Genomic DNA, 57,671 nt, shown 5'->3' with positions numbered 1-57,671 from the left:
ATAACGAAGTCTTACCGTTATTTTATGCTGATCCTAAAAAATATGCATTTTTATTACAAATTTATTTCCTAAATAAGCGATTTGATAGTATTAAACAAGCGCTCTCTCATGAAAATAATGTATTGGATCGTTCGATATATGAAGATTCTTTATTATTTCATTTAAACGCTGACTTAGGAAGAGCGAATGAGACTGAAGTAAAAGTGTATGATTCTTTATTAGAAAATATGCTGCAAGAATTACCTTATGCGGCTCATAAAAAACGTCCAGATTTATTGGTTCATATTAAAATATCTTTTCCGAAAATGTTGGAACGTATTCAACGCCGAGGACGTGCTTATGAGCAAGTAGAACAAGATCCTTCATTATATGACTATTATAAAGAATTGAATAGTCGTTACGAAAAATGGTTTGAAGAATACAACGAGAGCCCTAAAATCCAAATTGATGGAGATAAGTATGATTTTATCGAAAGTGAAGAAGCAAAAAAACAAGTGATTCAGCTTATTGAGAATAAACTAGCTGAAATCGATTAGATTCTAAGATTAAATTTTGCTACTTTTAGCTGTCGAAACAAACTCTCTATTGCTTTTCTAGCATTTTTTCATTAGAATGAGTGAAGCGCATAAAAGAAGGAGCGACTTATGAATAATTTTCCAGTGAACAAAAATGAAACAATCGAAGTTGATATTATTGATCTGACACATGAAGGAATGGGTGTTGCTAAAGTTGATGGCTACCCACTTTTTATAGAAAATGCCTTACCAGGTGAAAAAATCGAAATCAAAGTCTTGAAAGTCGGTAAAAGTTTTGGTTACGGTAAAGTCTTGACTATCTTAAAATCAAGCGAAGACCGTGTACCAGTCAAAGATGCTAACTTTACCAAAGTCGGTATCAGCCCATTACAACATTTAGCGTATGGTGCACAGTTGACATTCAAAACAGACCAAGTGAAAAACGTGATGCAACGTGTAGCAAAATTACCAGACGTTCCAGTTTTAGACGCTTTAGGCATGAACAATCCTTGGGGATATCGCAATAAAGCTCAAATTCCAGTGAGAAAAATCGAGGGTAAACTGCAAACAGGATTTTTCAGAAAAAATAGCCATGATCTTATTCCCTTAGAACATTTCTATATTCAAGATCCTAAAATTGACGAAGCTGTCATTAAAATCCGTGATATCATGAGACGTTACAGCATCAAACCTTACAACGAATCAGATAATACGGGTAACCTACGCCATATCGTTGTTCGTCGTGGCTATCACACTGGGGAAATGATGATTGTTTTAATTACTAGAACACCAAAATTATTCCCAACTAGTAAAATTATTCCGGATATTCTAGAAGCGTTGCCTGAAGTTGTTAGCATTGTGCAAAATGTCAATGCTAAAAAGACAAACGTGATTTTTGGGGATGAGACGATTCTATTACACGGTGAAGATAAAATGATCGATACGATTTTTGATTTGAAATTTGAAATTTCTTCTCGTTCATTCTATCAAGTAAATCCACAACAAACAGAAGTAATGTATAACAAAGTTAAAGAATACGCGGCGTTGACAGGTGAAGAAATTGTTGTAGATGCATATTGTGGGATCGGTACAATCGGTTTAACATTAGCAAAAGATGCAAAACACGTTTATGGTGTGGAAGTAATCGAAGAAGCGGCTAAAAATGCTGAAAGTAATGCAAAACTAAACAACATCACAAATGCAACATTTACAGCAGGGTTAGCTGAAGAAGCTTTACCGCGAATGATCGAAAATGATATCAAACCAGATGTTGTCATCGTTGATCCACCACGTAAAGGCTTAGAAGCAAGTTTGGTAGAAACCTTGATCGAAACAAAACCTAAACGTATCGTGTATGTAAGCTGTAATCCTGCAACATTAGCACGTGATCTTGCCCTACTTGTTGAAGGCGGCTTTGAAGTCAAAGAAGTGCAACCAGTGGATAACTTCCCGCAAACGACTCATATCGAGTCTGTTACTCTCTTGACAAGGGCGGTGCAATAATGGATACAAAGAAAAAAATGCTAGAATTGATTAAGAAGAAACAAAGTGGCGGTCGCTCGAAACAAATGGAGACGCCTAAAAATGATCGTAAAAACATGCGTAAAGGTCCGAAGATTTATAATAAATAAACAACACCCCATTGCTTTAAATTTAGGTTAAAGAGCATAGTCGAACGGATTGAAGTGAGCCCCCCTAAGTTAGAGTTTCTGATCTAACTATTGGGGCTTACTTCAGATTATTTCGTTTGGCTATGGTCTTTTTTGCTAGTGCAATTTTCTCAATTGTTTTATACTATCCAACGAACGACATAGAGGACACTAAGAAATTCTACAAAAGCTCAATTATATCTACCTATCAGAAAACGGGTCGCTATTATTTTCTAATCTGTTTTAGTGAACGCCTTAATTTGGTTTGGACTAAAGAAAGAGTATTCGGGAGAAGAGTTTGCCTCAGAAGCGAGTCTAGCAGTGATTCATTTTTAGTGCGCAAGGATGGACACATATACAGCGACACATGATATGTACAATAGTAGTGGTGGAAAAGTTATGTAAAAAATTAAATGGACTATCAATATTCTTACAAAGAACATTGGTAGTCCAAAGAGGTTAACGTAACCTTTAAAATGTAGCAACTAAATCTTGAGGAGAATAAAGATAAAATTTATAGAGAATATTGAAATAAATACTCTGAAATTACTATATAAGAAGTGATATAAATCAATCGTATAAAAAACAAACAACTGCTTATCCTATTGTTGATAAAATGGTTGGGATGGTAATCTACAGAAAAGGAATAGCATTTTGGATAAACAGTTATTTGAAATAGCAGACTCTGCAAACCTGCTATTTTTTAGAGAATTAGAATGTATCTTCCGCCAGATAGATTCTAATAAGTACTAGTGCACTAGAAATCATTCGTTGCTTTTCATTATTCAATCTTGTAGATCTAGGAAATTATTTGTTTGCATGTTTATTTTTAATTATTTTATACACATTTATACGGCAACCTTTAGAGTGAATAGAAAAGCATGGTGAACGATTGATTCTAGTAACACGAATTTGTAAACACTAAGGTAGTTCTTTGGAAAGAGTTAAGAAAAAAGGAGAACTTAGTGTTTACAATTTATAAAAAGAGCGAAAAAAACGGTATTGGCCACCAACCAATACCGCGCAAGAGTGCAATGAATAACCATCAACTATTCAAATTACTAAATTTTTGTAAAAAAACACTAGTATTTCTTACAAAAGTTAGGTAAAATGAATAAGTCAATGCGCATTGACTCAGGCAACTTGTATTGTCAGTTCTGGCTGACGATACAGGGCTCTTGTAAGAGGATTGCTGTCTTCTTACTAGAGTGCCTGTTTATTTTGTTTTTCGCTCTAATTATCTACTCAAAAAATACAAAACAAAAAAATGGTATTAGTCAGGAACCAATACCATGAAGCGTTCGCTAAATAACCATCGACTAAATACATTGAATGTGTAAAAAAGACTGGTAATCTTTTCTTACTTTTAGTACAATGATAATAGTCAATAAACTATTGACGGAGGCAACTTGTATTATTAGTTCTGGCTGATAATACAGGGCTCTGCGGGATGATTTGCTGTCCTCCTGCAGAGCGCCTTTTTTTATTTAATTTTGTAATATTATCTTAACTTAAAGGTAGGAGTTTAGTCAATGGGATTTTTAGAAATAGTAAAAAATAAATTGAGAGAGTAAAAAAAAGCCTTGAATCATAAGAATGAGTATTTTGTTACTAAAGAAATTCTTAATCTTTTGTTCGGTTAAAAAAATCCCATCTCTATTGAGGTGGGATCAATTCTTATTTTATCTTTGGGGAAGATAATTAAGTAACTCTCTATGTCTAAATCATAATAGATTTTACCTTATTTTACTACTTCAATAATTTCTTATCGATGAAACTTTTTTGAATAAGGTTCCATTAATTAAAAATTATTCTCTCCAAAATTTGGTATAATGTAGTTTTTCTTGCACATTGAAATCGATTAACTTTTGTAATAATGCATAGTCGATCGTTTGATCCCAAGTGATTTTGATAATATTGTCCGTGTGTTGATAGCCAGAATTTGCAATGTCCTCTTTGAATGCTGTAATAGTAGCTGTTTCAGGTGCAATTGAAAGGTGCTTTTTAGAAGCGCTATAGGAAATAATAAAAGTATCGTGGTCGGTAAACATAGGTTGGTTCCACTTTATTACGACTTTAAGTTGCGGAAATGTTTTTTCCGTCCAGCCAAATAACTCTTTTACTCGATCACGATGTGCTGGTTCACTAATGTTTGATAAAAATTCATTTATATCTTTCATTTTTATTTCCCTCTTTTCTTTTTAGTTATTCTTTTCTTTATTATAATATAGGTATGCCGTTGAAGAAAATGATTTATTAGATTGGAAGCTTTTATAAAGGTAAGGTACATTGCTTTATTACCAGGAGTCAATCTCGGCGGGAAAAATCGAGTAGTCATGGCAACCTTGAAAGAACACTTTGAGAACATGGATTTAAAGAATGAACGGTTACATGTATAGTGTTAGAGCAATTATGGTTAAACTAAAGTAAAAAATAGCTCGTTCGTTGTAGAGCAAAAAAACTAGAGTACTATTTGTAGATGGAAGAAAGTACACAATAGAAAGTTGAGAAAATAATGAAGTTAAAAAAAAGTATTAAAATCTTTTTAGGGATTTTAGGCATAATTATCGCAATCATTTTAGCTTATATTGGCTATGTTTATTTCAGTTATTCTAGAATCGCTGATGATGTACCTGTCGAAATTAATCAAAGGACAAAAGGAAAAAAAGTAGCAATTGATAAAGAATATAAAATCACAACCTTTAATATTGGCTATGGATCTTATACGCCTGATTACACGTTTTTTATGGATGGTGGCAAACAATCAAAAGCAGTGAGTAAAGAGAGTGTTATTGAAAATATCTCGGGCGTGATCGACACGACCAAAAAGAGACAGCCAGATTTTGCTTTGTTCCAAGAAGTTGATAAAAATGCCACTCGTAGTCGTGGTGTGGATGAAGTAGCGCAAATCAAGCAGCAATTTAACGATTATTCTAGTGTATTTGCCACGAATTATGATTCAGCATTTTTAATGTACCCGATTCTAGATCCAATTGGAAAATCGACATCTGGTATCCTAACCTTGAGTAATAATGATATTGAAACAAGCACCCGCTATAGTTTACCGATCGAAACGAATCTCAATAAATTTTTTGATTTAGATCGAGCCTTCACCGTATCAAAAATCCCAGCAAAGAACGGCAAATATCTAATGCTGTATAATGTTCATTTGTCAGCGTATATCAAAGACCAAAAAATCCAAAAAGAACAAGTGCACAAATTATTCGATCATATGGAAAATGAATACAAAAAAGGGAATTACGTTGTTGGTGGTGGAGACTTTAATCATGATCTACTCGATTCTTCAACTGAAACATTTAAAAATGACACAACAGAAGAATACACATGGTTACAACCTTTTCCAAAGCAAGAGCTACCGAAAGATTTACAAGTTGCAACGTTGAGTGAAATGAAAATTCCAATACCTTCAGTCCGCAATTTAGATAAACCTTATAAGAAAGGCGAGTCATTTGTAGCGTTAATCGATGGATTCATCGTTTCAGATAATGTTGAGAATGTTAGTGGAACAGTGATTGATGCTGAGTTTAACAATTCAGATCATAATCCAGTTGAAATGACGTTTAAGCTGAAACCATAGAAGTGGATGAGAAGGAATAATAAAAAAGATTCAGGTCGCAATCGAAAATGATTGGTATCTGAATCTTTTTTGTAGAACTAGGACATATTTATTAGAGTAAAAAGACTAGATAAAATAGAAAGAGGATGAAATTATGTGTTTAAAAGTAGTATTGATTACAATAAATGGTTACCTATTATAGTTTATTGCCAGAAAAAGCTTTGCATTAAAAGGAATATTTAGTATTGTAAAGTCGTCTAATTCGTAATGAGAAAATAAACTAAAAGTTGGTATATAATCCTGAAACTAAAAAAATGTTAATTAGTTTGTCAGTCGTCATTTACTTAGTTCTTTTTTGTTCCAAGTTTAGCTTTGGCTGATTCAATTATTGTGATAGATGCTCTCATTGAGTTATTACCTGCTACTCAAGAATCCGATTACTTTTGAAAACCTCAAAGTCATAATATTGCAACAAAAATTGTTACTGGGACAATAATAGTATTGTTAAGATTCAGAATTTAGCAACGAATGTAGTGAGATCAAGTGCCATCAATTTTTTCAAAACATTATGCAAAGATATGTGCAAGTCTAAATCCTTTATTAAAATGAGCTAATATTGTATTCGATGCTGTAGATAGAGCTCTAGTATAGCCAGAGGGACAGCTTCTCAAATAGCACTAGCAATGAGAGTATTTATTGCATTCATCAAAGCATTCTCTATAAACTGGATTCCTGAGTTATACCTCATTTTCAAAAACACTATAAGGAAATGAACTTTGGACTTTCAAAATATAAAGAAGCAGGGCTGTGGGACAAACGTAAAAATCACTTCTGTTTCACACCCTAGATGCGATTAAACGCTTCTGTCCCAGACTTCTGCTTTTTATAGATTTAAACTTACGTTATAAGCTCTTGCTTAATTTATTATCCTTCCGTTTTTATAACGATCTCTTTCCCATCATTCATGATCAAAGCAGTCTGTTTGGCAATTTTTAGCCCATCCGCTTCATATTCTTGGTCTGAGAAATTAGCAATGACAGACAAGTTTTCGCCAAACTCCGTTTTTTGAATCAAGCGATCCTCTGTCAGTACCTTGAAATCGGTCATTTCATGTTGTAGAGCAGCTTTTTGGAAAGGACTCCAAATTTTAGCGTTTTCTGAAATATCTTGTTTCTGCTCATCCCAAGTAGCTTTATCGATATGCATCATTGGTGGTGTATTATATAGATATTCTTTCATACGACGCTCGCCAACTTGATCTTTGATTTTATAGCTGTCCCATTCCCATTGATGAGAAGTGATTACAGAACGGTTGTAAACAAGCTTATAAAGTGGCAGAGAGAAAGCTGGATCTGTATAGATTGCTTTGTATTCTTCTTTGATGGGGACAACTTTTTTGTATTTTGTTGGAATACCGCCATCTAATGAAGCATAGCTTCCTACGTAATATTCACTTTCTTTGTTTTCACGCATATCAGGATCAGACCACATAATGACAGGTGTTTCGATTCCGTGAGCGAAAACCATATCTTTTGAAGCAAAGTCATTTCCACCCTCAGAACCGATAACAAGACCCTTTTGATTAAAGTAATTCAGTCGTTTCAAACGTCCAGCGACATCTTCACTTTGTGTTGTTAAGTGATCAGGGGTATAGTCGTTATAAATTTCTCCAGCGGCATCCGTATCTAAGAACCAAGAATTAAATGGAATGTTCTCTTTCATAATGCCAGTAAATCGTTCTTCAACATCAGGTAAAATCAGCGTTGGATTTAATTTACGGCCTTTGCCTAAGAAACCAGCAACTTTTTCACCATTTTTCTTCGTAACTGTTGCGTTTTCATATAGTGTGTTGTTAGGGAAAGAAGCCGTGTTCCAATCGATGCTAGCATTCTCTTGAATCGATTGATAAGAATCATAAGGCCCAATCAGGTAATCTTGTTTAACAGCTGTTTTGACCATCTCAGGATTCATTAAGCCGTTTGCCCAATTTGGCAGACCAACCCAAGCATTTTCGATGCCAGATGCTTTCATTTCTTTAAACACATCAGATGACGTTGCTTGTCCCCAGTGTTCAAGTGGTGGAGTTACATTATCAAGTACACCAGCTAATAGATGTTTATTTAAGTCGTAACGTTCTTGTTCGCTTAGTTTATCAATCCCTTTGTTAAGTAGTTTTTGCGCTTGTGCATCGGGGTTTTTGAAAATGTCTTTATTGTAAAATTGTGGATAAAGTAGGACATAATTGATCGATGTTAAGAAGGTGTTTTTTTCATATTTATAGCCTTCATCATTTTTAAATGCTGCTAGTACTTTTAGATACTCCTCAGAACCATCTTCGCCATATTGGGCTAATAATTCACCGATCCATTGGAAAATAGGTTCATCAACTACTTGAGGTAATTTGCTCCAGGTAATATCTTCTGTGTTTAAAATTCGACTGTTCCAGTAATAAACTTGGATAGCACCACGCATTTTTTTTATTTCAGGAATATCTTTTTCTTTTTCATCTAAGGTTCTAAATTCACCTAAATCAATTCTATCCATTTGGTAGGTTTTGGCGATAGCGACAGGATCGTTATCGGTAACATAAAGTCGGTAATTCATAGTTTTATTTTTGTCGAAGCCAATAAAATTATGACTGGCTTCCAACGTAAGATGAGGCTCGGTTTTCGTTAAAAGATCACTATTAAAAGTATTGTTCATGACAAATGTTGTAGCGAATGTTTCTTGGTTGGTTGTGAAAAAACTCATTGAAAAAGCTTCACTCATCGATAATTCTTCATTTTGTTTAAAGTAAGCAAGCCACTCGTTTTGATTGTTAGGAATCGTTTTTCCTTCAGCAATTGGCAATACATAATTTTTTGCATCTAGTTTAGGCCATGTAAAAGAGATATCTTCATCAGACAAGCTAGTAAGAGCAACAGCAAGATGGTTTTTCTCTTTTTTTATTTTGACCTTTATTTGTTCATTCGGATATGTCCAGCTGATTTCTTCTTTGCTCTTTTTTAAATCCATGACTTTTTTTGCTTTTTGGGGTTTGGAGACTTCTGCTTTTTCACCGTTCTCGGTAATTGAGACAGTAAATGTTTTTGGATCGACCTCAAAACAGAAATCAGTTTTGGCATAGGTTTTGTTTTGTTCGATTTCTGCGTTGGTGAACAATTCCTCTGATTTGCTAGTCGCATTAGTCTTGTTAAAATGACAAGCTGATAGAGATAGAGTGATTGCCGCTAGGCTTAGATAGATAGTAATTTTTTTCATAGTTTCCTCCTCCAATAGAGTAAAATGGTTTGCTTCACTGCATTTGGTACTTTTTGATATCATTTTTAGTTATTTGCTGTGTTTTGAAAGTGGTTCAAATAGTCTCAAAAAAAAAGAAGAAAAATAATTTTTATTCCAAATTTTTTAAAGAAATACCCTTACGAAACGTAATAACATACAGTAAGTTTAACAACGCAATGTTACAGAAAAATGCCAATTTCAAACATAAAAAAACAAGCGCAAAATGTTACGCCTGTTCTCCAACTTTATAAAAATGTAAAACAAAGATCAGTGTCTTATGAACCAATCTTGCTTCGACTGTAAAGCCATGCTCATTCATGATTGACTGAACAATAGACAAACCAAGTCCTGTTCCAGAAAGGTTTTTATTTCGTGATTTTTCATGGACATAAAAAGCTTCCCATAGCTTAGATACATCGAAATCAGAAGGTAAGGAGGTTTGATTACTGATTGTAAATTCGATAGAGTCTTCTGTTTCGCGCCAACTGACTTGAATTTCTTTGTCGGTGGTGTACTTAATACTGTTGGTCAATACATTATCAAAAACTCTTTTGAGCAAAATGGGGTCTGCGTCAATCAAAGAAAGTGGAAGGTCTGTGTCTGCTTCCAGTAACAACAGATCTTCATTTTCCATTGTCGGTCGAAGCTCGGTTACAGTTTGGTGCCAAGTGTCTGATAATTGTAGCGGCACCTTATGGATAGGCTGTTGTTGTTCTAACTTTGCATAGTCTAACATCTGATCTACGATATCATTCAATCGTTGCGTTTGCTGTAAAATAACAGTTAAGTAAGTTCCGTCATCTAAATCATCTTCAATGCCTGAACCATAAGCTTTGACCAGGGCAATCGGTGTTTTTAATTCGTGGGTCAAATCTGCTGTAAATTGTTTTAACTGCTCATTTTTAGCCAGTAAGTTCTTTTGATACGTTGCCAAAGCATAGCTCATTTTATTGATACTAAGGGCAAGCTCGCCAATCTCATTTGCGGGAATATCATCGGTCGTCACAAATGTCAGAGTCGTGATTTCTTCTGCTACTTTTTTTAAATTTACCAAAGGATCAGTTATCTTTCGAATAGAGAGGTAAATCAATACAATGATCAACAACAATGTGATGCTCAAAGAAACAAAATTAAACGAATTAATCAAGCTGGCTGTTTCAGAAAAATTTACTGTAGAGACACCAACCAAGTAAAAAGTATCGTTAATCACTCGCATTTCAACTAAGAAACTAGATTTTTGTTTGCCTTGGTCAAAATTTCGCTGCACAGAATGAGACGTTTTTTGCAATTGGTCTAACGTTTCTTGTGTGATCCAAAAACGGTTTAATGCGACTTTCTTTCGATTTAACGCCAAATTCAAGGCTTCATTAAAGTCATCAAGGGACGTACCTTCTAAGGGCTGTGTGATGATCGTGACTTGATTATTTTCTTCTAATTCAGCTAGTTGTTGTTCTGATTTAACGTTTTGCTGGATATCAGTCATAACAGAAGCAATTTTATGTTCCATTTTTGAAAAATAGTAATGAGGAACGATCAAACTATTTAAAACAAACATCACAATAAAACTACCAATGATGATCAATGAAAATGTCAGAGTAAGTGTGGTACTGATTTTTCTAGTTTTCTTTTTCAATGAGATAGCCCACTCCTCTTTTAGTGGTGATGATCTCATCGCCGATTTTTTCTCGTAGTCTTCTAATATGAGTATCAACGGTACGAGCGACGCCATCGTAATCCATTCCCCAAACACCAACTAGAAGTTGTTCCCTAGTCAAAATACGTCCACGATTTTTAGCGAGCATCATTAACAAATCAAACTCTTTTTTGGTTAAATCTAATATGTGCTCATTTTTCCAGACGGTTAAATCAGATGGATCGATCAGTAACTCTTTTATATAAAAAGAATGTGTCAGACCAAGCAATTTTTTTACGCGTAATAATAGTACTTTAGGATGAAACGGTTTAGTGATGTAGTCATCGGCGCCATTGTATAATGAAAGAAATTCATCTTCGCCAGTTGATTTAGCGGTTAGCATCAAAACTTTTAGTGTACTTTCTGTTTTGATGGTTTTAATGACCTCAAGTCCGTCAAGTTTAGGCATCATCCAATCAATAATAGCCAAATCTAATTTTTCTTGATAAAAAATCTTTAAAGCGGCTTCACCATCCAATGCCGTATGAACTGTGAATCCGTCTTTTTTTAAATAGGCACTGACGATTTGTACCATTTCTGGACTATCATCCGCAACTAAAATTTGCATACATAAAGACTCCTTTTAACAATCTATTCGTTTGATTTAGGACGATAAGTACAAGTGGAACAGCTGACCAATGTAAAACATATCCAGGTTTAAATAAAATCGCTTTTAACCTGTATTGCTTACTTATCATATTTATAGAGTTTAAATTCATCGATTAATTGAATCAATTTTTCAGCATAATCTGGGTCGGTTGCGTATCCACCATTTTGCAAAGCAACGGCTGCTTCTCGATAATTGTTACTTGTTTTAATACCGTCATAGGTACCACCTTTTAAAAATTCCATATGATCGACCATGGATTCTTGGACTGTTGTATATTTTTTAAAGGAATCATCGATTGTGATTCTTTCTCCATCAATAAACTCATCTGTAGGCATAATACTAGATTGATCGTTAAAAGAGCCTTTGATTCCAAACAGATTATTGGCTTCAACTGCTAATGCACTGCGGCCCCAATCAGATTCTAAAATTGCTTGGGCGATAGTGATACTGGCAAATAAATGTGTTTTCTTTTGTAAAATTTTCGCTTCAGATGCTATTTCATCAATAAAAATCTGCTGATAAGCTGTCGCTTCATCTTGTATTGGTTGTTCTTCTTTATTAAAAATAAGGAAAAGACTAGCAAATGAAAGAAGTAGAATCAATGTTAAGGGTAAAATAGTTTGTTTTTTTCGAATTCCTTGATTCATGTAATAACCTCTTTTCTTGTTTCTTTAAGTAACTGTATACAGTATAGAGGTTCAATGTTACAAAAATATGCCAAATAAGTTAATATTTGTTTGGCTTTCTTAAGAAATAATTCAGATTGATTAAGAAATAAGGCATAAAATCGTTCTTTAATTATAAAAAATAATAAAAAAAGGTCTTTACAACTCTCAAAGATTCATTTATGATAATCATTAAAAATACCCTTATGGGTATTTAAGGGGGAGTGTACGTTTTCATTTTTTAATAAGAATTCAATTAACACAAGAGAATTTCAACAAAAATTAACAAAAGGAACTGAATTGATTGATGTCCGAGAAAAGGCAAAATTTACATTAGGACATATACCTGGCGCAAAAAATATACCCCTAAGTAAACTGAGCACTTATACAAAAAGAGCTCATGGCCCAGTCTATGTGATTTGCCAGTCGGGTATGAGAAGTCGGCAAGCAGTAAAGCGATTAAAAAATAACGGAATCGGTGCACTCAATGTTAGAGGCGGAATGAATTCTTGGCGTGGAGAAACTCGAGGAGGGAAATTATAATAAGGATCGTAATTATTGGTGGTATAGTTGGTGGAATGTCTGCTGCAACACGATTAAGAAGAGTGTCTGAAGCGTATGAAATCATAGTATAATTTACCCTCAGGAGGTTATTCAATAATGTATAAAACAATGATGATCGATGAATTTGAACAACTAGAAAAAAGAAATGAATTAGCAATCATAGATGTACGTGAAGACGATGAATATGTTTCTGGACATATCAAAGGAGCAAAAAGTCTGCCTTTAAGTAGGCTACAGGAAACAGCCGAATCACTGGATAAAAATCAATCATATTATATTATCTGTCATGCAGGAGGTCGTTCACAAATGGCGAGTGAATATTTCGCTTCATTAGGATATGATGTTACGAATGTGATGGGTGGTATGTCTGTATGGAGAGGAGAAATTGTTGATGGCTTGTGACCCTAAACTAGCGAATCGCTTAAAACGTTCGGAAGGGCAAATTCGTGGAATTTTAAAAATGATGGATGAAGGAAAAGACTGCCGAGAAGTTGTAACACAGCTGATGGCTGTTCGCTCCAGTATTGATAAAGTGATTGGCTTGGTTGTAACTGAAAATCTCAAACACTGTTTGGAAGATGAACGTATCGATCTAACTAGTGAAGATATGGCAAAAGCATTGGAAATGATCGTCAAAACAAGATGAAAGAAAAAGCCGGAAATCAGAATCACACTGATTTTCGCCTTTTTTAGTTTAGAGTGATAGGCACTTTCTTTTTTAATAGCCAACCCGTTTTTTCCAGCTCACTTAAAGAAACAGAAACTCTGGATTGCGATGTACGACAGAACTTTGATAATACTTCTTGCGTGATAAATTTTGGTAATTCTAAATGTTCAGCTTCAGTGATAAGACCAATGTGGTCACTTAAATACCTCAACGCGTTTTTTATTCGCTCTGTAGTTGGCAAATAGAGAAAATGAAAGTAGCCGTAATGGCGTTGAAAAATATCAGCAAAGTTAGTTAAAAGTAACGCATAATACTCTGGTTGTTCATTTAATACATTTAAAAGCTTTTCTTTAGATAAACAGAAAATCGTAGCTTGCTCACTCATAACACGAATACTATGGTCCTTTTGTTTAAAGGTAGAAAAGCTATCTAAGCCAAAAAAATCATTTTGAAAAACAAACGAAGAAATGTAGCATTTACCATCGTTAAGAATTTCGACACTGAGAACGCCATCTAGAACATAATAGATCGTTTCAGTTTTTTCATATTCGTCAATGACTAGGCTATCTTTTTCATATGTTTTCTCAGTCCAGATATTATGAGACGTTGTTTTTAAATAAGCAATCAAAGCTAAATTATTTTTATATAATTCGATTGTTCCGTCCTCCTTTCAGATAAAATGGGGTTAAAAATTCCAAGTATAAAAAGTATAGCATAGCCAGGTAGAGTTTTTGAGCTCAAATCTAGAATAATCAAGAGTAGGCGATTTATATCAGTGATATAAATTGTTTTTTTTGTTTCCTTTAAAATAAGATTTATCAGCCAAGTGTGTGACTGGAATAGTACAGTATGCAACCGAGTAAAAGTCAAGGTTGCGTGTGAATATGCTAAACAGATGAACCTTTTGCCTATTTAAATTATTTCTCTCGTATACAAGTCAAAAAAATGATACGGAAAACCAGTGGTGAAAACATATTAATGGTAGTTTCGACTAATTTTATTGAAAACATGGATACGTTATTTAAAGATGTGCTATTTATGAATCCAAATAGATACTGTGAAGTGATCAATTCAGAAGCGTTACGGGAGAAAAAACAGTTGTCTCTGAAAGAAATATATGAGGAGGAAGCCAATGATACGTTTAGTTAATTTTTATCATGAAAAAAACAAGAAGTTCTTTTTGAATAGTTTAACATTGATTTTAATCAGTTATTTGGCTAAATATGTATTTCAATTAACGATACCCGAATTTCGCTGGGAACGATTGCCGATTCTACTATCTGTGTTGATAGCAGTTATTTTGAGATTTCTATCGGTTTAAAAGAAATCTTTTTACTATCGCTCGAGTTAGCTATTTATCTGGTTGGGATGATTAGTTACCTGATTTTGTTTCGAGGGGTAATTGCTAAATTATGGTTGCCGAATGTTTCAAAAACAGTTGTCGTTGCAATTGGATGGATTATGATCGTCGTATTAAATGACATAGCACGTTACTGCTTTCCGCAACGTGTAAATAGTAACATTGGAACTATTTATCCAAGTACCTTTATTTTAAATGCTGTACTGTCAATAGTCATTATAGTGGTATATCTGTGGCTAGAAAAAAATCAATCTAAGAATAAGAGTTAGATTGAGAAAAATAAAAAAGAAACCATTTTACCCTAAAAATAATGAAAGTAGGAAAGAGAAATGAAAAAAATATGGAAAAACAAACTATTGAAATATGGATTACTAGGGATTTTATTGATCGCTTTAGGAGCAGCTAGCTTTTTAGGTTATTATCGATTAGCTAGAATTCAAGGCGTTATTTCAAGTTATGAAATCAATGAAGAGCTAAAGGAAAAATCTAATTCCTATAAAGCGGTTATTTACACGCAAAACCGTGCTTTTAAAAATGAAGTGATCAATGAACTTAAAAATAATCTAGTAGATGAAAACATTTATATACAAGTAGAACCAATTGAGGAAATAGCTGAAAATAAGATTGAAGACTGGGACAAAGTGGTTGTTTTATCGACAGTTCAATCGAGTGATCCTCCGAAAGCTGTTTTAGAGTATCTAAACAACCATAAAGAAGATGAGAAAGTAAGTATTTATCTAACTGCAGATTCAGGTACCTGGTCAAAAAAACCTGGTAATCTAGAGGTTACAACGGCAGCATCTAAATCAGAAAATGTCAAAGTATTTAGTAAAAAAATCAAAGAATTTTTATTGAATTAAGAAATCAAGTCAGTTGATTAAAGTTAAATTTTATTGCGCTGTTCTCCCTAGAATTGTCAAAATAAGTGCAACATCTAATTCAAGGAGGTACTAGCATTAATTCAATGTACTTTGTTATCTTATTATTGTACAATAATTAATTAGGAGGATTTATTATGGCAACCTTTTTTGAAATTATTCGTATAATGTTTTTCTTTGGGATTATTTATATGTTCAGCGTAATGAAGAAAGAATTACCTAATTTGAAATCTAATCAAAAACTAGCTGTTTATTTTGTTATTGCAACTGGATTAGTATTATTAATACCTGATTTTATTAATGCTGGAAATGGATTTATTAAAGGACTCACTGAATCTATTACTAGCAATTAATTCAAGAGACAGAAAATATTTTTGGTAAATATTCTTTGCAATAACATCATATTGGTTAAAACATATTAGGATTGTTAACTAATCTTGGTGTGTTTTTTCTATGCACAATTAAATGTGAATTTTTATTATTAAATATTTCAAAAGGTGTTTTCCAATTTAAGCATTTTCTTGGAAGATTGTTTAACTTATTAGCAATAGTCTCAATATATTCTTCTGAGATAGGTGTTATATCTGTACACTTTGGTGAGTATTCACATATCAATCCATTTGTATTTTCATTTGTTCCACGTTGTCATGGAGACCAAGGAGCTGCAAAATAACAATCAATACCGCACAATCTACTGAAATACTGGTACTTTGCAAATTCAGGTCCTCTATCTGGCGTAATAGTTTTGCGTTGCTTTTTATTTAGAGGAGACAATAATTTTACAATCATATCCCTTACACAAATTGAATCATTTATAGGAATTCTTCCAGTTAGTAAAAACCGAAATTTCCGATCAAAGAATGTTACAAGACAGCACTTTCCTCGGTGGCCCAATGTAGTATCAGCTTCCCAGTGTCCCAGTTCTTCTCGATTTTCGGCTTTTATTGGGCGTTCATATATCGTTTTCACCTTCAACTTTTAGTGTTACACTCAAATTATTCATTCAAGCTTGTAAAAAGAACATATGTTTGCTATCCTGTAATTTATAAGGAGGGAGAAGTATGACTGTGCTATTCAGCGTAACAAAGTGGAACGAAGAACCAATAGACGAACAAAAAACAGCCTTTCCAATAAATCGTGTTCGTGCGGAATACGAGCTTGAAGGTGATTTACTCGGCAAAGCATGGGTGGAATATTTACTTTACTATTTAGAAAGCAATAAAGAAGATGAACATCTTGCAACCGCTAGGATCACAGGATTCCTCCATTTCGAAGGCCAATATAAAGGAAAAACAGGAACCTTTACAGCGGCTGAAAAAGGAATTTTTGACAAAGGATCACTCGACTCTCCTGGAATGATCATTAAAAGTACTGGAGGATTACAAGCTTTGACTGGTTCTTATCAATATGATTTTATTGGTGAAACGAACAAGCTGATTTTGAATTTTAAAGACGATGAATAATTTATTCAGATTGTGCTTATCTTGCACAATTTTGCGGAAAATACGTTTAAATTGCTTTTCCTATAGTCAGTAAGCTATCTCACTTATTCAAAAAAAGAAGTCGAATAATGAACCGATTTTTTTCAGGATACCTCTTGAAACAGTCACTATTGATTGAGATAATAGGAAAGAAAAGAGGGATCATATGGGACAAATTTGGCTAGAACGATTACTTCGTTGGAATGCAAAGATTCAAAAACTATTAGTAGGAAGATATGCTCGAATGGATCAATTGAACAATACCTTAATGAAGGCGAGTTTGGTCCTATTATTGCTTAATCTATTTTTACCGACCTCAATTGCGTTTTGGATAGCAGTGGCTCTTTTACTATGGATTAACTACCGGTTTTTCTCTAAAAGAATATATCCACGCTCAAATGAAAATACGCGATACGTTTTAAGAATACAGCAATTAAAAAAGAAATTCGAGACAACAAAAATTAAGCTCAAAGAACGGAAGATTTATACTTATTTTAAGTGTCCAACATGTAAACAACAATTGCGAGCACCGAAAGGGAAAGGGAAGATCAAAGTCACTTGTTCGACCTGTAAAGAACAATTCAACAAAATAGTTTAAGTGCAAATCTTCTGAGATGATCAAGTACGATCTCAGAAGGTTTTTTGTACCAATAATTACCGAACAATCACTAAATTTCCTATGTTTTTTGTTCTGATTTTTTATTAATAACTGAACAAATTATGATATAATAGGAAAAACTTATGTGGATGGGTGAACTTCTCAGGAAAAAGAAAAAATGAGACACTGAACAGATTTACTTTTTTTTTATTTTCTTGTCAAGTCTATTAGAACTCTTTCAGCTTTTAAATTTAGGAGGAAACGATATGCGCGCAGTATTAACTGTAATTGGGAAAGACAAAGTAGGAATCATCGCAGGGGTCAGTCAAACGTTAGCAGAGTTGAATATGAATATTATTGACGTTTCACAAACCATCATGGATAGCTATTTTACAATGATGATGGTATTGGAGATTTCGAAAGAAAAGAATGATTTCGAAGCGATTCGGTCTGAACTGAATACTTTAGGTGAAAAACTAGGTGTGACAATCAGCATTCAAAACGAAGAAATATTCAATGTGATGCATAAACTATAAGGATAAAAGCTGTATTATTTGTTATAAATACTTAGTACCTTATAAAGATATAAAATAGGCTTATGGCAAAAAAACGTAAAGGCTAAATTTTTCGTTCAGAGAAGTTTAGCTCTTTCAGCTTTTAAATTTAGGAGGAAATTTTTTGGAAACCAATCAGATTCTAGAAACAATTCGCATGATCGAAGAAGAAAATTTAGATATTCGAACCATCACAATGGGGATTTCGTTGTTAGATTGCATTGATAGTGACAGTGATAAAGCTTGTCAAAAAATCTACGATAAAATCACTCGGTTGGCTAAAAATTTAGTTAAAGTTGGAGAAGAGATCGAATCGGAGTATGGTATTCCGATTATCAATAAGCGGATTTCTGTCACACCAATTGGAATCATTGCAGCCGCAAGTTCAGACAAGAACTATGTAAAATATGCGAAAGCTTTGGATAAAGCAGCTCAAGCAGTTGGAGTCAATTTCATCGGTGGCTTCAGTGCACTAGTCGAAAAAGGCTACCAACATGGTGATGAGATCTTGATTAATTCGATTCCTCAAGCGTTAGCAGAAACACAATTTGTTTGTTCTTCAGTAAATATTGGATCAACTAAAGCTGGAATTAATATGGATGCAGTTCGCCATATGGGCTATATAATCAAAGAAACAGCAGCAAAATCTGATATGGGTTGTGCTAAATTGGTCGTATTTGCTAATGCGGTGGAAGATAATCCATTTATGGCAGGTGCTTTTCATGGAGTCGGAGAAGCAGATTGTGTGATCAATGTAGGTGTCAGCGGACCTGGTGTGGTCAAGCGAGCACTTGAAAAAGTCAAAGGAGAACCCTTTGATATTGTGGCAGAAGTCGTAAAACAAACAGCATTTAAAATTACGAGAATGGGACAATTGGTTGGGAAAATAGCGTCAGATCGGTTAAATGTTCCGTTTGGTATCGTCGATTTATCGTTAGCTCCAACTCCTGCTGTCGGTGATAGTGTAGCCTATATTTTAGAGGAAATGGGCTTGGAAAGCGTTGGGACTCATGGGACAACAGCAGCTTTGGCTTTGTTGAATGATGCAGTGAAAAAAGGCGGCGTAATGGCTTGTAACCACGTTGGTGGATTATCTGGCGCCTTTATCCCAGTTTCAGAAGATGCTGGAATGATCGATGCGGTCAATAATGGTGCACTAAATCTGGAAAAATTAGAAGCGATGACAGCCATCTGCTCCGTTGGTTTAGATATGGTTGCGATACCTGGTGAAACATCAGCTGAAACAATAGCTGCAATGATCGCAGATGAAGCGGCAATCGGTGTCATTAATCACAAAACAACAGCTGTTAGACTTATACCGGCTGAAGGAACAAAAGTAGGTGATATGGTTGAATTCGGCGGATTATTAGGCAGAGCGCCAGTCATGAAAGTTAATGATTATGCCTCAACCGACTTTATCCTACGCGGTGGTCGAATTCCTGCACCGATCCATTCATTTAAAAATTAGATTAAAAAAAGTATCCGAGCATTTGTGACAAAAAGATGTGTGGTATAATAAAAATATAGATATACTATGCTTTATTCTATTGTAATTGGATAGAGAAAATAGTTATTGAGCTAAAAAAAGGAGATTTTAATTCATGGAAATAAAACGTCAACAAGAAGTCGTAGAGGCTTTTCATTACGATATGCGTACTGAAGATATGGGAGAAGTAGAGACCGATCTTAGAGTTGGGTTCTCGCCAATCGAATCAACAGATGAAAACTACCCAAAGGAAAATTCAATCATCGCCGCTCGTTTAGAATTTCGTCTAGTATTTGAAGAGTATGTTTTGTCAGGTTCAGTTAGCCAAATCAATCATATCATCAATCATAAAATCAAAAGCCAAGAGGATATTTCCCAAGAAGAAGTGGATGAGTTAGTTAGTCCGCTATTCAGTATCGTACAGCGTATGGCGTATGAAATTACTGAAATCGCCTTAGACAAACCAGGTATCCAATTAAACTTCCAGTCTGCGGTTGAAGAATAATCAGGATAAGATGATCCATTTAAATAATTAAATTATACATTTAAGAGTTTGCGATAGTTTTTGACTATCACAAACTCTTTTTTCTATCATTATAGAAACAAAATAGTATCCATTCCCTTTTTAAATCAGTTACAATAGGTTTATCACTGAAAATGAAGGTATTTATTTTCAGGGCGGATTGTTGAAGAATGATCCCCGGGAACCTTTACTTCCTTTGATGTACTTGTCATTTGTAATATTTAGCTTCAAGAGTTAGCACTACTCCTTGCTTCGATCGTATCAAGTTCTAAGCGCACAAGCTCTAAGAAAGAAGGTTTCGGGGAAAAGATAAAAACAAGCGAGAGAAAGAATGTCTCATGTGTTTTTTGATTTTCTTGTCAAGGCTTGACGAGCTCTTTCGGCTATCAAATTTAGGAGGGAAAAAAATGACAACACTCATCACTGTTTTAGTGGTCCTTGCATTTCTTGCTGTGTTATACGTCTTTTATCGTATGCAAACTAAACACTATAAATTTTCTACTCGTGTTTTTGCCGCATTAGGTGTTGGTATTGTATTAGGTGCAATTATTCAATTCGCATTCGGTACTCAAGACAAAGTCACAACGCAAGCAATGGAATGGATCGGTATTGTAGGTAATGGATATGTAGCATTTTTACAAATGCTCGTAATCCCCTTGGTATTTGTTTCTATTGTCGGAGCATTTACTAAGATGAAAGAATCCAAACAACTAGGTAAAATCAGTTTCAATGTACTAGCTACATTGCTAGGCACAACAGCTGTTGCTGCCTTGATAGGAATTGGTACAACATTATTATTTGGGCTACAAGGTGCAAAATTTACGCAAGGAACGGCAGAAACGGCACGAATTGCAGAACTTGCAACGAGACAGGAAACCGTTGAAAACCTATCGATTCCCCAACAAATTTTATCCTTTATTCCTAGAAATGTCTTTGCAGACTTTGCAGGAACTCGTGCAACAAGTACGATTGGTGTAGTAATCTTTGCAGCATTTGTCGGCATTGCATACTTAGGTATTAAAAGAAAAGCACCGAAAGAAGCAGAATTTTTTGCTAATTTGATCGATAGCCTATATAAAATCACAATGCGCATCGTGACATTGGTTTTACGTTTGACACCTTATGGAGTTTTAGCATTGATGACCAACGTTGTTGCGACAAGTGATTTTGATGCGATCCTTAACTTAGGTAAATTTGTTTTAGCGTCATATACTGCGTTGATTTTTGTGATGCTCGTCCACTTATTGATCTTAGTTTCTGTTAAAGTAAACCCAGTGACATATTTGAAAAAATCTTTTCCTGTATTGAGTTTTGCTTTTACGTCAAGATCAAGTGCTGGCGCATTGCCTTTAAATATTGAAACACAAACAAAAGCATTAGGTGTTGATGATGCAACAGCAAACTTCGCAGCAAGCTTTGGCTTATCAATCGGTCAAAATGGCTGTGCTGGGGTTTATCCTGCAATGTTGGCGACAATCGTTGCACCGACTGTGGGCATCGATGTCTTCAGTTTAGAATTTATTTTAATGTTAGTTGCGATCGTCACAATCAGCTCATTTGGTGTTGCTGGTGTCGGTGGTGGGGCAACGTTTGCTTCATTGATTGTTTTAGGTTCAATGAACTTACCAGTTGCAATCGTGGGCTTAGTAATTTCTGTGGAACCATTGATCGATATGGCTAGAACAGCCATTAATGTAAGTGATAGTATGGTGGCTGGTGTCGTAACTAGTTCACGAATCAACGAGTTAGATCGTGATGTGTTAAACGATAGTAAATTAGTTATTGAAGAAAATGCATAAAATAGGATCTCTTCTCTTCCCCAAGAAAATTAATGAATAAAAGTAAGAGGCTGAGACAGAAACGCTTATTCCCGAGAAATAAGAAGGGCTTGCTTCTATTGCCATCGTTTATTCGCATTTAGGGTGTGATACAAAAGTGATGTTTACTTTTGTGTCACACCCTTACTTTCTTTCTTAATATGGTTTTATTCAAGCGCATTTATTTTCATAAATCCCTACCATAAGCTATGATAAAAAGTATATAATGATAAGGCGATTGTGTTAATATAAAAAAGATAAGGAGTTAAAGACATGTTTACGAACCAAATAAAAATAATGTTATATGTAACAAATGTAGAGGAATCAAGTCAATTTTGGCAAAAAATCGGCTTTGTGGAAAAGGAAAGAGAGGCTGTTGACGGCACTCTTGTCGTTGAGATTGCCCCAAGCGAAACGGCAGAAACAATGATTGTTTTATATGACTTAGCATTTATTCAACAACATTCACCAGAAGTTGCTGGAAATACGCCATCATTGATGTTTTTTGCTGATGATGTCATCAATTTATATAAAAAAATGAAAGATGCTGGTGTGCGTGTTGGTGAATTAGTTCAGCTGCCAACTGGACTAGTCTTTAATTTTGCGGATAATGATGAGAATTATTTTGCAGTGTCTGGACAAGAATAAGTCAATTTAGACCGAAAGCTTACGCTTTTCAAAAGAAAAACGTAGGCTTTTTTTATGTATTTTTTGCAGCACCACCTGTGCATTTTTACACAAGCAAATAGTTCGCTTTTACTGATTCTTTTTTTATATACTGAATACGTATGATTAGAAAATAAGAACTGTACGGTTATTTTGGAGATAGCTAGGCAGTTTCGAGGAAAAAGGAGCAAGATAAAATGGATTACCGCGTATTACTTTATTATAAATATACGACGATTGAAAACCCTGAAGAATTTGCAAAGGAGCACCTTGCTTTTTGTAAGTCTTTAGACTTAAAAGGTAGAATTTTAGTCGCAACAGAAGGAATCAACGGTACACTTTCAGGTACGATTTCTGATACAGATGCTTATATGGAAGCGATGTTAGCAGATGAACGTTTTAAAGATACTTACTTTAAAATTGATGAAGTACCAGAAAACGCCTTTCATAAAATGTTTGTCCGTCCTAGAAAAGAACTGGTTTCTTTGAACTTGGAAGAGGATGTGAATCCGTTAGAGCTAACTGGGAAATATTTAGAACCAGCTGAATTTAAAGAAGCATTGCTTGATGAAGATACAGTTGTTATTGATGCTAGAAATGATTATGAATATGACTTAGGGCACTTTAGAGGCGCTGTTCGTCCTGATATTCGTAACTTTAGGGAATTACCACAATGGATTAGAGACAATAAAGAACAATTTATGGATAAAAAAGTGGTTACTTACTGTACTGGTGGTATCCGTTGTGAGAAATTTTCTGGCTGGTTGATCAAGGAAGGATTTCAAGATGTAGCCCAACTTCATGGTGGTATCGCGGTTTACGGAAAAGATCCAGAGACACGAGGCGAGCTATGGGACGGGAAAATGTATGTCTTTGATGAACGAATCAGTGTTGAAATCAATCATGTTGATAAAAAAATTATTGGGAAAGATTGGTTTGATGGAACACCTTGCGAACGTTACATCAATTGTGCAAATCCTTTCTGTAATAAACAAATTTTGGCATCGGAAGAAAACGAAGCGAAGTACCTTGGCAGCTGTTCAGATGAATGTCGTCATCACCCAGCGAATCGTTATGTGCTAAGAAATGAACTTTCAGAACAAGATGTGAAAGCTAGACTTGAAGCCATTGCAAATTAATGAATGCAAACAAAAACACGAAACAACGCGATTTATCGTTTTGTCTCGTGTTTTTTATAGTATAAAGGCAAAAAATAGGATAAAACCAAGTAAAAACACAACGTTTACAGCAGTGAATTGCAAAAGAAATGATGTTGATTGATCCGGATAATATTCTTTATATAATTTAAATCCAATCAAATTAGCTAAAGAAGCAATAATAGTTCCCAAGCCTCCGACATTGACACCCCAAAAAAGTGCCTGAGATTGCTCTGTAAAAGGAGCAATTAAAATAGCGGCAGGAACATTACTGATAACTTGGCTGACAAGAATACTGCTGAAAAAAGACCGTGAACTTGTCGTAAATTGATCCTTTATGAAAGAGGAAAGTACCTCGACTTGAGCAAAATTGCCAACAGCAATAAAGAAAAAAATAAATGTCCACAATAATTTATAATCAATTTCTGAAACCGTTTTTCTATCATAAATAGTGAGAAGGATGATGGCAATCGGAATGACGAAATAATAAGGGAAAATAGCAAAGACACCTAAAAGAATGCCCCCCCCAATCATACTTAAGAATAGTGCTTTAGGCCTGTTGATCCTTGGAACTAAATTATGCTGTGTGGGAATCGGACTCTTTTTTATGAATAAAAAGGAAATTAGTAAAAATAGTACTGAAGAAAAGAGTAATACAATAGACCATTTGAAAAAAGATAAGGTGGAAAGAGAATAATAAGAAAATAAAAACAGATTTTGTGGATTACCAAAAGGGAAAAAACTACTGCCTAAATTTGCAGCAACAATCAGTAAGACAGCTCCTAAAATCTTATTCTCCATTTTGGGGAATTTCTTGATGATCGTTAAGTAAATCGGCATCAACGTAAGGATCGCAACATCATTGGTCAAAACCATAGAACTAAGGAATGACAAGATGACAATATTTCGAATAAGACTACGAGTGGTGGAAGAAAAATCGATCATTTTCTCAGCAAAATAGGTTAGGATACCTAATTTCTCAAGGTTCTTCACAAAAAGCATCAAACCCAACAAACAAAAAATGACTTTAAAATCAATTGAGTTGAAGGAAAATTTGCCGAATGCACAGCTGATAATAGCAATTAGAAAAGAAAGTGAAAATAATAAATCTTCAGTAAAAAATGTATAAAGTCTCTTCATTTAACAACACTCCTTATATAGTCTGTTCAAATTTACTTTAAAAAAACGAATTTATCAAGTGTAATGCTAAATAAATAAAAAAGATAGATTGCTCTGCAATAGAAGCAATCTATCCCTTTTTGGATCAAATATTAAGTACTTTATCCAAGAAATCTTTTGTTCGTTCATTTTGTGGATTTTCAAAGATTTGTTGTGGTGAACCATCTTCTAAGAAATTACCACCATCGATAAACATTACACGATTTGCTACTTCTTTCGCAAAGCCCATTTCATGTGTAACGATAACCATCGTCATCCCTTGTTTTGCTAATTTTTTCATAACATTCAATACATCACCAACCATCTCAGGATCGAGTGCAGAAGTTGGTTCGTCGAACAGCATGATGTCTGGATTCATTGCTAAGGCGCGAGCGATTGCCACACGTTGTTTTTGTCCACCAGATAAAGATTCTGGGTAGCTGTCTTTTTTATCAGCTAAACCGACTGTGTCTAAAAGCTTAATTGCTTTTTCTTCAGCTTCTTTCTTAGAAAGACGACCTAAATCAGTTGGGGCTAAAGTAATATTTTCCAGGATCGACAAGTGAGGGAACAAATTAAAATGTTGGAAAACCATTCCAATATGCTGGCGCACTTTGTTGATATTGGTATTCTTATCGGTTAAATTAGCACCATCGATAATAATATCGCCGCTAGTCGCTTCTTCAAGCTGATTTAAACAACGAAGGAACGTACTTTTACCAGAACCAGAAGGACCAATAACACATACAACATCACCTTCTTGGATCGATACATTGATATCATTAAGAACAGTATTATCGCCATATTTTTTTACTAAGTGTTCTACTAAAATTTTTTCTGCCATATTATTTCACCTTCTTTTCCCAAACTTTAGCCAATTTCGTCAAGGCTGTGATCAAGATTAAATACATCATTGCAATTACGAAGTAAACCATCGTACTTTGTAAGTTTCGAGCAACAATGATTTTACCAGTTTGCAATAATTCAATCAAGCCGATTGCAGATAGAATAGTTGTATCTTTTAAAGAAATAACAAACTGATTGACGAAAGAGGGGATCATGATTTTGATTGCTTGTGGCAAAATGATTTTTTGCATCGTTCGGTTGTATGAAAGACCTAAACTACGAGAAGCTTCCATTTGGCCGACGGGTACAGCATTAATACCGCCACGTACGATTTCAGAAATATAAGCACTTGCATTTAGGGTTAAAGTAATGATTCCAGCAAGGAAAACGGGAATATTAAAGCCTAAAATTCCAGGTAAACCAAAATAGATAAAGAAAGCCAGTACCATTAACGGAATACCTCGGATGATATCAACATAAATAGTAGAAATAACACGTAACGTTTTAGACGGAGAAGCACTAAATAATCCGAATAGAACGCCGACAATCAACGCTAAAATAAATGAAATCAGAGTTAATTGAATAGTCATCCATAAACCACTTAAAAGACGTTTCCAGTTATTTTGGATCATACCAACAAATGTTGATTCATCTACTTTGTTTTCAGTAGAGCCATCTTTTACATATTTTCCGATAATCTCATCATATTCGCCAGTTCGTTTTAATTCAGCTAATCCTTCATTGAACATTTGGATCAACTCTGGATTTTTTCCTTTCTTAACTGCAAAACCATATTTTCCTCCTTCTTCACGAGGAATAGGTGTTGCTAACGGTTGTTTTTGTGCAACGCCATACCCGATAACGGGGTAATCATCCATCATTGCATCGATTTCGCCGATTTCAAGAGCGCTATATAAAGCATCAGTTGTATCTAAGTATTTGACTGTATAGCCGTATTTATCTTTGTTGGCTTCTAGAAAATCAGCACTTTCAGTTCCGATTTTAGCACCAACTTTTTCTCCTTTTAAATCTTCGTAAGAGTGAATCTTGTCATTGCCCTTTTTGACCGCAATTTGAATCCCGCTGTTAAAGTAAGGTGTAGAGAAGTCAAAAGATTTTTCACGCTCATCTGTAATCGTCATTCCTGCGATCATTGCATCAGCTTGACCAGACTCAACTGCTTGAACGGCAGAACTAAATCCGATGAATTTAAATTCAATATCAAAATCTTGAAGTTCAGCAATACGTTGAACGAGATCAACATCGATTCCTTCATATTTACCATCAGAGTTTTGAAATTCAAATGGGGCAAACGTAGAATCACTAGCAATTACATAGGAATCTTTTTTAGGTTGAATCTTTTTCATTTTAGAATCAGTATCAGTTGTTTCAGTTCCAGTGGAAATATACTTACCGACAATCTCATCATATTTACCTGAATTTTTTAATTCTTTCAATCCAGCATTGAATTTTTCGATCAATTCTTTGTTTTGCCCTTTTTTCACAGCAAACCCATAAGAACTTCCCGTTTCTTTTTTACCAACTAAATGAAGTTTTTGTCCATTTGTTATGGCATAGCCCAATACAGGATAATCATCGAAGATCGCATCAGCTTCGCCATTTTCTAGCGCTTGATAAAGACCTGTTGCATCATCAAAGTTTTTGATGGTATAGCCATATTTTTCTTGATTTTTCTCTAAGAAAGTAGCACTTTCAGTTCCAACTTTCGCTGCGACAGTTTTGCCTTTTAAATCTTCGTAACCTTTGATTTTATCATTGCCTTTTTTGACCGCCATTTGTAAGCCACTATCGAAATAAGGATCTGAAAAGTCAAAAGATTTTTTTCGCTCATCCGTAATGCCCATTCCGGCGATCATACCGTCTACTTGTTTTGATTGAACTGCTTGAATAGCACTGTCAAACCCAAGTGGCTTTAAGTTTACTTTGAAATCTTGATCATCAGCGATTGCGTGAAGCAAATCAACATCGATTCCAACATACTCACCATTTGAATCTTGGAATTCAAATGGTGCAAACGTTAAATCTGTTCCTATATTATATGTTTTTTCCTCAGCTTGAGCATTCTGTCCAAGAGTAAATGTTAGTAGACTTGCCATCATTACAATAAATGACAGTAAAAAGTGTTTCCTTTTCATAAAATACCTCCTATATTTGCATATTGGATAATTATATAGTAAGAAAAGGCAAAAGCACAAGTCATTCACAATGAGAAAATCAAAAAAAACTCATTTTCTAACATTCTATGTAATAAGATGTTACATATCGGGGTAGGGAAATACAAAATAAGATTAGCTCAAACAGTATTCCGTTAAATTTATAAATACAAACAAAAAATTAAATAAAATGTAAATTATCAAAAATTGCGTATATACAACCTGTTCTAAAACTAGCGAAAATATGTTCGGTATGTTAAAATAATGACAGGAGTTTCTATTTAAATTTTACGCTGAAAATTCCTATATGAAGAATAGATGTACAAGTTGAAAACAGAATGACTGTAGAGTTATCCTGCTGTATGCCTGAGAGTACTTGGTAGATAGCGCTGTGTATTTTTAATCAAAGTGACGCAACAATTAAATAAAGTAAGAGGAGGATGTTGGATGATAGAAAGAGAGACCTCCAATACATTTGACTTAGTATCAAAATATAAGCCGGATGGGGATCAACCAGAAGCAATCAAACGATTAGTTGAAGGAATCGAAGGTGGAGAAAAAGCACAAATATTGTTAGGTGCTACTGGAACTGGGAAGACCTTCACGATTTCAAACGTAATAAAAGAAGTAAATAAGCCAACGTTAGTTATTGCCCATAATAAAACATTAGCTGGACAGCTTTATGGAGAGTTTAAAGAATTCTTCCCTAATAACGCAGTCGAGTATTTTGTTAGTTATTATGATTATTATCAACCAGAGGCTTATGTTCCTTCTAGCGATACATATATAGAAAAAGATGCGAGTATCAATGACGAGATCGATAAATTACGACATTCAGCAACTAGTTCTTTATTAGAAAGGAACGATGTTATTGTAATCGCCTCGGTTTCTTGTATTTTTGGCTTGGGAGATCCTAAGGAGTACAGTGAACAAGTCGTTTCTATTCGCGTAGGCATGGAGATGGAGCGTAGTAAGTTATTGACTGATTTGGTCAACATTCAATTCGAACGAAACGACATTGATTTTCAGCGTGGACGTTTTCGTGTACGAGGAGATGTAGTAGAGATTTTTCCAGCATCCCGAGACGATCATGCACTAAGAGTCGAGTTTTTTGGCGATGAAATTGAGCGCATCAGAGAAGTTGATGCGTTAACCGGCGAAGTGATAGGTGAGACAGAACATGTCGCAATTTTCCCAGCAACTCACTTTGTGACCAATGAAGATCATATGGAACATGCAATTTCACAAATACAAGAAGAATTAGAAGCACGATTAACGGTTTTGCGTAATGAAAACAAATTATTAGAAGCGCAAAGACTGGAACAAAGAACGAATTATGATATCGAAATGATGAGAGAAATGGGCTATACATCTGGTATTGAAAATTATTCACGCCATATGGATGGTCGTTCAGAAGGGGAACCGCCTTATACGCTGATTGATTTCTTCCCAGATGATTTTTTACTTGTGATCGACGAGTCTCATGTCTCGATGCCACAAATTCGTGGTATGTATAATGGCGACCGTGCTAGAAAACAAATGCTGGTAGATTATGGTTTCCGATTGCCAAGTGCTTTAGATAATCGCCCCTTACGCCTTGAAGAATTTGAAGAACATGTGCATCAAGTCGTCTATGTTTCTGCAACACCCGGACCTTACGAGCATGAGCAAACAGATACTGTGATTCCACAGATTATTCGGCCAACAGGATTGCTAGATCCATTGATTGAAGTTCGTCCAATTATGGGACAAATTGATGATTTAGTTGGTGAGATCCATGATCGTGTAGAGAAGGATCAACGTGTATTTATCACCACGTTAACGAAGAAAATGTCTGAAGATTTAACGGATTACCTTAAAGAACTAGGAATCAAAGTGAAATATCTTCATAGTGATATCAAAACATTAGAACGAACGGAAATCATTCGAGATCTACGTTTAGGTGAATTTGATGTGTTGATTGGGATCAACTTGCTTCGTGAAGGATTGGATGTTCCAGAAGTATCCTTGATTGCAATTTTAGACGCAGATAAAGAAGGATTCTTGAGAAGTGAACGTTCATTGATCCAAACCATCGGACGTGCGGCTCGGAATTCGGACGGACGAGTGATCATGTACGCAGATAAAATCACTGATTCCATGCAAAAAGCTATGGACGAAACGGCTCGACGTCGTTCAATCCAAGAAAAATACAATGAAGAACATGGCATTACACCAAAAACCATCATTAAAGAAATTCGTGAGTTGATTTCAATTTCTAAAACCAATGAAAAAGGTGAAACAATAAAAATCGATAAATCTTACCATGAACTAAGTCGCCAAGAAAAAGCAGATTTATTGATGAAATTAGAAAAAGAAATGCGGGATGCAGCGAAAGCATTAGACTTTGAAACAGCAGCGACTTTAAGAGATACGATTTTGGAGTTGAAAGCAGCAGAATAAAAAAGTGGCTGTGTTTCACAGCAAAGGAGATAAATAATGGCAAATGATAAAATCGTTATTCATGGCGCGCGTGCACATAATTTAAAAGATATAGATGTTACGATTCCTCGTGACAAGATGGTTGTCGTTACTGGATTATCTGGTTCTGGGAAAAGTTCACTCGCCTTTGATACACTATATGCTGAAGGCCAGCGCCGTTATGTTGAAAGTCTTTCAGCTTATGCTAGACAATTTTTAGGTCAAATGGATAAACCAGATGTTGATAGTATCGATGGATTGAGTCCAGCGATTTCTATCGACCAAAAAACAACGAGTAAAAATCCACGTTCAACAGTAGGGACAGTTACAGAAATTAATGACTATTTGAGACTGTTATTTGCTCGTGTTGGGCATCCGATTTGTCCTAATGATGGTACTGAAATCACGAGTCAATCTGTTGAACAAATGGTAGATAAAGTGTTGGAATTACCAGAAAAGACTAAACTTCAGGTCTTAGCGCCTGTCATTGTTAAGAAAAAAGGTCAGCATAAAAAAGTCTTTGAAATGATTCAACGCGAAGGATATGTTCGAATGCGTGTTGATGGAGAAACCTATGATGTAACGGAAGCGCCTGAACTTGAAAAAAATAAAAAACATGATATTGCGATTGTTATTGACCGAATCGTGGTAAAAGAGGGGATCCGTTCTCGTTTGTTTGATTCATTTGAAGCGGCCTTACGTTTAGCGGATGGCTATGCATTAGTTGATGTGATCGATGGGGAAGAAATGCTTTTTAGTGAACATTACGCTTGTCCATATTGCGGCTTTACAGTGGGGGAATTAGAACCAAGATTATTCTCTTTCAATGCACCTTTTGGAGCATGTCCTGATTGTGATGGATTAGGAATAAAATTAGAAGTCGATCGTGATCTTGTTATTCCGGACTCAACAAAGACACTGCGTGAGGGCGCAATCGCACCTTGGAATCCAATAAGCTCACAATATTATCCGCAAATGTTGGAGCAAGCAGCTGACAGTTTCAATATTGACATGGATACACCATTTGAAGAACTACCAGAAGAACATCAAGATATTATTTTAAACGGATCCAATGGGGAAGTCTTCCATTTCCATTATGAAAATGATTTTGGCGGAGTTCGTGATGTAGAAGTTCCTTTTGAAGGTGTTTTAACTAATATCAAACGTCGTTATCATGAAACTAATAGCGATTTTACTCGTGATCAAATGCGTTTATACATGACCGAATTAACTTGTCAAACGTGTAAAGGATATCGTTTGAATCCTCAAGCTTTATCAGTCAAAATCGATAATACAAATATCGGTCAAGTTACCGAATTAGCGATTAAAAATGCAATTGAATTTTTTGAAACAGTGACGTTATCTGAGCAAGAACAAATGATTGCGAAACCCATCTTAAAAGAAGTGGAAGATCGTTTGAACTTTTTAAAAAATGTTGGTTTGGATTATTTAACTCTTAGTAGAGCAGCTGGAACGCTGTCAGGTGGAGAAGCACAACGTATTCGCTTAGCGACACAGATTGGTTCAAACTTATCTGGTGTATTGTACATTTTAGATGAACCGTCTATTGGACTGCATCAACGAGACAATGACCGTTTGATCGAATCACTCAAGAAAATGCGTGATTTAGGCAATACATTGATTGTTGTTGAGCACGATGAGGATACGATGCGAGCATCTGACTATTTGATCGATGTGGGGCCAGGCGCTGGACATTTAGGTGGGGAAATCGTTGCTTCAGGAACACCTGATGAAGTAGCTAAAAATCCTAATTCTTTAACCGGACAATACCTATCAGGCAAAAAAGTGATCCCAGTCCCTAAAGAGCGTCGTAAAGGCAATGGTAAGAAAATCAAAGTAACAGGTGCGGCAGAGAACAATCTGAAAAATGTTACTGTTGAATTTCCATTAGGAGAGTTTGTTGCAGTAACTGGAGTTTCTGGATCAGGAAAAAGTACATTAGTAAATCAAATATTGAAAAAAGCTTTAGCACAAAAGCTTAATCGAAATTCAAATAAACCAGGTAAACACAAAAATATTACTGGTTATAAAAATATAGAAAAAATTATTGATATTGATCAAAGTCCGATTGGCCGCACACCGAGAAGTAATCCTGCAACTTACACAAGCGTTTTTGATGATATTCGTGATCTGTTTGCGAAAACCAATGAAGCAAAAGTCCGTGGCTACAAAAAAGGACGCTTCAGCTTCAATGTTAAAGGTGGCCGCTGTGAAGCGTGTCGTGGGGATGGGATCATTAAGATCGAGATGCATTTTTTACCAGATGTCTATGTTCCTTGTGAAGTTTGTCATGGCAAACGCTACAATTCTGAAACACTGGAAGTTCACTATAAAGGAAAGAATATTTCTGATATTTTAGATTTAACTGTAGAAGATGCAGTGGAGTTCTTTAAACACATTCCTAAAATTCATCGTAAATTAAAAACCATTGTTGATGTGGGATTAGGCTATGTCACTTTAGGACAGCCTGCTACTACATTATCTGGTGGGGAAGCACAGCGCATGAAATTAGCGAGTGAACTGCATAAAAATTCGAATGGTAAAAATTTCTATATTCTAGATGAGCCTACAACTGGGTTGCACACGGACGATATTGCTCGTTTACTTGTCGTGTTAGAAAGACTCGTTGAATCCGGTAATACTGTGCTTGTTATTGAACATAATTTAGATGTAATCAAGTCAGCAGATCATGTTATTGACTTGGGGCCAGAAGGTGGAGACGGTGGCGGAACAATTGTTGCAACAGGAACACCTGAAGATATTGCTAAAGTCAAAGCAAGCTATACAGGTAAGTATTTAAAGCGAGTTTTATAAATTGGTATACTCCATTATTTGGAAATAGTATTAATATTTTTAAAGAAAACATGAAAGGTGAATAAAAAATACCTATTGCTATTGATTTCTATAGATTTTTAAAGTAAAATCGCACTTAGATAGGTATATTGTTCAACCTAATTGGTATATATCTGTCCTTCTATAAATAATCCGTTCAAAAAAGAAAAGTACAGCCTTCGTTGTTGAAAGGCTGTACTTTTTTTGCTTTAAGACTCTATAGTTTCATTTGAAAAAATAAAAGTGAACTATTTAATAAATTATAATTAGAGGAAAATAATAAATAAAATGAAAATTAGTGTTTTTTAATCACTTAAATTTAAAAATAGTCAAAAAAAGAAAGTATCTTTACGTAAGTTGAATGATATTTTTTTTGAAAACATGATATTCTATATTTATCAAAAGAGTATGAAAGGATGATTTTTTCTTGGAAAAGAAAGAAATAAAAATCGGCGCTCATTATGTTTGTCATGGATCGAATTTTTCTTGGTTTTTTGTAGGAGAAGCTATTTCTAAAAAAGAAGAAGATGTGCAGGTCAGAGTTGTTAAGTGCCATCCTACAGATCGTCCCGTCATCAATTGTGATGATCCTATTTTGAATTTAGATTATTTTAATGTGATTGAAGATGCTTAATTTTACTAAGGCAAAAATTTGGGATAGTAAACGGAAGTTGATCAGTCCTGTCCAGATAAAGATATACATAATGAATAAAAATGGTAGACAATAACAAGAAGCTAGAATGAACGATAAAAGTTTATTCTGCTTTTTTTATTTTTTTGAAGAACTATTTTAAAGATAGTAATAAAATATATTTGAAAAATAGTTTGTATTTCAATTGATTCGATGTAAAGAAAGAAAACATTTAGCTAGGATAGAGAAAATTTGAGAGTAAAAAAATATTCTTATTCACAATTCTAAATTGATAAGAAGAGTTGAATAGGTATGAAAATTGGTTGAAAAGCTTTCTTTGATACGCCCGGGATGCTATAATTAATAAAATGTTTCAAAAGGGGCGCTAAGAAATGGTTGATAATTTACAATTAGTTATAATCACTGGAATGAGCGGAGCTGGAAAGACTGTAGCCATTCAAAGCTTTGAAGATATGGGGTATTTTTGTATTGATAATATGCCGCCAAGCTTGATTCCTAAGTTTTGGGAATTAATCAAAGAATCTGGAAAAGTAACAAAAATCGCATTAGTGATCGATTTACGTTCTCGTAATTTTTTTAGAGAAATTCAAGATATGTTAGTTGAACTTGAAAATACGAATCTGATTGATACAACAATCATGTTCTTAGATGCAACAGATGAAGAACTTGTTTCTCGATATAAAGAAACTCGTCGTGCGCATCCACTAGCGATGGATGGTCTGATTACAGAAGGAATTAGAAAAGAACGAGCGATCCTTGAAGAAATTAGAGGAGATGCCCAAGTTGTGATCGATACAACTGAATTATCTCCAAGACAATTACGAGAAAGAATCAATGAGGAGTTTAAATCTAGAGATACACATGAGTTTCGCGTAGAACTTGTTTCATTTGGGTTTAAATATGGCTTGCCTATTGATGCGGATATTGTGATGGATGTTCGTTTTTTACCAAATCCACACTATATACCAGAATTAAGACCCTTGACAGGTCAAGATTCATCTGTATATGAGTATGTTATGAGTTTTCCAGAGACTGAGAGTTTCTATACTCGATTTATTGATTTGTTGAAAAATGTAATGCCAGGGTATGAAAAAGAGGGGAAATCAAGCGTTACAATTGCGATTGGTTGTACAGGCGGACAGCATCGTTCGGTGGCATTAACAGAACGTGTTGGCAAAGAACTTGAAAAGGACTATCATGTTAACATTACCCATCGTGATAAAGGAAAGCGTAAAGAGACGGTGAATCGCTCATGAAAATGAAAACGTACCGGATTAGAAAACCTAAAATCGTTGTGGTTGGGGGAGGAACTGGGTTACCAGTTATCCTAAAAAGTTTACGGAATCAAAGTGCGGATATTACAGCTGTTGTGACCGTTGCCGATGACGGAGGCAGTAGCGGTGAAATTCGAGAGTCAATGAATATGACGCCGCCTGGGGATTTACGTAATGTACTAGTAGCTTTATCCGACATGCCTCAATTATATGAAGATATTTTTCAGTATCGTTTTAATAAATCGGATAAATATTTTGCCAACCACGCAATTGGAAATTTGATTATTGCGGCTGTTTCAGAGATGCGCGGCAGTACATATGAAGCAATTCAGCTGCTTTCAAAAATGATGCATGTGGATGGACATATTTATCCTTCATCAGAAAGACCGCTGACGTTACATGCTGTTTTTAAAGATGGTTCTATTGCAGTCGGTGAATCCAATATTGCAGTTGATCGAAAAACAATCGACCATGTTTTTGTCACAAATACACATGATGATGAACAGCCAAAAGCTGCGAGAAAAGTAGTCAAAGCAATTGAAGAGGCGGATATGATTGTTTTAGGACCAGGAAGTATGTTTACCAGTATCCTACCGAATTTAGTAATCAAAGAGATTGGGGAAGCAATCATCAATGCGGAGGCTGAAGTGGTTTATATTTGTAATATCATGACTCAAAAAGGTGAAACGGAACATTTTACTGATGCTGATCATGTTTGTGTATTGCATGAACATCTTAAAAGTAAATTTGTGGATACTGTTTTAGTTAATACTGAAAATGTACCTGATGGATATATGGATCCAGAGGTTTATGATGAATATTTAGTTCAAGTGGAACATGATTTCAAAAAATTGAGAGATGAAGGGTGTCGTGTGATTTCTACGGACTTTTTAAAATTGCGTGACGGTGGTGTTTTTCATGATGGAGACAAAGTAGTGGATGAACTATTTCGTATTGTATTCGGCGCAAGATATTAAAGAGTAAGAACAAGAGAGGAGGCGTGGAGATTGTCTTTTGCAGCAGATGTTAAAAAAGAGCTAACAACTTTAGAGGTACATCGTGAACATGCGCGAGCAGAATTAGCAGCATTGATCCGGATGAACGGTTCATTAAGCATTGTGAATCAGCAATTTGTATTGAATGTTCAAACTGAAAATGCAGCAATCGCCAGACGAATCTATTCTCTTTTAAAAGATCATTATGATGTTCGTTCAGAATTGTTAGTTCGGAAAAAAATGAAATTAAAAAAGAATAATGTGTACATCGTAAGACTAAAACAAGATACGAAAAGTGTGCTTGCTGATTTAGATATTTTAGATGGAATGATGTTCAATACTCATGTATCAGAAGATATTATGGGGAACTCACAAAAAATGAAATCCTATTTAAGAGGTGCATTTATGGCTTCAGGCTCAGTCAATAATCCCGAGACAAGCCGTTATCATTTGGAAATATTCTCGATTTACGAGGAACACAATGATGATATTTGCAAAATGTTAAATTATTATGATTTAAATGCACGGACATTGGAACGTCGAAATGGGTATATTTCCTATCTAAAAGGAGCTGAACAAATCGCTGATTTTCTGACACTGATCGGTGCGACAAATTCTATGCTGAAATTTGAAGATGTCCGGATCGTTCGTGACATGCGTAATTCGGTGAATCGATTGGTCAACTGTGAAACGGCGAATCTCAATAAAACAATCGATGCAGCATCAAAGCAAATCGAAAATATTCAGTATATCGAAAGTGTAGTTGGATTAACTGCCTTACCAGGAAAATTACAAGAAATTGCTGAATTACGTTTGGAGTATCCAGAAGTGAGTTTAAAAGAATTAGGTGAGATGATCCCATCAGGTGCGATTTCAAAATCAGGAATCAATCATAGAATTCGTAAAATCAATGAATTTGCAGACAAACTAAGAGAAAAAAGTGCGTAACTTCTTATGGATTGCTATAAGACAATAGCAGAAAGTTGGGTGATAATGATGGGCGTAGAAGATAAAGATTTTATCATGAGGCAAATCAAACAACTCGGGGAAGGTCTAGGGAATTTTCTCGGAAAAGAAGATATTGACAAGATTCTAAGTTTTGGCGAAGATGCTGAAAAAGAAATTAAAGACTCTGCAATGGAAAAAAAAGCGGGTATTGATAGTAGTTCTAAAAAAAAAGAGACCAAGCCTAGCTAACTTGGTCTCTTTTTTTTATTTGCCTTCTATATAACGTATCAATTCTTCTTTCGTAATTGATTCATCAAAAATATGTTCACCAATAACTATTGTTGGCACAAATTTGATAGTTGCAGCTGCCGCTTCTTCAATCACAGCTTGGACGATTGAAGTCTCTTCTTTTTTAGGTAATTGTAAATTATCTTCAGCAAAAATAGCCACATCTTCTAAAGAAAGGTTTCCCCATGTATCTTGTGTATCATACATTTGTTTCAAATCAGTCAAAGCTTTTTCAGGCAAATCATAATTAATATGGTGATGCATTACGTTACCACGTTGCAGACTTTCTTTTTCTTTATCTAATAGTTTGATGATTCGTTGAACTTTGCCTTCTTTAACATATTCATTCAATAAATCAAAAGATTCCTCAAACCATTTTTTACAATACGGGCAGCGAACATTCATAAATTCGACCATCTTTACTGGAGCCGAGTCTTTTCCAACTGCCAAACCATTTTTTGTTGTAACTTTTGTTGCATCGATAATTGAAATATCCATTTTAGTAACATCCTTTCATTTCTGCTATCTTTAGTGTAGCGCTTTTTGCAATTAGTTTAAATAAAAATGCCCAAAATTTTCAAAAGAAATTTTGGGCATTTTTATTATTTGCCTAAAGAACTGCTATTTTCCATTACTTCATCAATCAAACCATATTCTTTTGCTTGTTGCGCAGTCATAAAATTATCACGATCTGTATCGCGTTCAATGACTTCAAGTGGTTGACCTGTACGTTCTGCTAAGATTTTATTCAAACGATCACGCGTGTCAAGAATATGTTTAGCAGCAATTTCGATTTCAGTTGCTTGACCTTGTGCACCACCTAATGGTTGATGAATCATGATTTCAGCATTTGGCAATGCAAAACGTTTGCCTTTTGTACCAGCAGTTAATAAGAAACTTCCCATAGAAGCTGCCATACCAAGAACAATTGTTTGTACATCAGCTTTAACAAAATTCATCGTATCGAAGATTGCTAATCCAGCAGAAACACTTCCTCCAGGTGAGTTGATATAAATATAGATGTCTTTTTCGGAGTCTTGTGCGTCTAAAAATAGTAATTGAGCAATAACTGAGTTTGCTACATTATCATCGATTGGACCACTTAACATGATGATTCTATCTTTTAATAATCGTGAATAAATATCATATGCTCTTTCTCCACGAGATGATTGTTCAATGACTGTTGGTATTAAATTCATAGTATATTCCTCCTATATAAAAACTCTTCAAATCATTTTATCACAAAGCTTATCGTAATGCTTAAAAAAAGTATACTTTATTGGTCAATAAAGGTCAACTTTAACGCTTTGAATTTTAAGAAAGAAGAAGCTTTGACTTATTTCAAAAATAGTGTGAAAAATCACTTTTATCGAGTAGATTAGAATAAAAGAGCCTGGTACATAACTAAAAAGGTTATGTTTCAGGCTCTTAGTAACCGAATAAACGGTGGGCGCAGAAGCAACTCCTTCGGAAATAAGCCGAAATTCACAAAAATTTGAAGAGCAATTTTCGTAAATTCCATCTTATTTCTCGGAGTAAAACACTTCTGTCCCAACCTCCTTAAATAATCTCAAAGAGTCTTACATTTTCATATGAGATTGATGGAGCTTACATATCTATTAAGAAGTTACTACAATATTTCCATTTTGGTCTGCAGTTTTAAGTAATGTCGCGATTGAAGTGAAAAATGCAATAATTCCAGGAATCATTGTCCAAGAGAATAATAAATACATAATTCCTTTTCCAGAAAAACCAGAATAGAACTTATGAGCACCTATTCCTCCCAATAAAAAGGCTAATAAGAAATAAACCCATTTGTTAACAACTTTACCATATTGTACATAGCCACCCACTGACTGTGTATTGTTATTTTCATTAACGATATTGATATTGATTTTATCTTGTAGATTATCTGTTGCTGCTATAGCTTTGTGGATGATCAATTCGTCTCCATCTGGAAACACATCTACGAGATCACCAATTTCTGGCTTGAAATTAAACCATTCGTATAATGCTCTGGTTGTGCTCCCATCTTCATTAGCAATAACAACATCTTCAAAATCTAATTTAATAACTTTCTTCCCCATAACGACTTCCCCACTTTTATCATAATATTATTACTGTTATATTATAGCATCAAAAGAATGAGTTATCTAGACTAATAAAGCATATTCTAGTCTTTTGGAAAAATAATAATATAGTAAGGACAGATTTGTTTTAGGAATTGAAAAAGAGACATAGTCTTTTAACATATTTTTTTGCGCTTGTGGAAGAGTATGTTATACTAAAAAAGTAAGAATTAGAAGAGTGAGGGAATCCAAATGGTTGTTTTTATTGCAGGTATAACGGGTGTCTTGATTGGTGCAGTTATCGTATCGATTGGTGTTGCGCTACGTGTAACCTATGAAGAACGCAAAGCGGTACGTTATCGTGAATTAGAAAATTTTGTCAAAGAAATAGAAACCCTGAATCTTTTGAACAAGAAAATCAATGAGATTTTACAAAAAAGAGATATTTATGTAGACAAGTCTGTGAATTTCATGTCAATGGATGATTGTTATATCAGTATCGATGATTTTATCTATTTAGAATCATTTTCGGCACAAAACAATTTCTATTTGCCTACATATTTGATTGAAGAATTTTTCAAAAAAATTTCCCATAGAAAAGTAATCTTAACACCGGATGAAGTGATTTCAATGGGCGGCAGTACATATAAAGGTGGCCGTGTGATAATAGAAAATTTTTCAGAAGAATTACTTTCAATTATTGAAGATAAAAAAAGACAAATGAAACGTTTAACACACAAACCATTGTATTATTTCCAAAGAGGATAAGATTACATAAGTAGCTGATACCCAAATGAGTCGGGTATCAGCTTTTTTGTTTTGAAGATTAAAAATAGGTGCGCAGTAATGAGTATTTTGAAAGGAAAAAAAGAGTATTCATGTCACTTATTACGTCCAAAAAAAGAGGTTTTACAGCGTTTTGCGACAATAAGTAAGAAAGTCAGTACCGACATTGTTGGAATTTTCTGAATCTTTTTATCAAATTTTATTGACATTCTCATTTATTAGGTTTATAGTTAACAAAAGCTTTTATTTATCACATGCTATTTTAATCTTTGTAGATTTTTTAAAAGAGGAGACCATTATCATGAAAAAGACAAACAACAGCCACGTATTAGTCATTATTTTATCGTGTAGGACTTAGAACACTGAGAAATTTCGCAGATGTTAGAGTCCTGTTTGTCTTTGGTAAATGGGGGTCTTACTAAAGCATCCCATTCAATTGATGGGATGCTTTTTTTGTAGAAAGTTATATAAAGAGGCACGAGGAAAAATAAAAAACGAATCCGAAGAATCATAATTGAACTCTTCTGGAGATAACTGAATTGGAGTGGATGAAAATGCGTAGTGATCAAATCAAAAAAGGAATTGAAGCAGCACCTGCCAGAAGCTTACTTTATGCAACTGGACAAGTAAAAAATGCCAAAGATATGGACAAGCCGTTTATCGCAATTTGTAACTCATATATTGATATTGTGCCTGGGCATGTGCATTTAAGAGAATTGGCGGATGTTGCCAAAGAAGCAATCCGGGAAGCTGGAGGAATTCCTTTTGAGTTTAATACGATCGGTGTTGATGATGGTATTGCTATGGGACATATCGGTATGCGCTACTCATTACCAAGTAGAGAGATTATTGCTGATGCTGCTGAGACCGTAATCAATGCTCACTGGTTTGATGGTGTCTTCTATATTCCAAACTGCGACAAAATTACTCCTGGTATGCTGATGGCTAGTGTTAGAACAAACGTTCCAGCAATTTTCTGTTCTGGTGGCCCAATGAAAGCAGGTATCGATCCAAGAGGTCACACGACTACTCTTTCTAATATGTTTGAAGCGGTAGGAACATTTAAAGAAGGGAAAATGACGGAAGAAGAATTTAATTTTATGGAACAAAATGCCTGTCCAACTTGTGGTTCATGTGCAGGAATGTTTACAGCGAATTCTATGAATTGCTTGATGGAAGTTTTAGGAATGGCATTACCTGGTAACGGAACTATTTTAGCCGTTTCAGACGAACGAAGAGAGCTTGTTAGGCAATCAGCATTCCATTTGATGGATTTAGTCAAAAATCAGGTGAAGCCAAGAGATATCATTACAAAAGAAGCCATTGATGATGCTTTTGCATTGGATATGGCGATGGGTGGCTCAACAAACACTGTGTTGCATACCTTGGCGATTGCGAATGAAGCAGAAATCGACTACAACTTAGAAGAAGTCAATGCGATTGCTGAACGTGTGCCTTACTTGTCTAAAATTGCACCATCGTCAGCGTATTCAATGCATGACGTTCATGAAGCTGGAGGTGTTCCGGCAATCATGAAAGAGTTAGTAGACTTAGGAAACGCTATCCATCCAGATCGTATCACCGTTACAGGAAAAACAATTCGTGAAAACGTTCAGGATGCTGTAATCAAAAATGAAGAAGTTATCCATCCAAAAGAAAATCCATATAGCCCAGTTGGAGGTTTGTCAATTTTGTATGGAAATATCGCACCCAAAGGAAGTGTAATCAAGGTTGGTGGAGTAGATCCTTCAATCAAAAAATTCGTAGGAAAAGCTATTTGCTTTAGTTCTCATGATGAAGCTGTTGCAGCAATCGATGATCATACAGTGAAAAAAGGACATGTGGTGGTTATTCGTTATGAAGGACCAAAAGGCGGCCCTGGTATGCCAGAAATGTTGGCTCCAACATCAAGTATCGTTGGACGAGGGTTAGGGAAAGATGTGGCTTTGATTACGGATGGTCGTTTTTCAGGGGCAACTCGTGGAATAGCAGTAGGACATATTTCTCCAGAAGCGGCAGCAGGCGGTCCCATTGCGTTAGTCAAAGATGGCGATGAAATTGAAATTGATTTGATTAATCGAACACTAGAATTACATGTTTCTGATGAAGAATTGGCGAAAAGAAATGACCAATTGCCGAAATTTAAAGCGAAAGTAAAAACAGGATACTTAGCTCGTTACACGGCGTTGGTAACATCAGCGCATACAGGAGGAATCATGCAGATTCCAGAAGATTTGCTAGACTAGAGGAGGGAAGCTCATGGCGGAAGAACAAAGAAAAATGAAAAATGGTTCAAGAATCTTAATTGATGCACTGCAAAAACAAGAAGTAGAAATGATATTTGGATATCCTGGTGGGGCGGTCCTCCCTCTATATGATGCATTATATGACAGAGATATTCCTCATATTTTGACAAGACATGAACAAGGAGCGGTCCATGCTGCAGAAGGATATGCTAAAGCTACTGGAAAACCTGGGGTCGTAATCGTAACTAGTGGTCCTGGTGCAACAAATGCAATTACCGGTATTGCGGATGCGATGAGTGATTCGATTCCGATGGTTGTTTTCACAGGTCAGGTAGTTACAGATGGCATTGGCAAAGATGCCTTTCAAGAAGCTGATGTCATCGGACTGACAATGCCTATTACAAAAAATAATTACCAAGTTCGTGAGACCAAAGAATTACCGAGAATCATCGAAGAAGCTTTTCACATTGCGACAACAGGTAGAAAAGGACCAGTTGTAATCGATTTGCCTAAAGATATGACAATCATGGAAGCTGATGCTGAGATTGAGGTCAATTTAAATTTACCTAGCTATCAGCCGACAGTAAAACCAAATAAACTTCAAGTAAAAAAACTGATGGAAGCTTTAGCAGTTGCTAAAAAACCCTTAATATTGGTTGGTGCAGGCGTTTTACATGCTGATGCTGGGAAAGAATTAGTAGAATTTATCAATAAATACCAAGTTCCAGCGCTATGTACCCTTTTAGGTTTAGGGGCAGTCCCGACAGAAAATGAATTATTTTTAGGGATGGGTGGCATGCATGGGTCTTTTGCGGCTAATATGGCTTTGACCGACTGCGATCTGTTGATCAATCTAGGTTCCCGTTTTGACGATCGTTTGGCTAGTGCGCCAAAAGAATTTGCTTCGAATGCAGTAATTGCACATGTTGATATTGATCCAGCAGAAATTGGCAAAATTATTGAAACGCAAATACCGATTGTAGCAGATGCCAAAGAAACATTAAAAGAGATGTTAAAGATTGAAGTTGAAAGTGCCGATTGTACGGAATGGAGAAAACTAAATCTTTCAAGAAAAAAATTGCATCCCTTTAAATACGATAAAGAACAAAAGGCAGAAATCAAACCTCAAAAAGTCATTGAATTTATTGGGGAACTGACAAATGGTGAAGCGATTGTGGCAACCGATGTAGGTCAGCACCAAATGTGGGCAGCTCAGTTTTATCCATTCAAAAATGAGAAACAGCTTATAACAAGTGGTGGTCTAGGAACGATGGGGTACGGTGTGCCAGCTGCAATTGGCGCAAAATTAGGTTGTCCAGACAAAGAAGTTGTACTTTTTGTTGGTGATGGTGGGTTCCAAATGACGAATCAAGAATTAGCAATTTTAACTATATACAATATTCCAATTAAAATTGTGATTTTGAATAATCAATCATTAGGAATGGTGCGTCAATGGCAGGAAAGTTTCTTCAACGAACGTCGTTCAGAATCAGTTTTCACCTCTCAACCGGATTTTGTGAAGATGGCAGAAGCCTATCATATCAAAGGACTCCGAATAGAGGATCCCAAAACTCTAGAAGCTGAATTGACAGAAGCCTTTAAAGAAACAGGTCCTTTGTTGATTGAAGTCATGGTGTCACCAACGGAACATGTATTACCAATGGTTCCAGCGGGTAAAGCAAACTATCAAATGCTGGGGGTGGACTGAAATGAGACGAATCATTACAGCGACAGTCAATAATAATTCAGGTGTCTTAAATCGTTTTAGTGGTGTACTGACGCGTAGGCAAGTTAATATCGATAGTATTTCAGTTGGACCGACAGAATTAGACAATGTTTCACGAATTACGATTGTGATTCAAGTAGCCGACTTAAATGAAAGTGAACAGGTCACTAAACAATTGAACAAACAAATCGATGTGATCAAGGTTTCTGATATAACAGATGAACCACATTTAGAAAGAGAATTAGCGTTGGTAAAACTTAATGCACCAGCTGCTGTTCGAGCTGAATTATTCTCTGTGATCGATCCATTTAGAGCGAACGTGATTGATGTAGGTACTCGCTCAGTGGTGATTCAAGTCACAGGAACGAGCGAAAAAATCAGTGCATTTGTTGATGTAGTTACACCTTATGGAATCAAACAACTTGCACGAACAGGTGTTACAGGATTTACTCGAGGCAACAACTAAAAAAAGGTCTTAAAGCATACGCTTATAAGCATAAAAAATTTGGAGGGTTCAACAATGGCAAAAGTATATTATGATAACTCAGTAGAAAACAATCAATTAGAAGGGAAAACGATCGCCATCATTGGCTACGGTTCACAAGGTCACGCCCATGCGCAAAACTTAAGAGACAATGGGAATCAAGTCATCATCGGAATCCGTGAAGGAAAATCAGCGGAAGCTGCTCGTAATGATGGATTTGATGTGTTAACAGTTGAAGAAGCATCTAAAAAAGCAGATGTAGTCATGATTTTAGCTCCAGATGAAATCCAAGGAGATCTTTATGACAATGAAATTGCACCAAACTTAGAAGCTGGTAATGCTTTAGCATTCGGTCATGGTTTCAATATTCATTTTGATGTAATCAACCCACCAAAAGATGTGGATGTTTTCTTAGTTGCTCCAAAAGGACCAGGACATCTTGTTCGTCGTACTTTTACAGAAGGCTTTGCTGTTCCAGCATTATTTGCGGTTTATCAAGATGCAACAGGCAAAGCAAGTGACGTGGCTTTATCTTATGCAAAAGGAATCGGTGCCACTCGTGTGGGAGTATTAGAAACAACCTTTAAAGAAGAAACTGAAACGGATTTATTTGGTGAACAAGCAGTATTGTGCGGTGGTTTAACAAGTTTGATTGAAGCAGGTTTTGAAACATTAACAGAAGCGGGCTACCAGCCAGAATTAGCGTACTTTGAAGTATGCCATGAATTGAAATTGATTGTTGACCTTATTTATGAGGGAGGATTTGAGAAAATGCGTAATTCAATCTCAAATACTGCTGAATATGGTGATTATGTTTCAGGGCCTCGTGTTGTGACTGCTGAAGCAAAAGCCAATATGAAAGAAGTCCTTACAGATATCCAAAATGGCAAATTTGCTAAAGGGTTCATTGATGATAATAAAAATGGCTTTAAAGAGTTCAATCAAATGCGTAAAGATAACGCTGGACACCCGATTGAAAAAGTTGGAGCAGAACTACGTAAAATGATGCCATTTGTCTCAAAAGAAGACTAAAATAGTAAATAGAGGTTGAGAAAAATAATTTTCTCAACCTTTTACATAATAAAGGGTGAGGAAAAATTGGTGAAATTAACTAAAGAAAATATCGAAGAAGCCTATGATACGTTAAAAGAGGTCGTAACGAAAACCCCATTACAGTACGATAGGTACCTATCACAAAAGTATCAATGTAATGTTTACTTAAAAAGAGAAGATTTACAAAAAGTACGTTCGTTTAAATTAAGAGGAGCCTATTATGCAATCAAACAAACGCCTCATGACATGCTAAAAAATGGCGTTGTGTGTGCTAGCGCTGGAAATCACGCGCAAGGAGTAGCGTTTACTTGCCATGAAATGAAGGTTTCAGCAATAATTTTTATGCCGACAACTACACCACAACAAAAAATCTCTCAAGTAAAATTTTTCGGTGGAGAGGAAGTAACCGTCAAATTAATCGGTGATACCTTTGATGCCTCTGCTAAAGCCGCTAAAGAATATGCCCAGGCTAATAATCAAGCATTTATTGATCCTTTTAATGATTTAAATATTATGGCTGGTCAAGGAACGGTAGCGGTTGAAGTCTTTCAAGAAGCAAAAGAATCTGAATTTCAAGTGGACTACTTGTTAGCAGCAATAGGTGGAGGAGGCTTAGTTAGCGGTATTTCAACCTATACTAAAAGTGTGAGCCCGACTACAGTAGTTGTAGGAGTAGAGCCACTTGGCGCTCAATCGATGCGGGCTGCTTTTAATGAAGGAAAGCCGGTAATGCTGGATAGTGTCGAAAAATTTGTGGATGGTGCTGCGGTCAAACAAGTTGGTAATTTAACATATGAACATGCACTTGAATATGTAGATGAGCTGTTGGCTGTCGATGAAGGACAAGCGTGCTCAACGATTTTAGAGTTGTATACAAAACAAGCAATCGTTGTAGAGCCAGCTGGCGCATTAAGTGTTTCAGCTTTAGAACTCGTTAAGGATGATATAAAAGGGAAAAATGTAGTTTGTATTATTAGTGGTGGTAACAATGATATTAACCGTATGGAAGAAATTGAAGAACGTTCATTGATTTTTGAAGGATTGAAACATTATTTTGTCATCAATTTTCCGCAGCGACCGGGTGCATTAAGAGAATTTGTAACAGATATATTAGGTCCAAATGATGATATCACTCGTTTCGAATACACGAAAAAAGTCAATCGTGGAACAGGACCAGTTGTTTTGGGGATTTTGCTGAAAGATAAAGAAGAATTGCCAAACTTATTAGCAAAAATGGCAGAGTTCGATCCGAAGTATATCGATCTTAGTGATAATCCATCATTATATGCTCTACTTGTATAATAATGACACAAACGAAAGGATCCATTTTTTATCGCATTCAACAATAATTTAAACAACAATATATTGACGTAAAAGAGTGCCGAGGCAATGAAAAATACACGATAAATAACAAGTAATTATGTTCAATGAGATTGGATAGTATGTAAGATTAAATTCTTTCATATTGTCCACTCTTTTTTTTGAAAAAAAATTTCTAAAATTTGCTTAAAAAGTCAAAAAATGGAGTAAGAGCTCTTGCCATTTGTCAGGAAAGAACGTATATTTAACTTACTACATTAAATCGGTTAGAAAAACTACGACCGTCAAAGAGCATGAGCCAGATAGAAATTTTTTTACACTTCAACAGACTACCTTTTTTGGTCAAACACGACTTATTTTTTCTATCATCTGTCATTTTTAAAATCATGTTTCCTTTGTTAAAAAATTACTCGAATTATAAAAAAGAATATTAGTAAAGTTGGAAAATATAAATGAATAATAATAAAAGGTTAGAAAACCGCCGTTATATTACTGGGTTCGATGGGATTCGAACAATCGCGGTCGTCGGTGTGATTCTGTATCACTTGTTCCCCAATATAATGCATGGGGGCTATTTAGGCGTCCCTATTTTTTTTGCAGTTTCTGGATATTTAATTACTGATTTACTAAGGCAAGAGTGGCTTCAAACCGAAACAATCGATGTGAAAGGTTTCTATATACGCCGTATGAAACGGCTATACCCCGGCCTGATTACTATGCTGATTGGAGCATCAGCCTATATCGTTCTCTTTCAAAGAGACTTGTTAAACAACTTACGCAGCGTGGTCGCCAGCAGTGTGCTTTATTATAATAATTGGTGGCAGATTTTTAGAGGATTTTCTTATTTTGATCGATTTACAACGCAGTCGCCTTTTACACATATATGGTCTCTTGCCGTTGAAGCACAAAATTATTTGATTTGGCCATTGTTATTTATTGTCCTTAAAAGGTATGTTAAACACAGCGGTAAAATTTTTGGATTGATCATGGGGCTGGCTGTCGGTTCTGGTATTTTGATGGCTATTCTCTATACTCCAGGGGCAGATCCTACGAGAGTATATTATGGGACGGATACACGACTATTTTCGATTTTGATGGGAAGTGCTTTGGCTTTTGTTTGGCCAAGTTTCCGTTTGAAAGAAGAAATTCCGATAAAAGCTAAGACTTTACTAAACGGTGTTGGTATTGCGTCATTGGTTGCCTTATTGCTCGCATTTTTATTCTTAGCAGACCATTTTGCTTTTGTGTATTATGGCGGTATGTTTATTGTCAGCATTTTTGCAACACTTCTGGTTGCTGTTACGGCCCATCCAGGTGCAGACCTCAATCGTTGGCTGACGAACCCAGTATTTACTTGGTTTGGAAAAAGAAGTTATGGTATTTATTTGTATCAATTCCCAGTTATGATTTTTTATGAAGCAAAAATTCAAAATCTAAGCGATCATGTATTTCTACACTCCCTCATTGAAATAGCATTAATTTTAGGGATCAGTGAGCTTTCTTATCGTTTTATTGAAAAGCCTTTAGGTAAATTTTATTATAAATATACTTGGTTTGCTATTAAAGATTTTTTCCGCAAGCCATGGGCCACAATTCCTAAATTGACTGCCTTGATCAGTGTTGTTATATCCTGTTTTGCTCTTTTCGCGTTGGCTATTGCACCTTCAAATGAAGTAACCGCTGAACAACAACAGTTACAAAAAAATATTGAAGCAAATAAAAAGAAAGCAGAGCAACGAAAAGCAGAGGAGAAAGCCAAAAACGATGGGGAAACTAAAGACTCGACTGAACAATCAACTTCCCCAATAGAAACGAACTTTGATTTAACAGCCGAAGAGATGAAGAAGGCGAAAGGGATGGAAATCACGGCATTTGGCGATTCAGTTATTTTAGATGCTGCTTCAGGTCTTCAAGAAATTTTTCCTAAGATGATTGTTGATGGCGAAGTTGGCAGACAATTGTATACTAGTGCGCCAGTCATTGAAAAATTAGATGATGAAAAATTATTGAAAAATAATGTGCTAGTTGGTCTTGGAACGAACGGTTCCTTTACTGAAGCGCAGTTTGACGAATTTATGACAGCAATTGGTTCTAAACGTAAAGTTTATTGGATCAATGTCCGCGTTCCGACAAGGAGATGGCAAAATGACGTCAATACGATGCTTGAAACAATGAAAAAGAAATACAAAAATTTAGTTGTGATCGACTGGTATGGCTATAGTAATGATCATGAGGAATGGTTTTATGAGGATCGTGTTCATCCGAATGTGGACGGTCAAGTGAAGTATTCAAGTTTTATTGCAAAACAAATTGTAAAATAGTTTTTAAAGAGGCAGAGATATAACTCTATGAGTTATATCTCTGCCTCTTTTATAGTGATCTAACAGTATAATTTACCGTTTAAAGGTTAGAAACGTAAGCAATAAATAAAAACCAAAAAACAAAACGATATGATTGTCAGCATTTAGGCGTTTATTAAGACAATACCAATTGATAAGCAAATCGCTCACCATCAACAACAGGCAAAAGAATATCCCCTTGGTAGGTAAAACCAGCTTTTCTGATCAGCTGTTGCATCGCTTTATTTTTTGGATGCGTATCAATACGAATATCCAGAATAGTATTAAGTCTAGCAGTAGTGATCAGATAGTTCATTAACAGTAGGGCGAGACCTTTCCCCTGATAAAGTGGGGAAAGAGCGACTCGGTGGATTGTCCCGTATTTTTCATGTGTATTGTTCCATTGGCCGTTCATTATATGGTTATAGGGTGGTTCACTTTCTGTTGAAATGATTCCTAAACCAGCAATATCATCGTCAACAATCAATACATAACATCGTTGTAAAGTAATATCATGCTTTAATAGCTTTTCATTAGGTCCTTCACCATTTTGCCACTGGGGGATATTCTTTTCACGCAGAAGGCGACGAGCACTTTGAATGATTTTCATAATGTTGTTTAAGTCATCAGGGATTGCTTTTCGAAAATAAACAACCATAGGATCACCCTTTCTCTTTAGGCATTGTCAGCTTTTAGTTGATAAATTTTTGAAGGACGGCCAATACCAACGGGACGTTCTCCAATTTCTTCAAAATGATGGAGCATAGCTTTCTTAAAATTTGAATGGTCAATCGATTTATAATCAATTCCGGAGAACTTAGCAAATACTTTGCGTGCTTCTGTGATTGTAAAATCCTTTCCCAATACTTGAAGTACTTGAGGGTCATGCTCCATTTTATTTGCTACTCGATTGAAAGCTTTCAAAATGATTTCACTATGGTCAAAAGCTAATGTATCTTTACCAGTGGAGGCACCTGTATTTACATCTAACACAATTTCGACATCACTGTTTGTAAGAGAAAGGATGCTGTCTTTGCGTTCCATCGTAAACCACCGAACTTCTTTTGCATCATCGCCAGCTATCAAGGGTTCTTCCCCAATAAAAGCTAAGTAACTAATCGTTACGACCCAACCTCTAGGATCACGATCTGGTCTGCTGAAACTATGCAACTGTTCAATATTCTCTTTAGAAATGACTACACCTGTTTCTTCCTTAGTTTCTCGCAAGACACTTTCACCTGTTGATTCATTTCTATTAACAAAACCGCCAGGTAGAGCCCAAGAATTTCGGTAAGGATGTCCTTTTCTTTTGATCAGCAAAATTTTTAATTGATCTTCTTCTTTGTTATAGCACATTAAAACAATATCTACAGTTAGAGAAGGTTTTTCATACTCAGGAAGTTCTTGTTGATGATACCAGTTTAAAAAGTCAGTTTCGCTTGCTTCTTGTTCGTAATATTGCTTTTCTGCTTCCTTTGAACTAAAGTCTGCCAAATTGTTCATCCTCTCTATATCAGATAAAAGTACTTTTTACTTTATTGTATCATTATCAACAGGAAAAACAACTAAAGACTTAGTGTTTTTTTAGTTAACTTATTTTTTTTACAGGTTGACAAAAGAAAATCGAACGTGTATTTTTAATATAGATTATAGATTGGAGAAATTGAATGAAAACAAAAGATATCACTAAAATCGCTATTATGATCAGTATTATTATCGTTTTAGGCTTTTTCCCACCGATTCCGATTAGTCTTTTACCAGTACCAATTGTTATTCAAAATGCTGGTTTTATGCTGAGTGGTTTACTTCTTGGAAAAAAAAATGGCACGATCGCGACTGTCCTTTTCCTATTACTTGTGGCTATTGGTTTTCCTGTTTTAGCGGGAGGACGCGGGGGAATGATGGTCTTTTTTGGAGTGACAGCAGGTTATCTCTTTGCCTATCCATTTGCTACTTATTTCATTGGTTGGATGAGCGAAAAATTTAATTCGAATAATCAAAATAGTTGGTATGCTTTTGCTATTACTCTTCTTTTTGGGGCATTATTTATTGATTTTTGTGGAGCTGTCGGCGTAAGTATTTTGTCTGACGTGACGTTGTCAAAAAGTTTGATAGCAAGTCTTGCTTTTATTCCAGGAGATGCAATAAAAGCATTTTTAGCGGCAATTATCGCAAAAAGAATTTCAAACTCTCTCGGACAAAGGAAGGATTAGCATGATCAAAATATTTGGTGCAACGATCGATAACGAAGGACGATGTCTTCACTATCACTCACCAGTCGATATAGTGGGGAATAAATGCTATTTTTGTAAAAAGTATTATGCTTGTTTTCATTGTCATGATGAACAAGAGGATCATCTTTTTTTAGCTTGGCCGATTTCAAAACAACCAAATGAAAAAGTTGTTGTTTGCGGGGTATGTCAAACTGAAATGACAGCAAGTGAATATAAAAAACAAACGGAATGTTTTCATTGCGGTCATTTGTTTAACAGAAATTGCTTAGACCATCGTCAGATATATTTTAATTAAATAGGTAGATAAGGTTGGGACAGAAGTGTTTATATACGAAGCCTTCAACTTTTAGTGCTTTAGCACTTAGGACTTGATGTAATCGAAGCAAAGGAAAGTAGTTGCTTCTACTCCCAACGTTTAGCCGGATTCCATAGGGGTGGGGCGTGACTTGTAGAGTCATGTCCCACCTCTGTTTTTTTCTATAAAAGATAGTTTACTCTTAGTAAAGTGAATAAGATAATTTCTTCTTCATTTTTTGTCCAAAGGATTTGGACAAAACTGATTTTTCATCTTCTTGTATCCTTTTAAGCGAGCGTTTACAATGTAGAAGACAAGCAAGGTTTGTCTGAAAGTGATCTGCGCAGATCAACTTTTCAATATTTTTCTTGTTTAGAAGAAGGAGGAAAACAATGGAACAAACACAAGGAAATTTAAAAGTGAAAGTTCAGCAATTTGGAAGTTTTCTAAGTGGAATGATCATGCCGAATATCGGGGCATTTATCGCATGGGGAATCTTGACGGCTTTATTTATTCCAACCGGCTGGTTTCCAAATCAACAATTAAATGAAATAACGGGACCGACAATTACGTATTTATTGCCAATATTGATTGGGTTTACTGGTGGTCGATTAGTTTATGATATTCGTGGTGGAGTTGTAGGTGCAATGGTTACGATGGGGGTGATCACTGGTGCTGAGATCCCTATGTTTCTTGGCGCAATGATCGTAGGACCTGCTGGAGCTTATGGCATAAAAAAATTCGATGCGCTAGTTGATGGCAAAATCAAACCGGGTTTTGAAATGTTGGTCAACAATTTTTCATCTGGAATCTTTGCTTCGATTTTAGCAATTATTGCTTTTTTAATTGTAGGACCAGCTGTTGAAACATTGAATAATGTGTTGGCGACTGGGGTTGGTTTCCTAGTTGAAAATGGCTTGCTTCCTTTAGCAAGTATCTTTGTTGAGCCTGCTAAAGTATTGTTCCTAAATAATGCTATCAATCATGGTGTAATAAGTCCGATTGCGATTGAGCAGGCTGCGGAGACAGGCCGTTCTGTTTTATTCTTATTAGAATCCAATCCTGGACCAGGATTGGGGATTTTATTAGCATATACTATTTTTGGTCGTGGCAGTGCTAAACAGACCGCTCCAGGTGCGATTATTATTCATTTTTTAGGTGGTATTCACGAAATTTATTTTCCATATATTTTAATGAAACCTGTACTGATTCTTTCCGCGATTGGTGGAGGAATGGCTGGAGTAATGACATTTTCTTTGTTTAATGCTGGATTAGTGGCACCTGCTTCACCAGGGAGTATTTTTGCTATTTTAGCAATGACACCTCGTGATGGGTATGTGGGCGTATTTGCTGGAATTATTGTAGCAACGGCCGTTTCCTTTGTCATTTCTGCTGTTGTTTTAAAAACGTCAAAAGAAACGAATACAACGATTGAATCGGCTTCAGAGCAAGCTAGCGCACTAAAAGGACGCAAAGCAATGACGCCAGAAGTAGGAACAGGTATTTTGGCAACTGAAAAATGGAGTAATCCGGTGGAAACGTTAGCGAATACTAAAAAAATTATTTTTGCTTGTGATGCCGGAATGGGATCGAGTGCGATGGGGGCCTCGGTTTTACGAAACAAAATTAAAAAAGCTGGTTTACCGATAGAAGTCGCGAATTCGGCGATAGCACAGCTTCCGGATGATGCTGATATTGTTGTGACGCATAAGGATTTAACCAATCGAGCAAAAGAAAAATTGCCTAAAGCTTATCATGTATCGGTCGATAATTTTTTGAGTAGTGAGAAGTACTATGAATTAGTTGAAAAACTATTAGCAATGAAAATACCTGTGTAACTAATGATTTTTAGAGAGGAGAATTCTATGTATCTTTCAGCACGAGCTCGATTAATCTTAGAGCAGCTGCTAAACAATAACCGCCCAGTTTATATCAACGAATTAGCCGAAGATCTAAGTGTTAGTGCTCGCACTATTCGGCGTGATTTAAAAGAAGTTGAGGAGATATTATCTTCCTATCAGATTTGCTTGGTGAAAGAACATAGAATTTTGACTTTAAAAGGACATGATTCGGATAAACAGCGGTTTCGTTGGCAACTAATGGATCTTTCATATAACGAGTACAGCCCAGAAGAGCGTCAACAAAAGATTCTCAAAAGCTTATTGAAAGAAGAAGGGCTAAAACTAGTTGGTTTGGCGAATGATCTAAATGTCACGATTTCTACAATCAGCAATGATTTAACGAAAATTGAAGAGCGGCTACCAAAAACCGTTAAAATCGAAAGAAGAAGAGGATTTGGTGTCTCTTTACAAGCAGACGAAGCACAAAAAAGAGCATTGATGAGTGAGCTCTTTGGCCAGCAGTTTCCAGATTACCGTTTGCTAAAATTCTTTCAAGAAACGTCTAGGGATTTGGCCACTAGCGATTGGGTAGAAGACCGTTTGTTAGATTTCGTTAGTGAATCATTATTAAAAAAAGTAGAACGAAGCGTTAAGAGATGGCGCAGTGTTAATCCAGAGACAATTAGTGATGAAGCGTATGCTAATTTGATTGTGCATATTTCAATTTCAGTAGAACGAATGATTGCAGGAAAATTTATTCAAACGTATGAAAATAACATCGAATTGATTCATTATCCAGAATTTACTGCAGCGCAGCAAATGCTTGCTGAAATTTTAGAGCTGGAACCAGAAGTTGTTCCTAATGGTGAGGCAAGTTATGTAACAACACATCTTAGAGGGGTAAAAACAGCCAAAAGTACATTTCGATTCATGGAAAATGAAGAAATAGAAGTTATGATTTTAGTAAAAAAACTAATTGAACAAGTTGAATATGCGTTAGGCCAAAAACTACCTAAAAAGCATTTGACTAAGGGATTGATTGCGCACTTAAGACCGACATTGAGACGCTTACAACAAGGAATGAGAATTTACAATCCGCTGATTCATTCGATCAAACAAGATTATGAAGATCTGTTCAAAGTTGTTAGAAGAGCATTTGATCAAGTGTATCAAGAAAAACCAACGCCAGATGAAGAAATTGGCTATTTAGTTTTGCACTTTGGCGCAGTGCTATTGCAAGTGGAAAGTACCAATCGTTTTTCTGGACTAGTTGTATGTGCGAGTGGCATCGGAACCTCAAGAATGTTGGTAACTCGATTGAGGCAACGAATACCGCAATTAAAGAAATTAGAAACAGTCTCTTTGTTTGAATTAGGAAGAAAAAAAGCAGAGGGGTATTACAATATTATTATTTCAACGATTGATTTAGGTCAAGTAGATTTTGATTATTTTTTAGTTTCACCTATTTTAACAGAAAGAGAACTTTCTCAGATCAGTGTTTTTTTGAAAAGTTTACACAGTGGCTATCATAAAAAAATGGCACATGAAGAACAAGAAGCACAGTTGACTTTGTTTGAAGCAACTCACTTTTTAGAACAACAACAGATTTTCACGTCAATCGTTCTAGCGCTATTAAAAAATTTCAACTACTCCAAATTGAATGAAAACTTAGGGACGATGGAAGATGCGGTTCGGGTCATTTGTACACAACTTTTAGAGAAAGCACCAGAGATTGATGTTGAAGCGTTAGTTAGTACTTTTTTATATGATGGCAATTGGAAAGCTTTCGGTCTACCAGGGACAAAAATAGGGTTGTTTCATGCGCGTAATGAGTCGATCAAAGAACCGGTTTTTCAGCTATTTTCATTGGAACAGTCACTTTCTATTGAAACGATGAATCACACAAAAATGCCGATTGATCGAATTGTTCTATTAGTGGTTCCAGAGAAATTTTCACAAGAAGGGTTAGAAGTTATCAGTTATATCAGTACACTTTTTGTCGACGATCAAGATATGATCCAACAGGTGGAGGATGGAGTAAAGGAAGAGGTCACCACATATATTGCACAAAAATTGTTAACATATTTAGAATCGAGGGGAAAATAATATGATTGCGTTAAAAAAAGAAGACATTGTGTTGAAGAAACGTTTTTCCGATAAAAAAAAAGCAATTGAAGCGGCAGGAAAACAGTTAGTAGATCAAGGATATGTTGAGCTGGACTATATTGAGAAAATGATTGAACGAGACCAATTGACCACAACGTACATTGGAAATATGGTGGCAATCCCACATGGAACAGATGACTCAAAACAACTAATCAATCATTCAGGAATTGTTATCTTACAAGTGCCAGAAGGTGTAGATTTTGATGGCAATGAAGTGAAATTGATTATTGGCATTGCAGGTGTTGGAGATGAACATTTGGAACTGTTATCCCAAATTGCTTTAGTTTGTTCCGAAACGGATAATGTCCAACAATTGATTGTTGCAGAATCAGAAGCGAAAATCATTGAATTATTTAAAAAGGAGGTGACAGTATGACAAAATTAGCTGTTCATTTTGGTGCTGGGAATATAGGTCGAGGCTTTATCGGTTGGTTATTGGTCCAAGCGGGATATGAAGTGATTTTTGCTGATGTGAATGAAAAAATTGTAGCTGAAATTAATGATCAAGGTCACTATGAAGTGATTTTAGCAAATGCAGAACAAGATCGCTCAACAGTTAAAGGGATCAAAGCTATCAATAGCGCTACTGAAACTGAAAAATTAGCTTCCTATATTAGCGAAGCTGAAATTGTCACAACAGCAGTAGGTCCGACCATTTTACCACATTTAGCAGAAGTCCTTGCAAAAGGGATTGAATTAAGAGCTGCCTCTAATCGATACTTAACAGTGATTGCTTGTGAGAATATGATTGGCGGGTCTGAAATGCTAAAATCGATGATTGTTCCTTTGTTATCCACTGCTGCAAGGAGCTATGTTAGTGGGTTTGTTGCCTTTCCTAATTCAGCCGTTGATCGTATCGTGCCAAATCAGGATCATGATAATCCACTGACTGTGACAGTAGAACCGTTTTATGAATGGGTGGTAGAGGAACCCTTAGACGAAAAAAACGCACCGAAAATCATTGGATTACGTTATGTTCCAGACTTAACACCTTATATTGAGCGTAAGCTATTTACAGTGAATACAGGACATGCAGTGACTGCTTATTTTGGCCATATGAGAAATATAGAATCGATCGAAGATGCGATTCATAACGAAAAGGTTCTTTTTATTGTCCGTAGTGCATTAGAAGAAACAGGTGCCTTACTAGAAAAAAAATTTCACTTTTCCCATCAAGAACATCAAGCTTATATTGATAAAATTATTGAGCGTTTTAAAAATCCATATGTTTCTGATTTTGTGACGCGTGTCGGTCGATCTCCAATTAGAAAAATAGGGAAGAATGATCGATTCATTCAGCCAGCTAGACAATTTGTTGAAGCGTTTAACGAAACACCAAAAGCCTTAGCAATTGCAATTGCGGCTGCAATGAAATTTGAGGAACCGACGGATGCAGAAGCTTGTGCACTACAAGAAGCTATTAAAGAACAAGGATTGGATCAAGCGATTGAACAATATACGGGCTTAAAACCTTATACAAAACTCTTTGAGAAAATAAAAACGTCTTATCATGAATTAGTGTAAAAAGAGGAAGCTGGGACAGAAGCGTTTATTTCCGAAGGGATTGCTTCTGCTCCCACCGTTTATGCGCATTTAGGGTGTGATACAAAAGTGATTTTTACTTTTTATACGAAAACTAAACTTGTAAAAAAAGCAAAAAAAGCTACCTCCTACCTAATGCGTAGTTAGCTATAATTGGTCTAGAACACTTTAGCGACTAAA

At 35.5% G+C, this 57,671-nt stretch carries 57 protein-coding genes and 1 pseudogene (1 of these 58 running past the window's edge); 43 read left to right on the top strand and 15 right to left on the bottom strand.

What is annotated here, in order from left to right:
• The 3 genes from BCR22_RS15315 to BCR22_RS15890 form a co-directional block, all read left to right on the top strand.
• Positions 1 to 536, top strand: partial view of a deoxynucleoside kinase gene (locus BCR22_RS15315; protein ID WP_069655480.1) — the 3' portion only. Its footprint begins 106 nt before the window's first position; the window shows 536 of its 642 coding nt (coding positions 107-642); its start codon lies off the left edge, out of view; it ends in the stop codon at positions 534 to 536.
• A gap of 108 nt (positions 537 to 644) precedes the next feature.
• Entirely contained in the window at positions 645 to 2,018 is a 1,374-nt protein-coding gene (gene rlmD, locus BCR22_RS13875; protein WP_069655479.1) for a 23S rRNA (uracil(1939)-C(5))-methyltransferase RlmD, read from the top strand.
• On the top strand, positions 2,018 to 2,146 hold the full coding sequence (locus BCR22_RS15890) for a hypothetical protein (protein WP_010765698.1): 129 nt from the start codon (positions 2,018 to 2,020) through the stop codon (positions 2,144 to 2,146). Before rlmD ends, BCR22_RS15890 begins: the two co-directional genes overlap by 1 nt.
• 1,826 nt (positions 2,147 to 3,972) lie before the next feature.
• On the opposite strand, the gene BCR22_RS13865 is transcribed toward BCR22_RS15890, so the two are convergent.
• The gene (locus tag BCR22_RS13865) at positions 3,973 to 4,344 is read right to left on the bottom strand and encodes an iron chaperone (protein WP_069655478.1); all 372 of its coding nucleotides are present in this window, start codon (positions 4,342 to 4,344) and stop codon (positions 3,973 to 3,975) included.
• A gap of 81 nt (positions 4,345 to 4,425) precedes the next feature.
• Between BCR22_RS13865 and BCR22_RS15885 the strand changes: the two genes are divergently transcribed.
• Together BCR22_RS15885 and BCR22_RS13860 are read left to right on the top strand one after the other, a co-directional pair.
• Positions 4,426 to 4,563 carry a DUF1697 domain-containing protein gene (locus BCR22_RS15885; RefSeq protein ID WP_242596480.1) on the top strand — a complete coding sequence of 46 codons (138 nt, stop codon included), beginning with the start codon at positions 4,426 to 4,428 and terminating at the stop codon, positions 4,561 to 4,563.
• A 116-nt stretch (positions 4,564 to 4,679) separates the two neighbouring features.
• The gene (locus BCR22_RS13860) at positions 4,680 to 5,762 is read left to right on the top strand and encodes an endonuclease/exonuclease/phosphatase family protein (protein WP_069655477.1); all 1,083 of its coding nucleotides are present in this window, start codon (positions 4,680 to 4,682) and stop codon (positions 5,760 to 5,762) included.
• A 903-nt stretch (positions 5,763 to 6,665) separates the two neighbouring features.
• Here BCR22_RS13860 and BCR22_RS13855 read toward each other — a convergent pair.
• The 4 genes from BCR22_RS13855 to BCR22_RS13840 form a co-directional block, all read right to left on the bottom strand.
• Positions 6,666 to 9,002 (bottom strand): glycoside hydrolase, encoded by a 2,337-nt coding sequence (locus BCR22_RS13855; protein WP_069655476.1) that lies wholly within the window; start codon positions 9,000 to 9,002, stop codon positions 6,666 to 6,668.
• A gap of 247 nt (positions 9,003 to 9,249) precedes the next feature.
• Positions 9,250 to 10,656 carry a sensor histidine kinase gene (locus tag BCR22_RS13850; protein WP_069655475.1) on the bottom strand — a complete coding sequence of 469 codons (1,407 nt, stop codon included), beginning with the start codon at positions 10,654 to 10,656 and terminating at the stop codon, positions 9,250 to 9,252.
• On the bottom strand, positions 10,640 to 11,284 hold the full coding sequence (locus tag BCR22_RS13845; protein WP_069655474.1) for a response regulator transcription factor: 645 nt from the start codon (positions 11,282 to 11,284) through the stop codon (positions 10,640 to 10,642). The genes BCR22_RS13850 and BCR22_RS13845 overlap by 17 nt, the downstream gene beginning before the upstream one ends.
• A gap of 119 nt (positions 11,285 to 11,403) precedes the next feature.
• On the bottom strand, positions 11,404 to 11,973 hold the full coding sequence (locus tag BCR22_RS13840; protein WP_069655473.1) for a glycoside hydrolase family 73 protein: 570 nt from the start codon (positions 11,971 to 11,973) through the stop codon (positions 11,404 to 11,406).
• Positions 11,974 to 12,189: 216 nt separating this feature from the next.
• Here BCR22_RS13840 and BCR22_RS13835 point away from each other — a divergent pair, with 216 nt between their 5' ends.
• The 4 genes and pseudogenes from BCR22_RS13835 (at position 12,190) to BCR22_RS13825 (ending at position 13,201) form a co-directional block, all read left to right on the top strand.
• The gene (locus BCR22_RS13835) at positions 12,190 to 12,534 is read left to right on the top strand and encodes a rhodanese-like domain-containing protein (RefSeq protein WP_069655472.1); all 345 of its coding nucleotides are present in this window, start codon (positions 12,190 to 12,192) and stop codon (positions 12,532 to 12,534) included.
• Positions 12,534 to 12,623: pseudogene (locus tag BCR22_RS16055) on the top strand (pyridine nucleotide-disulfide oxidoreductase); the annotation flags it as partial. The gene BCR22_RS13835 and the pseudogene BCR22_RS16055, both read left to right, overlap by 1 nt.
• A 28-nt stretch (positions 12,624 to 12,651) precedes the next feature.
• Positions 12,652 to 12,957: a rhodanese-like domain-containing protein gene (locus BCR22_RS13830; protein ID WP_069655471.1), complete on the top strand. Its 306-nt coding sequence runs from the start codon at positions 12,652 to 12,654 to the stop codon at positions 12,955 to 12,957.
• Positions 12,947 to 13,201: a metal-sensitive transcriptional regulator gene (locus BCR22_RS13825; RefSeq protein WP_069655470.1), complete on the top strand. Its 255-nt coding sequence runs from the start codon at positions 12,947 to 12,949 to the stop codon at positions 13,199 to 13,201. Before BCR22_RS13830 ends, BCR22_RS13825 begins: the two co-directional genes overlap by 11 nt.
• Before the next feature lie 43 nt (positions 13,202 to 13,244).
• On the opposite strand, the gene BCR22_RS13820 is transcribed toward BCR22_RS13825, so the two are convergent.
• Entirely contained in the window at positions 13,245 to 13,850 is a 606-nt protein-coding gene (locus BCR22_RS13820) for a Crp/Fnr family transcriptional regulator (protein ID WP_205634374.1), read from the bottom strand.
• Between the two features lie 350 nt (positions 13,851 to 14,200).
• Between BCR22_RS13820 and BCR22_RS15805 the strand changes: the two genes are divergently transcribed.
• The 5 genes from BCR22_RS15805 (at position 14,201) to BCR22_RS13800 (ending at position 15,813) form a co-directional block, all read left to right on the top strand.
• Entirely contained in the window at positions 14,201 to 14,371 is a 171-nt protein-coding gene (locus tag BCR22_RS15805; RefSeq protein ID WP_240485894.1) for a hypothetical protein, read from the top strand.
• The gene (locus tag BCR22_RS15800; RefSeq protein ID WP_240485893.1) at positions 14,355 to 14,543 is read left to right on the top strand and encodes a hypothetical protein; all 189 of its coding nucleotides are present in this window, start codon (positions 14,355 to 14,357) and stop codon (positions 14,541 to 14,543) included. The genes BCR22_RS15805 and BCR22_RS15800 overlap by 17 nt, the downstream gene beginning before the upstream one ends.
• Positions 14,544 to 14,608: 65 nt before the next feature.
• Positions 14,609 to 14,851, top strand: coding sequence for a hypothetical protein (locus BCR22_RS15795; protein WP_240485892.1), 243 nt, complete (start codon positions 14,609 to 14,611; stop codon positions 14,849 to 14,851).
• Positions 14,852 to 14,911: 60 nt separating this feature from the next.
• Positions 14,912 to 15,442: a hypothetical protein gene (locus BCR22_RS13805; RefSeq protein WP_069655468.1), complete on the top strand. Its 531-nt coding sequence runs from the start codon at positions 14,912 to 14,914 to the stop codon at positions 15,440 to 15,442.
• Between the two features lie 155 nt (positions 15,443 to 15,597).
• The gene (locus tag BCR22_RS13800) at positions 15,598 to 15,813 is read left to right on the top strand and encodes a hypothetical protein (protein ID WP_069655467.1); all 216 of its coding nucleotides are present in this window, start codon (positions 15,598 to 15,600) and stop codon (positions 15,811 to 15,813) included.
• A gap of 292 nt (positions 15,814 to 16,105) precedes the next feature.
• Here BCR22_RS13800 and BCR22_RS16050 read toward each other — a convergent pair whose 3' ends face one another.
• Positions 16,106 to 16,429: an IS30 family transposase gene (locus BCR22_RS16050; protein WP_069655466.1), complete on the bottom strand. Its 324-nt coding sequence runs from the start codon at positions 16,427 to 16,429 to the stop codon at positions 16,106 to 16,108.
• A 92-nt stretch (positions 16,430 to 16,521) separates the two neighbouring features.
• Between BCR22_RS16050 and BCR22_RS13790 the strand changes: the two genes are divergently transcribed.
• From BCR22_RS13790 to trhO, 8 genes are all read left to right on the top strand, one after another.
• Positions 16,522 to 16,923: a DUF3224 domain-containing protein gene (locus BCR22_RS13790; RefSeq protein ID WP_069655465.1), complete on the top strand. Its 402-nt coding sequence runs from the start codon at positions 16,522 to 16,524 to the stop codon at positions 16,921 to 16,923.
• A gap of 184 nt (positions 16,924 to 17,107) precedes the next feature.
• Positions 17,108 to 17,539: a hypothetical protein gene (locus tag BCR22_RS13785; protein ID WP_069655464.1), complete on the top strand. Its 432-nt coding sequence runs from the start codon at positions 17,108 to 17,110 to the stop codon at positions 17,537 to 17,539.
• A 266-nt stretch (positions 17,540 to 17,805) separates the two neighbouring features.
• Positions 17,806 to 18,075 carry an ACT domain-containing protein gene (locus BCR22_RS13780; protein ID WP_069655463.1) on the top strand — a complete coding sequence of 90 codons (270 nt, stop codon included), beginning with the start codon at positions 17,806 to 17,808 and terminating at the stop codon, positions 18,073 to 18,075.
• Positions 18,076 to 18,217: 142 nt separating this feature from the next.
• Positions 18,218 to 19,561 carry a PFL family protein gene (locus BCR22_RS13775; RefSeq protein WP_069655462.1) on the top strand — a complete coding sequence of 448 codons (1,344 nt, stop codon included), beginning with the start codon at positions 18,218 to 18,220 and terminating at the stop codon, positions 19,559 to 19,561.
• Positions 19,562 to 19,694: 133 nt separating this feature from the next.
• Complete coding sequence (locus tag BCR22_RS13770) at positions 19,695 to 20,084, top strand: DUF1149 family protein (RefSeq protein WP_069655461.1); 390 nt, start codon at positions 19,695 to 19,697, stop codon at positions 20,082 to 20,084.
• Positions 20,085 to 20,509: 425 nt separating this feature from the next.
• A complete protein-coding gene (locus tag BCR22_RS13765; protein WP_069655460.1) occupies positions 20,510 to 21,901 on the top strand; it encodes an L-cystine transporter in 1,392 nt (463 codons plus the stop codon).
• Positions 21,902 to 22,192: 291 nt separating this feature from the next.
• Positions 22,193 to 22,567, top strand: a complete 375-nt coding sequence (locus tag BCR22_RS13760; RefSeq protein ID WP_069655459.1) for a VOC family protein — start codon at positions 22,193 to 22,195, stop codon at positions 22,565 to 22,567.
• Between the two features lie 215 nt (positions 22,568 to 22,782).
• Positions 22,783 to 23,724 carry an oxygen-dependent tRNA uridine(34) hydroxylase TrhO gene (gene trhO / locus BCR22_RS13755; protein ID WP_069655458.1) on the top strand — a complete coding sequence of 314 codons (942 nt, stop codon included), beginning with the start codon at positions 22,783 to 22,785 and terminating at the stop codon, positions 23,722 to 23,724.
• A 54-nt stretch (positions 23,725 to 23,778) separates the two neighbouring features.
• On the opposite strand, the gene BCR22_RS13750 is transcribed toward trhO, so the two are convergent.
• The 3 genes from BCR22_RS13750 to BCR22_RS13740 all read right to left on the bottom strand — a co-directional run bounded on the left by BCR22_RS13750 (position 23,779) and on the right by BCR22_RS13740 (position 27,902).
• Positions 23,779 to 24,882, bottom strand: a complete 1,104-nt coding sequence (locus tag BCR22_RS13750) for an SLC13 family permease (RefSeq protein WP_069655457.1) — start codon at positions 24,880 to 24,882, stop codon at positions 23,779 to 23,781.
• A gap of 124 nt (positions 24,883 to 25,006) precedes the next feature.
• Positions 25,007 to 25,744: an amino acid ABC transporter ATP-binding protein gene (locus BCR22_RS13745; protein WP_069655456.1), complete on the bottom strand. Its 738-nt coding sequence runs from the start codon at positions 25,742 to 25,744 to the stop codon at positions 25,007 to 25,009.
• Position 25,745: 1 nt separating this feature from the next.
• A complete protein-coding gene (locus BCR22_RS13740) occupies positions 25,746 to 27,902 on the bottom strand; it encodes an amino acid ABC transporter substrate-binding protein/permease (RefSeq protein ID WP_069655455.1) in 2,157 nt (718 codons plus the stop codon).
• Between the two features lie 465 nt (positions 27,903 to 28,367).
• Between BCR22_RS13740 and uvrB the strand changes: the two genes are divergently transcribed.
• The 7 genes from uvrB to BCR22_RS13705 all read left to right on the top strand — a co-directional run bounded on the left by uvrB (position 28,368) and on the right by BCR22_RS13705 (position 37,351).
• A complete protein-coding gene (gene uvrB / locus BCR22_RS13735; protein ID WP_069655454.1) occupies positions 28,368 to 30,362 on the top strand; it encodes an excinuclease ABC subunit UvrB in 1,995 nt (664 codons plus the stop codon).
• Positions 30,363 to 30,398: 36 nt separating this feature from the next.
• Positions 30,399 to 33,215, top strand: coding sequence for an excinuclease ABC subunit UvrA (uvrA, locus tag BCR22_RS13730; protein ID WP_069655453.1), 2,817 nt, complete (start codon positions 30,399 to 30,401; stop codon positions 33,213 to 33,215).
• A gap of 445 nt (positions 33,216 to 33,660) precedes the next feature.
• A complete protein-coding gene (locus tag BCR22_RS13725) occupies positions 33,661 to 33,867 on the top strand; it encodes a hypothetical protein (protein ID WP_069655452.1) in 207 nt (68 codons plus the stop codon).
• A gap of 389 nt (positions 33,868 to 34,256) precedes the next feature.
• Positions 34,257 to 35,141, top strand: coding sequence for an RNase adapter RapZ (rapZ, locus tag BCR22_RS13720; RefSeq protein ID WP_069655451.1), 885 nt, complete (start codon positions 34,257 to 34,259; stop codon positions 35,139 to 35,141).
• Positions 35,138 to 36,136, top strand: a complete 999-nt coding sequence (locus BCR22_RS13715; protein ID WP_069655450.1) for a gluconeogenesis factor YvcK family protein — start codon at positions 35,138 to 35,140, stop codon at positions 36,134 to 36,136. Before rapZ ends, BCR22_RS13715 begins: the two co-directional genes overlap by 4 nt.
• Before the next feature lie 30 nt (positions 36,137 to 36,166).
• Positions 36,167 to 37,102, top strand: a complete 936-nt coding sequence (gene whiA, locus BCR22_RS13710) for a DNA-binding protein WhiA (RefSeq protein ID WP_069655449.1) — start codon at positions 36,167 to 36,169, stop codon at positions 37,100 to 37,102.
• 6 nt (positions 37,103 to 37,108) lie between these two features.
• Positions 37,109 to 37,351 carry a hypothetical protein gene (locus BCR22_RS13705; RefSeq protein WP_240485891.1) on the top strand — a complete coding sequence of 81 codons (243 nt, stop codon included), beginning with the start codon at positions 37,109 to 37,111 and terminating at the stop codon, positions 37,349 to 37,351.
• Between the two features lie 15 nt (positions 37,352 to 37,366).
• Here the strand turns inward: BCR22_RS13705 and BCR22_RS13700 are convergent, their stop codons facing one another.
• From BCR22_RS13700 to BCR22_RS13690, 3 genes are all read right to left on the bottom strand, one after another.
• A complete protein-coding gene (locus tag BCR22_RS13700) occupies positions 37,367 to 37,888 on the bottom strand; it encodes a DsbA family protein (protein ID WP_069655448.1) in 522 nt (173 codons plus the stop codon).
• A 104-nt stretch (positions 37,889 to 37,992) separates the two neighbouring features.
• Positions 37,993 to 38,589, bottom strand: a complete 597-nt coding sequence (gene clpP / locus BCR22_RS13695) for an ATP-dependent Clp endopeptidase proteolytic subunit ClpP (protein ID WP_069655447.1) — start codon at positions 38,587 to 38,589, stop codon at positions 37,993 to 37,995.
• A 420-nt stretch (positions 38,590 to 39,009) separates the two neighbouring features.
• A complete protein-coding gene (locus BCR22_RS13690) occupies positions 39,010 to 39,477 on the bottom strand; it encodes a TM2 domain-containing protein (RefSeq protein ID WP_069655446.1) in 468 nt (155 codons plus the stop codon).
• A gap of 234 nt (positions 39,478 to 39,711) precedes the next feature.
• On the opposite strand from BCR22_RS13690, the gene BCR22_RS13685 reads away from it, so the two are divergent.
• The 8 genes from BCR22_RS13685 to BCR22_RS13655 all read left to right on the top strand — a co-directional run bounded on the left by BCR22_RS13685 (position 39,712) and on the right by BCR22_RS13655 (position 49,395).
• A complete protein-coding gene (locus tag BCR22_RS13685) occupies positions 39,712 to 40,227 on the top strand; it encodes a hypothetical protein (protein ID WP_069655445.1) in 516 nt (171 codons plus the stop codon).
• 78 nt (positions 40,228 to 40,305) lie between these two features.
• Entirely contained in the window at positions 40,306 to 40,428 is a 123-nt protein-coding gene (locus BCR22_RS15880; protein WP_276205067.1) for a hypothetical protein, read from the top strand.
• 371 nt (positions 40,429 to 40,799) lie between these two features.
• Positions 40,800 to 42,491, top strand: coding sequence for a dihydroxy-acid dehydratase (gene ilvD / locus BCR22_RS13680; RefSeq protein ID WP_069655444.1), 1,692 nt, complete (start codon positions 40,800 to 40,802; stop codon positions 42,489 to 42,491).
• Positions 42,492 to 42,504: 13 nt separating this feature from the next.
• Positions 42,505 to 44,199 carry a biosynthetic-type acetolactate synthase large subunit gene (ilvB, locus tag BCR22_RS13675; protein ID WP_069655443.1) on the top strand — a complete coding sequence of 565 codons (1,695 nt, stop codon included), beginning with the start codon at positions 42,505 to 42,507 and terminating at the stop codon, positions 44,197 to 44,199.
• Position 44,200: 1 nt separating this feature from the next.
• Positions 44,201 to 44,683 carry an acetolactate synthase small subunit gene (gene ilvN / locus BCR22_RS13670; RefSeq protein WP_069655442.1) on the top strand — a complete coding sequence of 161 codons (483 nt, stop codon included), beginning with the start codon at positions 44,201 to 44,203 and terminating at the stop codon, positions 44,681 to 44,683.
• 54 nt (positions 44,684 to 44,737) lie between these two features.
• Entirely contained in the window at positions 44,738 to 45,733 is a 996-nt protein-coding gene (gene ilvC / locus BCR22_RS13665) for a ketol-acid reductoisomerase (RefSeq protein ID WP_069655441.1), read from the top strand.
• Between the two features lie 66 nt (positions 45,734 to 45,799).
• Entirely contained in the window at positions 45,800 to 47,056 is a 1,257-nt protein-coding gene (ilvA, locus tag BCR22_RS13660; protein ID WP_141706584.1) for a threonine ammonia-lyase IlvA, read from the top strand.
• Between the two features lie 470 nt (positions 47,057 to 47,526).
• Positions 47,527 to 49,395, top strand: a complete 1,869-nt coding sequence (locus BCR22_RS13655) for an acyltransferase family protein (RefSeq protein WP_069655439.1) — start codon at positions 47,527 to 47,529, stop codon at positions 49,393 to 49,395.
• Between the two features lie 154 nt (positions 49,396 to 49,549).
• On the opposite strand, the gene BCR22_RS13650 is transcribed toward BCR22_RS13655, so the two are convergent.
• Together BCR22_RS13650 and BCR22_RS13645 are read right to left on the bottom strand one after the other, a co-directional pair.
• Complete coding sequence (locus BCR22_RS13650; RefSeq protein WP_069655438.1) at positions 49,550 to 50,071, bottom strand: GNAT family N-acetyltransferase; 522 nt, start codon at positions 50,069 to 50,071, stop codon at positions 49,550 to 49,552.
• A 17-nt stretch (positions 50,072 to 50,088) separates the two neighbouring features.
• Positions 50,089 to 50,907 (bottom strand): NUDIX domain-containing protein, encoded by an 819-nt coding sequence (locus tag BCR22_RS13645; RefSeq protein WP_111248775.1) that lies wholly within the window; start codon positions 50,905 to 50,907, stop codon positions 50,089 to 50,091.
• Between the two features lie 173 nt (positions 50,908 to 51,080).
• Here BCR22_RS13645 and BCR22_RS13640 point away from each other — a divergent pair, with 173 nt between their 5' ends.
• The 6 genes from BCR22_RS13640 (at position 51,081) to BCR22_RS13615 (ending at position 57,473) form a co-directional block, all read left to right on the top strand.
• Positions 51,081 to 51,626 (top strand): biotin transporter BioY, encoded by a 546-nt coding sequence (locus tag BCR22_RS13640; RefSeq protein WP_069655436.1) that lies wholly within the window; start codon positions 51,081 to 51,083, stop codon positions 51,624 to 51,626.
• Between the two features lies 1 nt (position 51,627).
• The gene (locus BCR22_RS13635) at positions 51,628 to 51,942 is read left to right on the top strand and encodes a CHY zinc finger protein (RefSeq protein WP_069655435.1); all 315 of its coding nucleotides are present in this window, start codon (positions 51,628 to 51,630) and stop codon (positions 51,940 to 51,942) included.
• 392 nt (positions 51,943 to 52,334) lie between these two features.
• Complete coding sequence (locus BCR22_RS13630; RefSeq protein ID WP_069655434.1) at positions 52,335 to 53,780, top strand: PTS mannitol transporter subunit IIBC; 1,446 nt, start codon at positions 52,335 to 52,337, stop codon at positions 53,778 to 53,780.
• Between the two features lie 27 nt (positions 53,781 to 53,807).
• Positions 53,808 to 55,889, top strand: coding sequence for a BglG family transcription antiterminator (locus BCR22_RS13625; RefSeq protein ID WP_069655433.1), 2,082 nt, complete (start codon positions 53,808 to 53,810; stop codon positions 55,887 to 55,889).
• Position 55,890: 1 nt separating this feature from the next.
• Positions 55,891 to 56,325 carry a PTS mannitol transporter subunit IIA gene (locus tag BCR22_RS13620; RefSeq protein ID WP_069655432.1) on the top strand — a complete coding sequence of 145 codons (435 nt, stop codon included), beginning with the start codon at positions 55,891 to 55,893 and terminating at the stop codon, positions 56,323 to 56,325.
• Positions 56,322 to 57,473: a mannitol-1-phosphate 5-dehydrogenase gene (locus tag BCR22_RS13615; RefSeq protein ID WP_069655431.1), complete on the top strand. Its 1,152-nt coding sequence runs from the start codon at positions 56,322 to 56,324 to the stop codon at positions 57,471 to 57,473. Before BCR22_RS13620 ends, BCR22_RS13615 begins: the two co-directional genes overlap by 4 nt.
• Positions 57,474 to 57,671 lie beyond the last annotated feature (198 nt).

The sequence above is a fragment of the Enterococcus plantarum genome (genome assembly GCF_001730295.1).
Lineage (GTDB): Bacteria > Bacillota > Bacilli > Lactobacillales > Enterococcaceae > Enterococcus_L > Enterococcus_L plantarum.
The sequence above is the reverse complement of the archived record's forward strand: the minus strand, read 5'-3'. Positions and strand labels throughout refer to the sequence as shown.

Excerpts from the sequence above, each read along its gene's own strand:
- rlmD (WP_069655479.1), top strand. The coding sequence starts at position 645 with ATGAATAATTTTCCAGTGAACAAAAATGAAACAATCGAAGTTGATATT.
- BCR22_RS15890 (WP_010765698.1), top strand. The coding sequence starts at position 2,018 with ATGGATACAAAGAAAAAAATGCTAGAATTGATTAAGAAGAAACAAAGT.
- BCR22_RS13865 (WP_069655478.1), bottom strand. The coding sequence starts at position 4,344 with ATGAAAGATATAAATGAATTTTTATCAAACATTAGTGAACCAGCACAT.
- BCR22_RS13860 (WP_069655477.1), top strand. The coding sequence starts at position 4,680 with ATGAAGTTAAAAAAAAGTATTAAAATCTTTTTAGGGATTTTAGGCATA.
- BCR22_RS13855 (WP_069655476.1), bottom strand. The coding sequence starts at position 9,002 with ATGAAAAAAATTACTATCTATCTAAGCCTAGCGGCAATCACTCTATCT.
- BCR22_RS13845 (WP_069655474.1), bottom strand. The coding sequence starts at position 11,284 with ATGCAAATTTTAGTTGCGGATGATAGTCCAGAAATGGTACAAATCGTC.
- BCR22_RS13840 (WP_069655473.1), bottom strand. The coding sequence starts at position 11,973 with ATGAATCAAGGAATTCGAAAAAAACAAACTATTTTACCCTTAACATTG.
- BCR22_RS13830 (WP_069655471.1), top strand. The coding sequence starts at position 12,652 with ATGTATAAAACAATGATGATCGATGAATTTGAACAACTAGAAAAAAGA.
- BCR22_RS13825 (WP_069655470.1), top strand. The coding sequence starts at position 12,947 with ATGGCTTGTGACCCTAAACTAGCGAATCGCTTAAAACGTTCGGAAGGG.
- BCR22_RS15805 (WP_240485894.1), top strand. The coding sequence starts at position 14,201 with ATGGTAGTTTCGACTAATTTTATTGAAAACATGGATACGTTATTTAAA.
- BCR22_RS15800 (WP_240485893.1), top strand. The coding sequence starts at position 14,355 with ATGATACGTTTAGTTAATTTTTATCATGAAAAAAACAAGAAGTTCTTT.
- BCR22_RS13805 (WP_069655468.1), top strand. The coding sequence starts at position 14,912 with ATGAAAAAAATATGGAAAAACAAACTATTGAAATATGGATTACTAGGG.
- BCR22_RS13800 (WP_069655467.1), top strand. The coding sequence starts at position 15,598 with ATGGCAACCTTTTTTGAAATTATTCGTATAATGTTTTTCTTTGGGATT.
- BCR22_RS13790 (WP_069655465.1), top strand. The coding sequence starts at position 16,522 with ATGACTGTGCTATTCAGCGTAACAAAGTGGAACGAAGAACCAATAGAC.
- BCR22_RS13785 (WP_069655464.1), top strand. The coding sequence starts at position 17,108 with ATGGGACAAATTTGGCTAGAACGATTACTTCGTTGGAATGCAAAGATT.
- BCR22_RS13780 (WP_069655463.1), top strand. The coding sequence starts at position 17,806 with ATGCGCGCAGTATTAACTGTAATTGGGAAAGACAAAGTAGGAATCATC.
- BCR22_RS13770 (WP_069655461.1), top strand. The coding sequence starts at position 19,695 with ATGGAAATAAAACGTCAACAAGAAGTCGTAGAGGCTTTTCATTACGAT.
- BCR22_RS13765 (WP_069655460.1), top strand. The coding sequence starts at position 20,510 with ATGACAACACTCATCACTGTTTTAGTGGTCCTTGCATTTCTTGCTGTG.
- BCR22_RS13760 (WP_069655459.1), top strand. The coding sequence starts at position 22,193 with ATGTTTACGAACCAAATAAAAATAATGTTATATGTAACAAATGTAGAG.
- trhO (WP_069655458.1), top strand. The coding sequence starts at position 22,783 with ATGGATTACCGCGTATTACTTTATTATAAATATACGACGATTGAAAAC.
- BCR22_RS13750 (WP_069655457.1), bottom strand. The coding sequence starts at position 24,882 with ATGAAGAGACTTTATACATTTTTTACTGAAGATTTATTATTTTCACTT.
- BCR22_RS13745 (WP_069655456.1), bottom strand. The coding sequence starts at position 25,744 with ATGGCAGAAAAAATTTTAGTAGAACACTTAGTAAAAAAATATGGCGAT.
- BCR22_RS13740 (WP_069655455.1), bottom strand. The coding sequence starts at position 27,902 with ATGAAAAGGAAACACTTTTTACTGTCATTTATTGTAATGATGGCAAGT.
- uvrB (WP_069655454.1), top strand. The coding sequence starts at position 28,368 with ATGATAGAAAGAGAGACCTCCAATACATTTGACTTAGTATCAAAATAT.
- uvrA (WP_069655453.1), top strand. The coding sequence starts at position 30,399 with ATGGCAAATGATAAAATCGTTATTCATGGCGCGCGTGCACATAATTTA.
- rapZ (WP_069655451.1), top strand. The coding sequence starts at position 34,257 with ATGGTTGATAATTTACAATTAGTTATAATCACTGGAATGAGCGGAGCT.
- BCR22_RS13715 (WP_069655450.1), top strand. The coding sequence starts at position 35,138 with ATGAAAATGAAAACGTACCGGATTAGAAAACCTAAAATCGTTGTGGTT.
- BCR22_RS13705 (WP_240485891.1), top strand. The coding sequence starts at position 37,109 with ATGGATTGCTATAAGACAATAGCAGAAAGTTGGGTGATAATGATGGGC.
- BCR22_RS13700 (WP_069655448.1), bottom strand. The coding sequence starts at position 37,888 with ATGGATATTTCAATTATCGATGCAACAAAAGTTACAACAAAAAATGGT.
- clpP (WP_069655447.1), bottom strand. The coding sequence starts at position 38,589 with ATGAATTTAATACCAACAGTCATTGAACAATCATCTCGTGGAGAAAGA.
- BCR22_RS13690 (WP_069655446.1), bottom strand. The coding sequence starts at position 39,477 with ATGGGGAAGAAAGTTATTAAATTAGATTTTGAAGATGTTGTTATTGCT.
- BCR22_RS13685 (WP_069655445.1), top strand. The coding sequence starts at position 39,712 with ATGGTTGTTTTTATTGCAGGTATAACGGGTGTCTTGATTGGTGCAGTT.
- BCR22_RS15880 (WP_276205067.1), top strand. The coding sequence starts at position 40,306 with ATGAGTATTTTGAAAGGAAAAAAAGAGTATTCATGTCACTTATTACGT.
- ilvD (WP_069655444.1), top strand. The coding sequence starts at position 40,800 with ATGCGTAGTGATCAAATCAAAAAAGGAATTGAAGCAGCACCTGCCAGA.
- ilvB (WP_069655443.1), top strand. The coding sequence starts at position 42,505 with ATGGCGGAAGAACAAAGAAAAATGAAAAATGGTTCAAGAATCTTAATT.
- ilvN (WP_069655442.1), top strand. The coding sequence starts at position 44,201 with ATGAGACGAATCATTACAGCGACAGTCAATAATAATTCAGGTGTCTTA.
- ilvC (WP_069655441.1), top strand. The coding sequence starts at position 44,738 with ATGGCAAAAGTATATTATGATAACTCAGTAGAAAACAATCAATTAGAA.
- BCR22_RS13655 (WP_069655439.1), top strand. The coding sequence starts at position 47,527 with ATGAATAATAATAAAAGGTTAGAAAACCGCCGTTATATTACTGGGTTC.
- BCR22_RS13650 (WP_069655438.1), bottom strand. The coding sequence starts at position 50,071 with ATGGTTGTTTATTTTCGAAAAGCAATCCCTGATGACTTAAACAACATT.
- BCR22_RS13640 (WP_069655436.1), top strand. The coding sequence starts at position 51,081 with ATGAAAACAAAAGATATCACTAAAATCGCTATTATGATCAGTATTATT.
- BCR22_RS13635 (WP_069655435.1), top strand. The coding sequence starts at position 51,628 with ATGATCAAAATATTTGGTGCAACGATCGATAACGAAGGACGATGTCTT.
- BCR22_RS13630 (WP_069655434.1), top strand. The coding sequence starts at position 52,335 with ATGGAACAAACACAAGGAAATTTAAAAGTGAAAGTTCAGCAATTTGGA.
- BCR22_RS13625 (WP_069655433.1), top strand. The coding sequence starts at position 53,808 with ATGTATCTTTCAGCACGAGCTCGATTAATCTTAGAGCAGCTGCTAAAC.
- BCR22_RS13620 (WP_069655432.1), top strand. The coding sequence starts at position 55,891 with ATGATTGCGTTAAAAAAAGAAGACATTGTGTTGAAGAAACGTTTTTCC.
- BCR22_RS13615 (WP_069655431.1), top strand. The coding sequence starts at position 56,322 with ATGACAAAATTAGCTGTTCATTTTGGTGCTGGGAATATAGGTCGAGGC.